A 55,613-nucleotide genomic window follows, 5' to 3' on the forward strand; every position below is an offset into this window, starting at 1 on the left:
CTAATACTCCAGTGCGGTTTCGTGATCTATCCGCTGGCTTCGTGGGCTGAGCGTCGTCGGTAATGGCTGTGGCGGGCTGTTGCCTGGTGGCGTCTGCGCCAGTTCGACCAGTGCAGCAGTCTGGCTGGGGATACAACTGGTGGGTTGAAGACGGCGGTGAACAGGTGGCGGATCTCCGGAACGGTCAGCGAGATCGGGTTGCTGCCCCGGGTGTGGTGATGTGGGTCGGCTGGCCGGTCGAGGGCTGCATCGGCGGCGACGGTGGCGAGGAAGGCCAGCGCGAGCATGGCGAGCGTGACGTGCCGGTGCCATGAGGTCCAGTTCCTCACCTGGTAGTGGTCCAGGCCGACTTGGCCTTTGGCGGCCTGGAAGCACTCTTCGACGCTCCAGCGGCTGCCGGCCACGCGGACGAGTTCGGCCAGCGGCGCTGCGGTGGGTGACCAGCACAGGTAGAAGGCGAGCTCCCTCGTGGTGGGGTTGCGGCGGATCAGCAGGTGGCGGTGTTCGCCGGTGCCGATATGGATCCAGGCCCAGTCGTAATAGCGCAGGCCCTTCGCGCCGGTGCCGGCGCTTTGCCGGTGCCAGGCAGCCTCGGGCAGGCGGTCGGCGACCGTGTCGGCGCGAATCGGTGTGCGGCCGGAGTTGATCCGCACCCGGATAGAGCAGGCGACGGCCAGAACGTAGCCGGTCCCGCGGGCCTCCAGGGCGGCACGAAGCTGCGGGTCCTGTCCGTATGCCTCGTCGCCGGTCACCCACGGTGCTTCCACCCCGGCGTCCAGTGCAGCGGCGATCATCTCCCAGGCCAGGCGGGGTTTGGTCGCGAACTGCACCTCGTCGGGTATCCCGGCCGCCTGGCGGCGCTCGGGATCGGTGCACCAGGAATGCTCAGGCAGGTAGAGCCGGCGGTCGATCAGCGCCCGCCCCCGGCCGGTGGCGTAGGCGAGAAAGACACCGACCTGGCTGTTCTCAATGCGTCCGGCGGTGCCGGTGTACTGCCGCTGCACGCCCGCCGAGGCCCGGCCCTTCTTCAGGAAGCCGGTCTCGTCGACGATCAGCACGCCACCATCGCCGCCGAGGTGGTCGACGGCGTAAGCGCGGACTTCGTCGCGGACGGAATCAGCGTCCCAGCGGGCGCTTCGCAGCAGACGCCGCATCGGTCCGGGACGTGCGTGACCAGCCTGTTCGGCCAGCCACCAGCAGTTCTTGCGCTCGACGCCGGACAGCAGCCCGAGCAGGTAAGCGCGGGCAGTCGCTCGCGGTTCCACCCGTCGGAACCGGCCCGCGATCCGGGCCATGGCCTGGTCGAACAATGCCCGCCACCGGATCGGGTCTACGCTCTGGCTCGCGGCCACCGCACGATCTTCAGGAGTCCACACAACCCCCGATGATCACGCGGTGGCTGCTCTCGCTCCGGGCCGGGTCCTGGGCAGTGCCGAACTCCTTGCTGCGGTCCGACGGCGGCCCCTGATCGACACAATGAGCACATGGACAGCGAACCTCTGCGGATCCCGCTTGATCAGCTTCGAACGGCCTTCGAGCTGGCACTGCAACACATCGAAGCGTCGGCCGGCAGCGCAGCGGCGCTCGAACACGATTACTTCTGGTCTGTTCCGGGCGACGAACTCTACGACGTCCCCAACGAACCGAAATCGATCACAATCGGGCAGCTCTCCGAGTCATGGCAGCACCTTGAGGACCTCCTCGCCGACCCGAACCGGGCCGTGGGCCACCACCTGGTCTGGCTCGCCGATGTCCTCCGCGCGATCGGACAGGACACCGCCCAATAGCCACCACACGTGCGACATGACGTGGAACTACGAAGTCACACTGGAGTACTAACCGCCAGGTACGTCGGGCAAGCGACTACTTGATCGGAAATTGTCTACACGCCGAGCAAGGAGTGTGCTCGTGAGAAGTGGTGCGACCGTAGGGTCGAGGGCGATCTGCGGAGGTTCAAAGGCTTCATCGAAGAACGCGGGCAAGAAACCGGTGGGTGGCGCGGCCGCATCACCCCGGGCAGACCAAGACCATGAGCCCCACGGGCGGGGAAGCCAAGCGACCATCACGCATCGTCGCCCGCCTCAGTCGCGGGGTCCCATCAACTGGCATCCTAAATATGACCGGAAAGACACTCCCTAGAAGAGGCCCCCGCGCGCCCCTGCCCTGCGGCCGCGTTCATCGGGGGACGTCATGGGAGCGTCGCCGTAGGTGTAGGCGGTTCGGATGTGCCCGTCGCGGGCATGGACGATGACCTGTGCGGGGGTGTGCTCCTTGGCATGCCGACGTGCGGAGTCGATCGCGTCCCTCTGGGTCCGGTGCGGCTCGTGCATCAGCCGGCGGCCCTCCCTGCCCTCGACCTGCCACTTCACACCCGCAGCCGCCGCCCGCTCGCCGGACGGTGCGACGTGGTAGACGGTCCGTTTCGCTGCCATGGCCCTTCTCCTCGCATTTCAAGCGGACTTCCGACGCCGGAGCGTCGCCGGCTTCCACGTAGCCGACTCCGTGGCCGGAGCCTTCTTCCCGCCCGCCTCCTTCGTCGGTCTCGGCATCAGGCTCGGGAGTCGCTCGTGATACGCGCGCAGTGGGTGACCACCGAGGTGAGACTGCCATGAGTGCGCAGGAGCTCGCGCTGGATGCGAGCCCCGTTGCCCCCTTCCAGCAGACCGGCGATGCCTCCGCGGACCCGTTCGTCGTCGCCGCACTCGACCAGGACCTCTCGGACATGGGCGTACAGCGCCTGGACGACCTCCGCCGCCGGCGCCTTTCGCATGGTTCCGGGATGAAGGAGGGGGCCGTCCAGGCCCGATCGACCCGCCAGCCATGCCGCCAGCCGAAGCAGGTCCGTGCTGACGCGGGAGGGCGGATCCCCTCCGCGCCAGGACCTGGCGGCAGTCTCGACGAGGGCGCGGACCAAGGCGGCGAGGAGTACGGGCGTCGACGCTTCGAGGCACACGTCCGCCACTCTGACCTCCACAGTGGGGTAGGTGGCCGACAGCCGGGCGTCGAAGTAGATCATCCCCTCGTCACGCAGGACTCCGGTGTCGAGCATGGCACCGACCTGCTCGTGGTAGCGATCGGCGGAACCGAAGACGTCCATCGGGCCGGCCGAGGGCAGCCTGTTCCACACCCGGCTGCGATAGCTCGCGTACTTGCTGTCCTGCCCCTGCCAGAAAGGCGAGTTCGCGCTCATCGCGGTCAGAACGGAGAGCCAGGGCTGGATCCTGTCCAGTACGGCGACACCTTCCTCGTCCGACTCGACCGATACATGGACGTGGCAGCCGCAGGTGAGTTGTTCCTGCGCGGTCAGGCCGAACTGTTCGCCCAGCCACGCGTATCGCTTGCCCGGTTTCAGCGAGGGCTGGGCGGGCAGCGGCGAGGTGGCGAGGGCTGCCACGAGGGCGCCCGCGGATGCGGCGTGCCGACCGGCCTCGGCGCGGCACCGGGTGACCTCATCCCCGAGTTCACCCATCTCCGTCACCGGTTTGGTGGCGAACTCCACTTGTTCCTTCTGCAGTTCCTTCTCGAGGGCGTGTCCTGGCGCGCCGTCACCTCGCGGCTGCCGACCTACGGACCGGTCCGCAGCCGCGAGGACAGCACCGGCCAGAGCGAGGGGCTCCCCACTGCAGGCATGCACGAGAAGCAGCTCTTCCTCCACACCCACGCTTCTCATTCGGCCACCGCCGTTCGCCCCTTTCCATGAGCGGGAAGACCTGCCGTCTCACATGGGTGCCCCTGATGTGGTCGTGGGCGACAGCTCTTCACCGGCCCATCGTGCTCGACACCCACCGCGGCTCCTCGACCGCGGCTCACACCGTCGGCGGGTCAGCCCTTGAAGACGTCCTTGATCTTCTCCTTGGCCTGGCGGGCGTTCCCCTTCGTCTTCTCGGCACGCCCCTCGGTGGTCATGCGTTCATTGCCCACCGCACGGCCCGCCGTCTCCTTGAGCTTGCCCTTGGCCTGCTCAGCCTTGGCCCGGCCCTTCTCCTTGCTCGACACGAGCGATCACTCCCTGGAAAATAGTGGCAAAACCGTACATATACGTTCTGACCGGCATTCCGACCGGCAAACCTGGGGAAGCTCCCGACGCCTCCCGACGGGGGGAACGGACAGTAACCATGGCCGCCCCTCAGTACCCACCGGATGGTTCCGCTCCGTCGCACAGTCGGCACGGTCCTGTTCTCATCAGACGCAAGTAACGCGGCAGTCCTGGCAGCACAAGGAAGGGAAGGCCACATGCCTCGTGGATCGAGTCCGAAGCGGGAGCAACAGGACGATCCCTTGAGGGCGAGTCCCCGTCGAAGCGCGGAGGCCGGAGATCGGGAAGCGGCGCGGCGGGCCCCACGTGCGACCAACTGTACGAAGAGGCCAAGCGCCGCAACATCTGACCGATCGTCCATGAACAAGTCCGAGCTGAAGAAGTCCCTCGGCCGCTGACCGTTGCACCGGCCCGAGGACATCTCGCACGCGCGCAGTCCGGCCACTGCTGGGGGCGCCGAAACACCCACTCACTGATCACCCGGCTCTGGCCGACACGGCAGCGAGCGGGCTGTCAGCGAGATGAGCCAGCAGATCGGCGGGATCGCGGTACACGGCGGCGGCACCGGCTTCTTCCAGGTCGGCCCGCGGGATTCCGCCGCAGAGCAGGCCCACGGCAGTCACACGAGCGCGGGTGGACGCCTTCATGTCCCACACGGTGTCGCCGACGAACACGGCCCGGTCGGGTGGCACCTGGGCCAGTCGGAGGGCGTGCCGGACGGGCTCCGGTGCGGGTTTGCCTTCCTCGACGTCATCGGACGTACTGGTTTCGGCGATGGCGTCGTCCGCGTCGATGGCTCGGCACAGGGCCGAGAGTTCGCTGTCCTTCGCCGACGTGACGAGGACGACCCGCCAGCCGCTGCCGGCGAGCGTGCGCATCAGGTCGGCGGCCGACGCCAGGGCAGGCAGGCGGTCGAAGAAGGTGGCGTACAGGGTGTGGTGCGCGGCGCTCAGTCGGTCGTCCTGCGCTGGGTCGCGGTCGTCTCCCAGGAGGTGATCGAGCAGGTCCTCGCCGGGCAGGCCGATCGCCCGGTGGACGGAGTGCATCGGTACCTGGTGCCCGGCTTGGCGCAGTGCCTCCCACCATGCCACCACGTGAAGGTAGTTGGTGTCGGCAAGGGTCCCGTCGACATCGAAAAGCGCGGCACGGTCCATGGTTTCCCTCTTCACAGTTCCCGCAGAGCAGGGAGCAGCTCCGCCTGTGCCCAGCGGAGGAAGGGCTCCTGCTGGTCGCCGCCGACTTGGGCGAGGGCGATCTCGGTGAACCCCGCGTCGCGGAACGGACGTACCGCTTCGACGAACGTGTGGACGTCTGCCCCGCAGGGAATGACGTCCGCTACGTCCTGGGGACGTATGTGCGTGCCGGCCTGTTCGAAGCCGGCGGGCCCGGGGAGTTCCGCGTTCACCTGCCAGCCACCAAGGGACCAGCGGAACTGGTCGTGTGCCCGTGCGATCGCCGCGTCGCGGTCGGTGTCGTAGCAGACGGGCAGCTGGCCGATGCGCGGCCCGCCTGCCCCACCGTGCGTGTCGAACGCTTCCAACAGCTCCCGGCGGGGCTCCGTGGCGATCACCAGGTCCCCGTACCGGCCGGCGATTTCGCAGGAGCGTTCCCCGGACACCGCGATGCCGATCGCAGGGGGGTCCTCGGGGAGATCCCAGAGTTTGGCGTTGTCGACGTCAAAGTGAGGGCCGCGGTGGCTGACCGTGTCCCCCGCCAGCAAGGAACGGATGATGCCGACGGCCTCTTCGAGCATCTCCAGACGCACCGGGGCCGCGGGCCAGCCGGCGCCGATGATGTGTTCGTTGAGGTTCTCGCCCGAGCCGAGGCCGAGCCGAAAACGGCCCCCGGACAGCATCTGCATGGTCGCGGCCTTCTGGGCGATCACTGCCGGGTGGTACCGGAAGGTGGGGCAGGTCACGAAGGTCATGAGCGGTAGCGAGGACGTGGCCTGCGCGGCCGCGCCGAGAACACTCCATGCGTACGGTGCATGCCCTTGCGACTCCAGCCAGGGAAAGCTGTGGTCGGACATGACGGAGAAGTCGAAGCCAGCCTTCTCCGCGCCTATCGCGTGGGCGACCAGTTCGCGGGGCCCGGCCTGTTCGGTCATCATCGTGTAACCGAAGTGCGCCATAGACACCATTTTGTTACTTTTCCCCCGGTCTCACGAGTCGACAGCGGCGCCAAGTCACCGACAACCTCTTCCTCTCGCGCACTCCGCAGCCCGCCGCCCCGCGGCCGAGTAGCCCGGATGCGTCGAGCGGCGGACGAGGCGGCCCGGCGCCACAATGGAGCGTGTTCCGACTGGAAGGAGCCCCTCCCGCATCACACGGCGGGCCAGGAATGGGGTCGAGATCCCGGACCTGCGTTCCCTCGCCGACGACGGGATCCTCTCCGCGAACTCAGAGATCCGGAGGTTCATGGTGCCCAGTACGGCTCCGGCCTTCGACCCGCTTCCCAGGCGGCTGATCGCCCTGCCCGGCGTGTACCGCCCGCAGGCCGACACCTGGCTCCTCGCGGAAGCCCTCTCCCATGAACCCATGGGCGCGGACAGCGACATCCTGGACATCGGCACCGGAACAGGTGCTCTCGCCCTGTCCGCGGCACGTACCGGGGCCCGGGTCGAGGCCGTCGACGTCTCGTGGCCCGCGGTCATCACGGCCGGCCTGAACGCCTTCCGGCAGCGACTGCCACTGAGAGTGATGCACGGTGATTTCGAGACCCGAGCCCAGGGCCGGTGCTTCGACGTCGTCCTCACAAACCCGCCTTACGTGCCCTCGGCCCGAGCGCGCCCGCCGTCGCACGGGGCCGCCCGCGCCTGGGACGCCGGCCCCGACGGGCGGGTGGTCATCGACCGCGTCTGCGCGTGCGCGCCGGCCTTGCTGCGCCCCGGCGGGGTCCTGCTGATGGTGCACTCCGGGATGTGCGGTCCACCGGCCACTCTTGCCCGTCTGGAAGCGGGCGGGCTGTCCGCCGGGGTGACCGCACGGACCTCCGTCCCATGGGGGCCGGTACTGCGTGCGCGGCGGACCTGGCTGCGGAGGCAGGGCCTGGCGTGCGATGGCAACGAGCGCGAGGAGCTGGTGATCATCCGTGCCGAGCACCCCTGACGGCGTGACGCAGGCGGCCACCTCTACGACGGTCCGGCCCCCACCCGGACCCGCACGCCGGGTGGCCATCGACCCGCAGGGCCCGATCCTGGTCGAGGGCCCGGTGGAATTCGTGCTGGACGACGGGACCCTCGCCCGATCCGATCGGTTCATGGTCGCGCTGTGCACGTGTCGCCGCAGCCGCGCGTATCCCTGGTGCGACACCAGCCACCGCCGCCGGGAACGAGCTGTAGCACCCTCCGAGGGCAGGAGCCTCACATGACCCCGTCCAGCACGAGCGTCACGGAATCCGGCCCCCGCCTCGTCGCAGCGCGGGGTGACCTGTCGGGCGCCGTGGAGAGGGCCCTGCGGAGCGACCGGCCACCCGCGTACACCGAGGCCAGCATCCGAAGGGCGGACCCCTGGGGAGAGGACCTCCAGCTCGCGCTGTACCTGCTGTACGAACTCCACTACCGAGGCTTCGAGGGCGTCGACGACGCACGCGAATGGGACCCGGACCTGCTGCGTCTGCGACGGGAGACGGAAACCCTGTTCCTCCACGCGCTGCGCATCGCACTCCCCGATGCGCCCCGGACCGTCGAGGAGACCTTCGCCCCGCTCCTCGTCGAACAGCTGAATCCGGCCGACAGCGTCAGCCACCATCTGGAAACCAAGGGCGAGCTGTGGCAGTTGCGCGAGTACGCAGCCCTACGCTCCCTTTACCACCTCAAAGAGGCGGACCCGCACGCCTGGGTCATCCCGCGGCTGACCGGCCGGGCCAAGGCCGCGATGGTGGCCGTCGAGTACGACGAATTCGGCGCCGGGCACCCCGAACGCATTCACGCACGGCTCTTCGCGGACCTCATGACCGACCTCGACCTCGACCCGGCCTACGGCCACTACCTGGACCACGCTCCTGCCCCGCTGCTCGCCACCGTCAACCTCATGTCCCTCTTCGGACTGCACCGATCCCTGCGCGGCGCGCTGGTCGGCCACTTCGCCTGCGTCGAGGTCACCTCCCCGCCCGGCTCCCGAAGGCTCGCCAATGCCATGCGCCGCTGCGGCGCGGGGCCCGCCGCCGAGCACTTCTACGCAGAGCACCTCGAAGCCGACGCCGTCCACGAGCAGGTCGTACGGCGTGAGGTCATCGGCGGCCTCCTCGCCGACGAACCCGGACTAGAGCCGGACATCGCCTTCGGGTGCGCTGCCACCGTCCTGCTCGAGAACGAACTCGGCGCCCATGTTCGCGCAGCGTGGTCGGCAGGGCGCTCCGCGCTCCGTAGCCCCCTGCCCCCGACCCCACCCCCACCCCCGGACCCGGACCCGGACCCGGACCCGAGGAGCTGACCGTGACCGGCCTCGACGGCTTCACCGACGTGCTCGACTACCCGATGTACGTCGTCACGGCGGCGGCCGACGGCGAGCAGGGTGGCTGCCTGGTGGGCTTCGCGTCACAGTGCTCGATCGACCCACCCCGTTTCATGGTGTGGATCTCCACCGCCAACCGCACCTATCGCATCGCTCGCTGCGCCTCCCACCTCGCCGTACACGCGCTGCGCCGCGACCAGACGCAGGTCGCCGAGCTGTTCGGCAGACGGACCGGCGACGACATCGACAAGTTCGGCAGGGTGGCCTGGCGGCCGGGAGAAGGCGGAGCGCCGGTACTGGAGGACTCCTGCGCCTGGCTCGTGGGCCGAGTTCGGGAACGCGTCGACGGAGGAGACCACGTCGGCTTCCTGCTCGCACCTGTCACGCAGAGCCCACCCGGCCCTGCAAGGCCGCCACTCCTCCGGTTCAGTGACGTCGCGGACCTCTCGCCAGGGCACCCGGCCTCAGATCACGGGACAGATCCTCCCTGCTCAAGCTCCGTTCCCGGAGGCCATGAGCGGAGGGGACGCCTACTCTGATATGGAAGCAACCAGCAGAATCGGAGGACACCATGATCGTCCTCGGCGTCATCCTCTGGATCCTCGGCGCGGTCGGTCACCAGGTCGGCGGGCGTCGGCACTACTGGTAGAGAGTCAGAACAGCCTCAATGCGACCGGGGAAAGCGCCGAACCCGGCATGTTCAAACGACTCCGGCAGTGAGAGTTCTGCACGTTCACTCTGCCCACCGTCGTCGGTGAGATGAAGCGCTTCTTTGGCCGACGCATCGGCCTCTCCCAGGCACGTCTCACGCCTCTTCGCTCGCATCCTCAGCGAGCTGCGCGCGAGCCGGATGTTCGGCGGCCGTCTCACCACGTGGGCGGAGTGCCTTGGCGCGCCGAGTGCCGCACCCGGAGGGAGTCCCATGGGCGCACCTCACGACTTCGGTCCACGGAGGCCCTCGCCCGACGAGCCGGGGCGCCCTCTGGACGCATCTGAGCGCTCGGATTACGAGCGTCTTCGCAAGGACGCCGACCTCCGTCACCGCAGGCTGCGCATGGTGGTCGCCTCCGGGCTTCTCGTCCTGGCCGTACTGCTGGCTCCCGTCGCCGTGGTGGCAGCATGGACGAGCTCGCAGATCAACGACGTCGACCGCTACGAACAGACGGTCGCGCCGCTGGCCCGCGATCCGGCCGTCCAGGACGTCGTCATCGACCGTGTGACCGACGGAGTGGTCGCGCGCGTCGACGTCCGCAAGATCACCGACGCCCTCGCCGACATCCTGGCCGACCGCGACGCACCCCCCTTCCTGGTCGACGCGGCCAGATCGATGGACGAACAACTCAAGAGCGGCCTGACGACCGGCGTGCGGTACGTGGTGAAGAAGGTGGTCACCAGCGACGCCTTCGCCGAGGCCTGGGACAGAGTCAACCGGGGCGCCCACACCGCCGCGACGAACGTCCTGACCGGCGACGGCGGTGGCGCGATCGAGGTCAAGGGAGAGGCCCTCGTGCTGAACGTGGGGGTCGTGGTGGAGGAGATGCAGAAGCAGTTCGTCGGCACGACGATCGTCGATGCGGATCAGATTCCCGGGGCCGACACATCGATCGTGCTGACAAGGAACGACCAGCTGGGTGAGGTTCGGAACGCGGCCCGCTGGCTCGGTGTGCTCGGTCCCTGGCTGCCCGCGACAGTCGTTGTTCTTGCGGGCCTCGGGGTCTGGGCAGCGCCTCGGCGCCGCAAAGCGGTGATGGCCCTGGGGGTCGGCATCGGCGTGATGATGTGCGCGCTGCTTGTGGTGCTCTCCGTCCTGCGCCAGGTGTACCTGGACGCGGTGGCCCCGGTCGCGAAGTCGCAAGAGGCCGCGGCGGATGTCTATGACACCCTCGTGAGGTTCCTGCGGCAGTCGACGGTGGCGACGCTCGTGATCGCGCTGATCGCCGTGATCACGGCCTATCTGTACGGGCCTGGCCGCGGAGCCGACGCCGTCCGCTCGGCCACCGGCCGGGGCGTCGACGCCGCCGGTCACGCGCTGGCCCGCACCGGGTGGGACAGCGGCCGGGCCGGCGACTGGCTGCGCGCGCACCGCCCCTTGACCACAGCCACCGTGATCGCGGCGGGAACTCTCGCCCTCGTCCTTTGGAGCTACCCCACGCCTGTGGTCGTCGTCCTCGTGCTCCTGTGCGCCGTGCTCGTCCTGGTGCTCCTCGGTGTCCTGTCGGCCGCCACGAACGATGTGGGGGATTCCTGAGCTGCGCGAAGCGATGCTTGACGCGCCCCGACGACGGGGAACCCCCGCCGTCGCCGCAGCCCAAGAAAAAGGGGGCCTCCTTCTCCGCGCAGCCGCGGGGCGCTTCGCCCGGGTCGAAAGGCAGCGGACCCGGATAGGGGCCCGGTCGTTCGGGGGAGGGGGAGGAGACGCCAGCAGCGCCCGGTCCCGGTTGGTCCTCAGCGCGGCGAACAGGTCGTTGAACCGCCCGTCCGGAATCCGCCGCGGTTGCCGCCGGGGCACTGAAGGCCGGTACTGGCCCGTGCGACCGGTCGGCCCGCCAGAGGCGCGTCGCCCCTTCGGGAAGGGGTTGATCAGCGGTCCGACGCCTTCACTCAGATGGAAGTCGTAGAAGGTGCGCAGCACCCTCTCGCAGTGCGCCCGCGTCGACGCCGTGTACTGCAGCCCAGGCGTCGCCCGGCCAGTCACCGGATTCGGCAAGGCGGCCGGCCCCAGTCGCGCCGCCGGAGCGACAGCACCGCCACGGCGGTACCGCCAATGAACCCGCGCGGGCTTTCTCGCCATCTACATCCATCGCACGAAGTCCCGGGCATCCCCTCACCCCGCCCGGTCCCATTCCACCTCCCATGCGGACAGCCACCGCCACCACCGCAAGAGCTCCATCCCGTACGAGCGGATCGTGGACGCCGGTCGTCAGGCCTGCAGCTCGGCAAAGAACAACTCCGTCGGCTCCACCACCGCACCATCTGCTGATCGGTCGCCGGCTCGGCCGCGCCGTGCACCCCCGCCGGCGGCACTGGTGGCACCGCTTCACCAAGCGACCGACAGCTGCTGGCTAGCGACGGGCTGGGCAGGCCCCGTTGGCTGCGGCATGGCCCTCGAGTGAACCGCATCGAACGGCCATGTGGGCGTCCGGGGTAGATCGGAGACAGCCATGTGGGGCGTGCCGCCGCGTACAGCCGGGTCTTGGCGAAGCCGCCGGTCAGGGCGGTGGCCATCAGCCTGGTGCGGGCGAAGTGCCCGCCGTGGCGATGCGCACGTCGAGCAGCCCATCGGCAAGGTCGTGGCGGCGCACGGGTGCCACTCCCATGCTGCAGTATGCGCTGTTGCCTGCGAACAGCAGCCACATCGAGTGCCGTTTTCACAGCTCGCCAGGGCAAGGCGGTGACGTCCTGGGCCGGTGCGGCACTCGCATGGGTGAGCCTGACCGACAGCGAGTCGGGCAAGGGCACATGATGCGATGGCTTGTAACTGCCGAACGTGTCCTTGGCCGCCATGGCGTCAGAGGGTGGTGAGCATCCCCTCGCGAAGGCGGGCCAGGGTGCGGGACAGGAGGCGGGAGACGTGCATCTGGGAGACGCCGAGGCGTTCGCCGATCTGCGACTGGGTGAGTTCCTCGACGAACCTCAGGTGCAGGATGCGCCGGTCGCGCTCGTTGAGTTCTGCGATGAGCGGGGCGAGAGCATGGAAGTTCTCCACGAGCTCCATGGCGGGGTCTTCCTCGCCGATGAAGCCGGCCAGGGGCGCTTCACCGTCGTCGGCGTCACCGTGGACAGCGGCGTCGATGGAGGTGGAGTTGTAGCCGTTCGAGGCCAGGCGGGCTTCGATGACCTCTTCCTCGGTGAGGTCCATGAGCGCGGCCAGTTCGCTGACCTTGGGTGCGCGGCCGAGGCGGGTGCCGAGTTCCTCGGTGGCCTTCGCGAGGTCGACGCGGGCCTCCTGGAGGCGGGCGGAACGTGGACGGCCCAAGAAGTGTCATGGAAGAACCGTTTGATCTCGCCGACGATGTAAGGCACGGCGAACGTGGCGAACTGAACCTCGCGGGAGAGGTCGAAGCGGTCGATTGCCTTGATCAGGCCGATCGTGCCGACCTGGATGATGTCCTCCATGTCGTCGCTGCGGTGGCGGAACCGTCCGGCGGCCTAGCGGACCAGCGTCATGTTCATTTCGACGAGGGTGTTGCGTGCGTACTGGTACTCGGGCGTGCCCTCCTCCAGTACGGCGAGCCTTGCGAAGAACTGCCTCGACAGGTCGCGGGCGTCCTTCGGCGCGACACCCTGCGGAGCGGCAATTGCCGGTAGTTCCGCGATGCCGGTCTCCGTGGATGTCCCGGTAGCCGTCGTCATGCTGTCCCTCCCCTTTGTCCGCCGGCCCTCTGCCGTCCCCCGCCAGGCCGGTGCACCGCACATACCCCCGAGCTGGTGCCTCATGCGCCCGTCTTGCATACGGCGGGTGATGCCGCCACCTGGCTGACTGCGATATGCGTGTCGCGAAGGAGCGTCCGCGCATGACAGGTGCCAACTCAAGTTCGGCTCGGCGTTACAGGATCCGCTTTGAGGGCAAGTGCGCATCTCGGACAGAGGCCACCATGCATGGAGGGCTTATGCTGATCCACCCCACGGGACCGGACACTGGGATGTCGGACCGAGTTTTCATCGACAAGCGGCCGGAATCCGTCGCGCACGCACCGAGACTTCGCCCGCGCCTTCCTGGGCAAGCTCCGCCCGGCTGCGGATCCCCAGGATGCCGCCAGCTAGCCAAATCCGTCACCGTAACCACGGGACCCAGAGGTAAGACCATCCGCGCAGTGCTGCCACGACAGCCGTGGCCCGCGTCTCCGGGCCGGTGGATGACTACGCGGTGCGCTTCGCGGCAGCGTGCCCCACCGAGGGGCCAGTCGACCCAAGGCGGACCGCCTTTGGCACGAGCGTGCTCGGGCGGGGCACAAGAATCCAATGGCCGACCTATCTCAGCTGCTGAAACAGACGATGCGCTGCCGCCACCTGACGCCGCAGGCGATCGCGAACAAGACCGGCATCCGCACCCCGCGCATTCGGGCCTTCGCCGAGGACGGCGCGGAGGGGCCCATCCGGCCGACCGAGGAGGAGCTAGCCGAACTTGCCGGCGCCCTCGCTCTGCCGCTAGCGGAGGTCAAGGCCGCCGCCCGGCCCACTGCCGCGGTAGCTGCCCCCTGACCTGCGCCGATGCGACGCCTATGTGATAGCCACTGTGGTCGTCTCGTCATCGAAATACACATGCTCGACGCGCGACCGCCCTCTTCCCCGGAGGGAGACGCGGTGCGTTCCATTCCCGTTCACCAACCCGTGCCTGTCGTATCCGACGGCTCAAGTGACTGAGCGCAGGAGGAGGGCAAGCGCCCTGCGCCGGCGGGGCTTCCGCCCCCACGACCGGCTGGCGCCTTCACGCACCGGGAGTCACCGCGGGAGGCAACTGACGACGCCGGGTAGGGCATGCTGCTCGGCATCGCCCATCGTCCCCAGCGCCGCTCTTGACGCAGATCGGGGCCGCGCAGCTGTGGCCGCGCGGCCCCGATCACCACATGCCGCAGATCCCACCGCCGCCCGCGCAACGCCCGGTGCCCGCTGCTCGGGTAGTGGCCGCACGAAGCAGCCGTACACTCCGGTCGCGGTGCCCGCGGTTCCGCGGGCGGGGTGGGGAAGGTCAGGCCGGGTTGATGTTCTCGGCCTGGGGGCCCTTCTGGCCCTGGGTGACGTCGAACGTCACGGTCTGGCCCTCCTGGAGCTCACGGAAGCCCGTGGAGTTGATCGCCGAGTAGTGGGCGAAGACGTCCGGGCCTCCACCGTCCTGGGCGATGAAGCCGAAGCCCTTCTCCGCGTTGAACCACTTCACAGTTCCCGTAGCCATGTCTCATGCCTTCCAGTCGATGAACGCCTCCCGCACCATGCGGAAGGCAGAGGTGATCGCCCTGGTCCCTGCGGCACTGCACAGCAAAAAACCCACGCCGAAGGCATGGGCAAGGGGAACTTCCGAACCACGACAGCTAACCGGGACGCTACACGTCAGTACACCCTGTCACCAGAGGAAACGCCTGTATGTATGCGCGGGATGGGCCGGTATCCGACGGGCTCGCACCGTCTCAGTCCGCGGGCGCCGGCCCGGATGATCCGGCGGCGCGGCGGTACTCGGCGTTGATGCGCTGCGCTTCTTCGAGCTGGTCTTCGAGGATGATGATGCGGCACGCGGCCTCGATGGGGGTGCCCTGGTCGACGAGTTCCCGGGCGCGGGCGGCGATGCGCAGCTGGTAGCGGGAGTAGCGGCGGTGGCCGCCCTCGGAGCGCAGGGGTGTGATGAGGCGGGCTTCTCCGATGGCGCGGAGGAAACCCTGGGTGGTGCCGAGCATTTCGGCGGCCCTGCCCATCGTGAAGGCGGGGTAGTCGTCGTCGTCGAGACGACCGCACGAGTCGTCTGCTGTCATTGCACCTCTCTCGTGGAACGCGTTGAGGGGCCCTGGTGCCGTACGGCACCAGGGCCCCGAAGGAACTTCTACACCACCTGCCGGCCCTGATACTGCGCCGGCGTTCTGTGTCCGCGTACCCGACCTGGCTGCTGTCGGGGGTGCGGGGATCGCGGTTGCTTGACCGGAGACCACCTCGTTATCGATGTCCTGCGGTACCCGGGCTCAAGTCTTCCGCCCGGGCGATCCTGATGGCGCGGGTTCCTCCGTTCTTCCTCGGTGATCAACTACTCACTACGGGATACTGCGTACTGCGGGTACTGATCCACTGCGGGTACTGCTGGTGATGCGAGCTGCTCAGTGGCCTGTGACAGCGCCACCCTTCGGCAGCCAGCCCCGTTGCCCGTCCTGCGTCTTCTCTGGCTCAGAACCCCACTGCCGAACTTCCCGGTGCGCGCGTCCGCAGCCGACGCCTTCACCAGGGGTACTGCTCGCTCTCCACTGCTGGGTGCTGCGCACTGCACTCACGGGTACCGCACCTGCCATGACCGCGGTCCCGCTCACGGCGGCCCCTGATCACTGCGGGCCACCCGGTCCGGCCGTCAGTCCCGTCGCCGTCCTGCAACAACCTGGCTTCGAAACTCCACCGCCGCACCGTCCTGCTCACTGCAACTACCTGTACTGCTGGTACTGCTTGCCGGCAGTTCGTCTCTGCCAGGCCCTGCTGTCTCTCTGGGCTACGAGAGAAACCATAACCACGCCACCACCCAATGTCTACTGCGGCCGACACAGATTTCCGTGTGTCCGGTAGACAGGTAATCGACCTCAAACAGTGACGCGAAGGGTCGCGGAGCGGTCTCTGGCAGTCCCGTGGGATGCCTCGATGCTCACGCGGCGTATTTCTGACGGGAAAGCGGTGACGGCCCTTCTCGCCCGGTGGCACGACCGGTTGACGGGACGGGACGGCCCGTGAATAGGATCGGCTCTCATGCCGAAGCATGACGAGCTGCTCGTTGACGTCGCCACGTTGGTGGAGTCCGGGCAGAGCAATCAGATGTCCTTGACGGTGGTCACCGGTGGAGCTGTCATCACCGGTCGGCTGGCGCCCGAAGCGGTGTGGAGGCAGCGGGTCTCGGAGGTCCTGGCGGACTCCGCCCGCCTGGGAGGGTTCTCCGCCGCCTTCACCGCTACGACACGGAGGGACGGGCCGCCCGCCTATCTGCACTTCCACATGGCGCGGATCCTTCAGGGCACGGTGGGGATCCCGGAGACGGGGGGAATGTACCGCGTCTCGATCGCGGACGTCAGCGCCTGGACCATGGGCGACTTCAGCTACTCCGATCACTGACCCCGCGCCGCGTCACGGACCACATGCCAACTACCAGCACGCGCTCGAAGTCCGTGAGAGGCCCTCAGATCCCACCTGAGGCCCCCACGGTTCCGCAGCCGATTCCTGCGAGAGGACTTCCCCAGCCGCCGAGGAAGGTGACCGAGCCGGGGTACGTTCCCGCCCGTCGGTCGCTGTTGCCCTACCTCCACCCTCCGTCGTCAACTTGCCACGGCTTCCGGGCGCTCTACGAACGGCTCCGAAAGCAGGCGGCGCCACCGGCGGTGAACGGCCGGTGTGGCGCACTCCGCCATCTCACACCTGAGCGGGTGGTGGCTGCGGCCTCGGAGGTCCGGCTCGGACGCACCGTGTCGATGGCGGCTCCGATCGAGACTGTACCGGGCCCCGACGATCCTGAGCCCGCGGTGCACCGCATGGCCGGCCCCAGCCCGCGCGATCTCGACTCCGACGCGCTCCACTTCGCCACCGACGGCACGGATCTGCGACAGCCTGGAACCCCGGCCCGCGCGCAGCTCCCCCTCGGCGTCACGAAGCGGGCGAAGGTACGTGGCCTTCAAGTGCTCCCGCGCCTTGCCGTCCACACCGGGCGTCAGCTCCAGTTCGAGCGCATCTCCCGTTTCCTCGGGCGATCTCCGGGCACCGAAGACACGGAAGTTCTCAGCCGTCAGCGTGGCCAGATACACGGCACCCCCGCCGAAGGGCCGGCGCCCCAGGTGGGCGCAGGCGCATCCCCCGCGGCACACTCCCCAGTCGTGCGCGGCTGTTCGGGAAGTCGTACGACTCGAACCAGCCTCCGCGAACGGCTGCCCGCCCCACGGGGCCAGCAGCGCCACACATGGGGGATCGCAACCTACGACCGACCTTGGCGCATCCATCGGAACCGGTCTGTCGCAGATGTCGGAGTTCAGCGCTGCGTAGTCAGCACCAAGTCAGCACGGGAGGGGTTGGCACGGGTGCTGACATGGGGTTTCAGTCAGCACGAAACCAGCACGGGAGTCAGCAGCGCGCCACCAAAACGCGTCCGATCAGCGCAACCCGGACAGCCCCTCTCCGGGCCCCTCCCGGGCCTTCGGCGGGGTCGCGACAGCAGGCCATGGAGGCCGCGCGCACACGGCACACCCGAACTATGGTGTCCCACCACATACGTCCCTGACCTGCATCTTCCTACGGTATGGCGACACCGAATCGTCCCCGCACTTGCCTGGAAGTGGTGCACATGGCCGCCGCAACAACCTCCCCGACCCCACCCGGCTCCCTCAAGCGGATCGTCGCCGCCAGTCTCATCGGCACCACCATCGAGTGGTACGACTTCTTCCTGTACGGGTCCGCCGCCGCGCTCGTGTTCAACAAGCTGTTCTTTCCCGAGTCCGATCCGCTCGTCGGGACCCTGCTGTCCTTCCTGACGTACGCGGTCGGGTTCGCGGCCCGACCCCTCGGGGCGCTGGTGTTCGGGCACTACGGCGACCGGCTGGGGCGGAAGAAGCTGCTGGTGCTCAGCTTGCTGCTGATGGGTGGGGCCACCTTCGCCATCGGGTTGCTGCCGACGCACGCGACCGTCGGGTCCGCCGCCCCGGTGCTGCTGACCGTGCTGCGGCTCGTGCAGGGGTTCGCGCTGGGTGGTGAGTGGGGCGGGGCCGTCCTGCTCGTGTCCGAGCACGGGGACGCCAAGCGGCGCGGGTTCTGGGCCTCGTGGCCGCAGACGGGCGCGCCGGCCGGGCAGTTGCTCGCGACCGGGGTGCTGTCGGCACTGACCGCGCTGCTCTCCGATGCCTCCTTCGCCGCCTGGGGCTGGCGTGTTCCCTTCCTGCTCTCCGGTGTGCTCGTGATCGTCGGCCTCTGGATCCGGCTCTCGGTCGACGAGTCGCCCGTCTTCAAGGCGGCCCTCGCCGCCGCCGAGGAGCGCAAGGCGGTCGCCGGGCAGGTCGAGAAGACGCCGCTGGTCGCCGTGTTGCGTCACCACTGGCGGGACGTCCTGATCGCGATGGGCGCGCGCATGGCGGAGAACATCTCGTACTACGTGATCACCGCGTTCATCCTCGTGTACGCGACCACCCAGGTCGGCCTCTCCAAGCAGACCGCCCTCAACGCCGTCCTCATCGGTTCCGCCGTCCACTTCGCGGTGATCCCGCTCTGGGGCGCGCTGTCCGACCGGCTCGGCCGCCGTCCCGTGTACCTCATCGGCGCGATCGGTGTCGGTGCCTGGATGTTCCCGTTCTTCATGCTCATCGACCGGGGCACCTTCGGCAGCCTGCTCCTCGCGGTCACCGTCGGTCTGGTCCTGCACGGAGCGATGTACGCGCCGCAGGCCGCGTTCTTCTCCGAGATGTTCGCGACCCGGATGCGCTACTCCGGTGCCTCCATCGGCGCCCAGTTCTCCTCCGTGGCCGCCGGCGCGCCCGCCCCGCTCATCGCGACGGCGCTCCTCGCCGACTTCGGCAACTCGACCCCGATCGCGCTGTACGTGATCGCCGCCGCGCTGCTCACCGTGGTCGCCATCGCCTGCGCCAAGGAGACCCGCGACCGGGACCTCGGCGAGATCGAGGAGCGGACCGCCGCCGACGCCAAGGTCGGCGTCGACGCCTGAGACGCCTGAGACTTCTGAGAGGCCTGAGGCGTACTACAGCGTCGGACGGCCCGGTGCCCCGCTCGTCGACGAGCGGGGCACCGGGCCGTCCTCTACTTTCCCGTGACCGTGACCGTGACCGCGTCCGAGAGTGCGTGCAGGCGCAGTGCCAGCTGGATCTCCAGGGCCCGGGACGGGGACTGCCAGTCCGGGCCGAGGAGTCGGCCGACGCGTTCCAGGCGCTGGGCCACCGTGTTGACGTGGACGTGGAGGTCGTCCTTGGTCCGGGCCGGGCTCATCCCGCTCGCGAAGTACGCGTCCAGGGTGCGGACCAGGTCCGTGCCCCTGCGCCGGTCGTACGCGACGACCTGGCCCACCGTGCGTTCGACGAAGCCGTGGATGTCGCGGCTGTCGGCGAGCAGCAGGCCGAGGAAGCCGAGGTCCTCGGCGGCGGCGCCCTGGCCCGAGCGGTGCAGGAGCCGGAGCGCGTCGAGGCAGCGGCGGGCCTCCTCGTACGCGACGGCCACCTGGTCCGGGTGGTCCAGGGGCGCGCGTACGGGAGCGGAGGCGCCGACGGTGACCGGTTCGCGCAGGGTGCCGCCCAGGCTTCTCGCGGTCTGGCGGGCGAGGTCGGCGGCGTTCTCGCCGGGGCCGAGGGGCAGGAGAAGGACCGTTCCGCCGTCGCGGGCCGAGGCGAGTCCGTGGCGGGTCGCGGCCAGGTGGGTGGCGGCCGACCACAGGCGCTGGCGGTCGGCGCTCTCGCGGCCGCCCGCATCGGGATCGGCCGCGCCGCCGGCCCGGTCGATCCGGGCGGCGAGCACCACGTGCGGGGCTTCGCTGTCGGTACGGAGCCGGGCCGCGCGTTCCCGGAGCAGCCGGCGGTCCCGGTCGGGGGCGTCGAGGAGGTCGTCGAGGAGTTCGCCCCGAACCCGCTGCTCGGCCTCGCCCGCGGATCGGCGGGCGAGCAGGAGGAGGGAGGTGACCAGCGCGGCACGTTCCAGGGTGCGCTGGTCGACCGGGTCGAGGTCCGGCTGGCCGTGCAGCACGAGGGCGCCCAGGGTCTCGCCGCCGGCGGAGACGGCGGCCACCCAGTCGTCGCCCTCGCGGACCGCGTGGCCCCCGGCGCGGCGGGCGGCTCCCGCGCCCTCCTCGGTGAACTCGACCGTTCCGCCGAGGACTTCGGAGACGGCGTCGGCCACGTCGTGGACACCGCCGCCGTGCAGGACCAGCTCGGACAGCCGGTCGTGGACCTCCGAGGCGCGCTCGATGACCCCGCTGTGCTCGCGGATGATGTCGTTGGCGCGCTCCAGTTCCGCGAGGGCCGAGCGGGTCTCGGCCAGGAGGTTGGCCGTGTCGATGGCGACGGCGGCGTGCGCGGCGAACGAGCCGAGCAGCGCGACCTGTTCGCGCTCGAAGACCCTCGCCCTGCGGTCGGCGGCGAACAGGACGCCGATGACCTGGCTGCCGAGGCTGAGCGGGACGCCGAGGATGGCGACGAGGCCCTCGTCCCGTACTGCCGTGTCGATGGTCCGGGTGTGCTGGAAGCGCGCGTCGTCGAAGTAGTCGTCGGTGACGTACGGGCGGGCCGTCTGGGCGACGAGACCGCCGAGCCCCTCGCCCATGCCCAGTCTGAGCTGCTGGAAGCGGGCGGAGACCGAGCCCTCGGTGACCCGCATGTACGTGTCTCCGGCGGCCGGGTCGTTGAGGCTGAGATAGGCGCACTCGGTGCCGAGGAGCGAGCGGGCGCGCTGGACGATGGCGCGCAGCACGGCGTCGAGGTCGCGGAGTCCCGCGAGGTCGTGGGCGGTGGCGAAGAGCGCGGACAGTTCCGCCTCGCGCCGCCGCCGTCCCTCCAGCTCGGCCCGGACCCGCAGGGCGAGCTGCTTGGCCTCTTCGAGTTCGGCCAGCGCCTCGGGGCCCGCGCCGCTCGCACGGGCGAGCAGCACGGGCCTGTCGTAGGCCTCCGTCGCGGCTCCCCGGGAGAGGAGTTCGAGATAGGAGACGTGTTCGTGGGACATGGACACAGGGATACCTGCCGAACGTGTGGTCGCACCACCCCTGTGGACAACCTTCACAGGGACATCAGGGGCAACCTTCAGTGGGCGGTCCAGCCGCCGTCGAGGGTGAGGGAGGTACCGGTGATGAACGAGGCCTGGGCGGTGCAGAGGTAGAGGACGGCCTCGGCGACCTCGTCCGGTTCGATGAGCCGCTTGAGCGCCGAGTCCTTCAGGAGGACCTCGGAGAGGACGCGCTCCGGGGGGATGCCGTGGGCCGCGGCCTGGTCGGTGATCTGCCGTTCGACGAGCGGGGTGCGCACATAGCCGGGGTTGACGCAGTTGGAGGTGACCCCGTGCGGGGCGCCTTCCAGGGCGGCGGTCTTGGAGAGGCCCTCCAGGCCGTGCTTGGCGGCCACGTACGCGGACTTGAAGGCGGAGGCGCGCAGCCCGTGGACGGAGGAGATGTTGACGATCCGGCCCCAGCCCTGGGCGTACATGTGCGGCAGGGCACCCCGGATGAGGCGGAACGGTGCTTCCAGCATCACGGTGAGCACGGTGTGGAAGACGTCCGGCGGGAACTCGTGGAGGGGGCGGACGAGCTGGAGTCCGGCGTTGTTGACCAGGATGTCGGCGCCGTCGGCGGCGGCCTCGGCGGCGTCCAGGTCGGTGAGGTCGAGCAGCCGGGGTTCGAGGCTCCCGGAGAGCGCGGCGGCCTCCTCGGCCAGGGTCTCCAGGCCCTCGGCCGCGCGGTCGACGGCTCTGACCCGGGCCCCCGAGGCGGCGAGCCGCAGCGCGCAGGCGCGCCCGATGCCGCCGGCTGCGCCGGTGACGACCGCGGTGCGGCCGGTGAGGTCGAGGGCGACGGCATGGGGCCGGGGTGCGGCGGAGACCGAGCCGGGACCGGACACGGAGTCCGGACCCGCTGCGGAATCGAGATCCGTTGCGGCACCGGGGACGGTGATGGGGGCGCTCATGCTCCGCACCCTATGAAGGGCCCACTCCCCCACCGATGTGCTCCGGTCCCATAGTTCAGCTGGTTTCTGTGGTGCGGAACCATGTGGGTTCGTCGGCCAGCGCCTTCTCGATCCGCAGATACGAGAAACGCTTCATCTCCGGCAGGTCGTCCACGTCGAACCAGCCGACCTCGGTCGACTCGTCGTCGTTCACCCGTGCCTCACCGCCCACCGCGCGGCAGCGGAAGGAGACGTCCAGGAACTGGCACTGGTCGCCGTTGGGGTAGACGACGGGCTTGCGGAGGGTCTCGACGAGCACGATCCGCTCGACCTCGCACCGCACGGCGGTCTCCTCGAAGACCTCGCGCACCGCGCAGTCGGCGGGCTGCTCGCCGGGCTCGACGATGCCACCGATGACCGCCCAGCGTCCGTTGTCGGCGCGCCGGCCGAGCAGCACCCGGCCCCGGTCGTCGAAGACGACGGCGCTCACCCCGGGCAGGAAGAGGAGCTGGTGGCCGGCAGTCTCGCGCAGGGCCCGGATGAAGTCAGGGGTAGCCATGCCCCCGACCCTAGATCATCTACGGACCGGGCCACGGGCCCTCTTTCCCGGGCCCTGGTTCCGCTTCACTCGGACCGCGTGCGCCGGGACCGTACCGAACGGAAGGCCGACCAGCCGAGACCGGCCGCCGCGAGCGCCACGAGCAGGGCCTCCGGCAGGGTGCCCATCCGGGTCGCCGGGGTCAGCGAGGAGCGCAGCGGCACCTTCTCGACCAGGACGTCCGGGGTGAACATCTTCGTCTCCGCGACGATCTCGCCGTCGGGGCGGATGATGGCGCTGACCCCGCTGGTGACGGGCACGACGACCGACCGGCTGTGCTCGACGGCCCGCACCCGGGACATCGCGAGCTGCTGGTAGGTCATCTCGCTGCGGCCGAAGGTGGCGTTGTTGCTGGGTACGGAGATGAGCTGGGCGCCGTGCGTGACGGTGTCGCGCACGGCCCAGTCGAAGGCCGCCTCGTAGCAGGTGGCGAGGCCCACCTTCGTACCGGCCAGGTCGAAGACGCCGATCTTCGTGCCGGCGCCGAAGTCGCGGCTCACGCGGTCGACGTTGCTGTTGAAGATGCGGACGAAGGGCCGCATCGGGATGTACTCGCCGAAGGGCTGGACGTGCCGCTTGTCGTACGTGGCGACGGGGCCGCGGTCCGGGTCCCACTCGATGAGGGTGTTGCGGAGCTTGCCGGTCTCGGGCGCGATGACCGCGCCGACCACGGTCGGTACGCCGATCTCCCGGACAGCACCCTGGATGACGTCGGCCGCGTCGGCGTTCGCGTACGGGTCGATGTCGGAGGAGTTCTCGGGCCAGAGGACGAAGTCGGGCTGGGGCGCGCGGCCGGCCTTCACGTCCTCGGCGAGTTCGCGGGTGCGGGCGGCGTGGTTGTCCAGGACGGCCCGGCGCTGGGCGTTGAAGTCGAAGCCGAGGCGGGGCACGTTGCCCTGGACGGCGGCGACGGTGGCGGTGCCGTCCTCGGCCGAGTCGTCGACGAGCGGCAGCGCCGCGAGGGCGCCGGTGACCGGGACGAGCACGGCGAGCGCGGCGGCGACGAGCGGGCCGCGCGGGGAGGTCCTGGCGCCGGTGCGGGTACCGGAGGCACTGTCCGCGCCGGTGGCGGTGTCCGCGACGGTGGCGGCGTCCGTACCAGGGGTGGTGTCCGTGCCCGATGCCGTGCCCGGGCCGGGCTCCGTGCCCGTGGCCCGGCGGGCCTGGATCTGGCGGTACGTCTCGTACAGGCCGAAGCCGCAGAGGGCGACGGCGAAGCCGAGCACTGGGGTGCCGCCCACGGCGGCGAGCGGCAGGAAGATCCCGTCGGCCTGACCGAAGGCGATCTTGCCCCAGGGGAAGCCGCCGAACGGCACGCGCGCGCGTGCCGCCTCCGCGAGGATCCACACGGCGGCGGCGAAGACCGGCCACAGCGGAAGCCGGGAGACCGCCGCGATGCCGAGGCCGGCGACGGCGACGAAGAGCGCCTCGACCGCCGCGAGGGCGAGCCAGGGGCCCGCGCCGACCTCCTCGCCGGTCCAGACGAGGAGCGGCATCAGGAAGCCGAGCCCGGCGAGGTACCCGAGGCCGAACCCGGCGCGGAGCCGGCGGCCCCGCAGGGTCCAGCCGAGCAATGCGAAGGCCGGCAGGGCGAGCCACCACAGAGGGCGTGGCGGGAAGCTCAGGTAGAGCAGGAACCCGGACAGCAGAGCCGCCCCGGGCCGTACGAACCGCCGCAGCCGGGACAGCCGGGAACCCGGCGTGGGTGCGGTGTCGGCTCCGGACGCGTCGACGGGGGTGATGGTGGCGCTCACCTTGCGGAGTCTACGGGTCGTTCCTGTCGACCGAGGGGAGCGGGAGGGCCGGATGACCCGCCCCGGGTCCCGGGGCCACGCCGGTCCGGGCGCATCCGGAGTCAGACGGGCGGCCGGTCGGCGCATCCGGAGTCAGACGGGGCGGCCGGTCGGCGCGGGCGGTGTCGGCGGGGCCATGTCGCGGAGGTGGTCACGGATGACGCGGACCGCGGACTCGGCGTCGTCGACGGTGACCGTGAACGTCCGTCCGTCGCCCAGCCGCAGGATCAGGCCCTCGCCCCGCCGCACGACCACGGCCGTGCCCTTCTCGGGGCGCCAGCGGTAACCCCAGCCGCCCCAGTGGCGCGGGGTGACGCTCGGTTCGAAGTCGGCGCCGACGACGAGGGAGAGGGGGATACGGCGGCGCGGCACGCCCATGTGGCCGCAGCGGACCTCCATGGCGCGGTCGTCGACCTTCACGGCCACATGGACGAAGGCGAGGGTGCCGAAGAGGACGAGCAGTCCGGCGGCGACGCAGCCGATCACGGCCATCAGGAGGGGTGCGATGCCCGAGGTCCAGGCCGATGCGACGGCGAGAGTGATGCCGAGGGCGACACAGGCGGCACCGGCGGCGGCCGCGAGCCACTGGAAGCGGTTGGTGGCGCGGCCGGTCCACACGGCGGGCGTCGGCTCGTCGGCGTACTGATTCCGGACATGCTCCCTCATACCGGGAAGAGTACCCAGGATCGCCAGGAACAGCGCGACGGGACGAGGTCGTCCGCGCACGGTCTGTGAGGGGCTGCGGCGAGCAGCCGGAGATGTCGCGCACGGCCGGTGAGGGGCGGCCTCGGTGAGCGGCCGGAGGCGTCCACGCACGGCCGGTCAGGGGCCGGCGGGCAGCCGGAGGCGTCCGGCTCAGTGAGCGGGCGCGACCGCCCCGAGGAGCCGGCCTTCGGCGTACCCCAGGGCCGTGGCGGGGAGCCGTCCGGGACGACCGCTGAGCAGGACGGAGAGGCTGCCGGTGGGGGCCGCGTCGGGGGCGGGTTCCGCACCGACGCGGCGCAGCGCCTGAGCGGCGACGGCGTCGGCGGAGCCGTGGAACACGAGCGGGGGCAGTCCGGCGCCGCGGCGGTCCTGGAGCGCGGCGAGGATGCGCTCCTCGACCAGTTCGTAGTGGGTGCAGCCGAGGACGACGGTGCGGACGTCCCGGGGGGTGAGCTCGGCCGCCGCGGCGACGGCCCGGTCCACGGCCTCGGGGTCGGCGTGCTCCACGGCGTCGGCGAGTCCGGGGCAGGGCACCTCGGTGACCTCGGCGCCGTCGGCGAAGTCGCGGATGAGTCCGCGCTGGTAGGCGCTTCCGGTGGTGGCCGGGGTGGCCCAGATGGCGACCTTGCCGCCTCCGGCGGCGGCGGGCTTGATCGCGGGCACGGTGCCGATGACGGCGATGTCCGGTTCGAGGGCGGCGCGGATGGCGGGCAGGGCGTGCACGCTGGCGGTGTTGCAGGCCACGATCAGCGCCTGCGGGCGGTGCTCGGCGGCCGCGCGGGCGACGGCGACGGCGCGCTCCGTGAGGTCCTCGGGGGTACGCGGCCCCCAAGGCATGCCGTCGGGGTCGTTCGAGAGGAGGAGATCGGCGTCCGGCCGGAGTCGCCGCACCGCGGCCGCTGCCGGGAGGAGGCCGATGCCGGAGTCCATGAGCGCGATCTTCACCCGGTCACCCTAGCCGATGAGCATTCTGTCCCCCGCGATCTGGGGCAGACTGCCGCGAATGAGCACCCTCACCTGGTTCGCGCTCGTCTCCCTGGCCGTCTGGGTCTGGCTGCTGCTGGGCCAGGGCTTCTTCTGGCGCACGGACCAGCGGCTGCCACCGACCTCCCGCGACATCGAGCCCCGCACAGTCACCGAGCCGGAGCACCGGTCGCCCCCGCGCACCGAGCCGTGGCCTCGCGTGGCCGTCGTCGTGCCGGCGCGGGACGAGGCCGAGGTGCTGCCGCTGAGCCTGCCGTCGCTCCTCGCGCAGGACTATCCGGGCGTCGCCGAGGTGATCCTGGTGGACGACGGGAGTACGGACGGTACGGGGAAGCTCGCCGCCGAGCTCGCCGCTCGCCACGGGGGGCTGCCGCTGACCGTGGTGTCCCCGGGCGAGCCGGAGCCGGGCTGGACGGGCAAGCTGTGGGCGCTGCGGCACGGCATGGCGCTGGCACGCACGCGTGGACCGGGTTTTCTGCTCTTGACGGACGCGGACATCGCCCATGAGCCGGACAGTCTCCGCCTCCTGGTGTCGGCGGCGACGGCCAACGAGCTGGACATGGTGTCGCAGATGGCCCGACTCCGGGTGGTGAGCTTCTGGGAGCGCCTGGTCGTGCCGGCGTTCGTCTACTTCTTCGCGCAGCTCTATCCCTTCCGCTGGATCAACCGGGCGCGGCCGCTCGCGACGGCCGCCGCGGGTGGCTGTGTGCTGCTGCGGACGGAGACGGCGGTGGCGGCGGACGTGCCGGAGGTGATCCGGCAGGCGGTGATCGACGACGTGTCGCTGGCGCGGGCGGTGCGGCGGTCCGGTGGCCGGATCTGGCTGGGGCTCGCGGAGCGGGTCGACAGCGTGCGCCCGTATCCGGGACTCGGCGAGCTGTGGCGGATGGTCGCCCGCAGCGCGTACGCGCAGTTGCGGCACAACCCACTGCTGCTCGCGGGGACGGTGGCGGGGCTCGTGCTCGTCTATCTGGTGCCGCCGGTGGCCCTGGTGGCGGGTGTGTCGGGCGGGGACGGGGTGGCGGCCTGGGCGGGTGGTGCGGCCTGGGCGGTGATGGCGGGGACGTACGTGCCGATGCTCCGCTACTACCGGCAGCCGCTGTGGCTCGCTCCGCTGCTGCCGTTCACCGCGTTCCTCTATCTCCTGATGACGGTGGACTCAGCGGTGCGGCACTACCGGGGTGTCGGTGCGGCGTGGAAGGGCCGGACGTACGCGCGCCCGGAGGCGGCACCGGACCGGTGACCGTTCCGTCGCTTCGGGTGAGCGGGTCGCCTTCTTAACGGAAATGGTTTTTCCGACACGGGGAGTAGCGCCGTCAATTCGGCGTGTACACAACGCCCCGGGCGGCTGCGGATTGACGCTTAATCATGCCCATGATCACTTCCACCACCCCTTCTCGGCACCTTTTCTTTATGTGTTCTTCATGCCCGGGGCCCCGAGGTCGGTCCGGGGCGCCCGACCCGCCGGTAACCCCCTCCGAACTCGGCTTTTACGCGATCTTGAGACTCAACGGCGCCCGTTTTTGTCACGTTCGCTCGGATTGGGGATCCGCTTCTTCACGAAGCCCGTCAAACAACCCGCTAATCGGGCTCCCCAACCAGCACATCGTGGGCTTAACTTATGTGCCATGACCTCCCCCCGCTCCACCTATGGAGGCGGTTACCACACCGCGCCGTCCTTCCCGGACACCCCGATCTACGACTCCCTGGTCGCGGAGCGGGGCACGCCTCAGATCGCCCCGATCCGAGTGCCCGCCGCCTACGACACCGGCAGCAGCTTCCAGGCCTCCGGCAGCAGCTTCCCCTCAAGCGGTTCCTACCTGCCGGCGCTCCCCGCGGCACTGCCCGCCCTCCCGGCGGCGCCCTCCCCGCAGCCCTCCTACGGCAACGGCTACGGATACCCGCAGCCCACGCCGCAGATGGCCCCCGTGCCCCTGCAGCACGCCCCCGCCCCGTACATCCCGCAGCAGCAGGTGGCCCCGCGCGGCTACCAGGGCGGTCAGTACGCGCAGCCGCCCCGCCCCGCGCCCGCGGGCTACGAGGCGATGCGTCCGGCGGCCCCCCGGCCCGCTCCCGCGCCGATGCAGTACGAAGACCCGTACAACCGTCCCTACCAGGGTGGGGGTTACTGACCGGCTTTCGCGCTCCGGACGGCGTCGGTTCCGGAGCGGCTGGCAGGATGACCGCATGCCGACTCCTGTGCTCCGCTCCGTCCACGTCCATCCGGTGAAGGCCATGCGCGCGCTGGCCCCCACGGAGGCCGAGGTCCAGCCCTGGGGGCTGGCCGGGGACCGCCGCTGGGCCGTCGTCGACGCATCGGACAAGGTCGTGACCCAACGCCGTCACCCCCGGATGGCGTTGGCCACGGCGGAGCCGCTGCCGGACGGCGGGATCACGCTGTCCGCGTCCGGCCATCCGCCGCTGACCATCGAGGTGCCGCGCCCCTCGTCCACGGTCACGGTGGAGATCTTCGACAAGCCGGTGGAGGCGGTGCCGGCCGGCCCCGAGGCGGCCGACTGGCTCTCGGCGTACCTGGAGGGCGAGTTCCGGCTGGTCCACATGGACGCGCCCGAGCACCGGCGTCCGGTCGACCCGGAGTACGCGCTGCCGGGCGAGACGGTGAGCTTCGCGGACGGCTATCCGCTGCTCGTCGCCACCACGTCCTCGCTGGACGCCCTCAACTCCCTGATCGCGCAGGGGGACCATGCCCACGAGGGTCCCCTGCCCATGAACCGGTTCCGGCCGAACCTGGTGATCGAGGGGACCGCCCCCTGGGCGGAGGACGGCTGGACGCGACTCGCCGTCGGAGAGGTCACCTTCCGGGTCGCCCGGCCGTGCGGACGCTGTGTCGTCACCACCACGAACCAGGTCACCGCCGAGCGCGGCAAGGAACCGCTGCGAACCCTCGCCCGGCACCGCAAGAGCGACGGCCGGGTCATCTTCGGCCAGAACCTCGTCCCCGAGCACACCGGTACGGTCCGGGTCGGCGACGAGGTGAAGATCCTCGACTGACGCGTCACACTTCCCGGCCCGACAGGCGCGGAACCCTCCCCCGGGGCACACTCGTTGAAGGAGCGTTGAACAACGAGGGGGTTCCGACGTGCGCGCAGCCATCGGACTCTGGCGCTGGCGGCACAATCCCCTGCGCCGGACCACCGACCTCGTGGAGGCCTGGGTCGCGTTCGCGGCGGTCGCGGTGCTCTGCGTCGTGGTGCCCCTGACCGGCTGGGCGGCCGGTGCCTCCGCCCACGGCTCGCTCCAGCGCGCGGTCCGCACCCAGCAGGAGCAGCGCGTGCCGACGACGGCCCGGGTCCTGCGGCCCGCCGACCGGCCCGCGAGCGGACCCCGGACCGCGGAGGCGGCCGGCGAGGAGCGGCTGCGCCGCTCCGTCGTGGCCCAGTGGACCGCGCCCGACGGCTCGGTCACCACGGGAACGGTGACGACGGCCCGGCGGAGCTCCGCTCCGGGCGCCACCTTCCCGATCTGGACCGACCGGTACGGACATCCGGTGGCGCCGCCGATGCAGGCGGACACGGCCCGCGCGCACGCGGCCGTCGCCGGTCTGACGGCCGCCCTCCTCGCGGGCCTCATGGTGGAGATCGTCCGCCGCCTCGCCGTACGCCGCTTGGTGCTGCTGCGGTACGCGCGCCTCGACCGCGCGTGGGCGGCGACCGGCCCCGACTGGGGCCGGACCGGTACCGGCAGCTGAGCCGAAGGGCGAAGGCAGCGGTCGAACCCGGCAGCTGGACCGGCAGTTGAACCGGCGCCGGTTCCAGGGCCCCGCCGATGCCGGCGCGCGACCGAGCCCGACCGACCTCGACCACCCGCGACCGCCCCCTGACCGCGCGTGACACGAGCCCGGAACCCGCTCCGCCGCACGGACCGGTGCGGGCCCACGACCCGTCAACCCCGCGCCCCCGCGCGCGCTACGGTGGGGCATCGGATCAGCGGCGAGGCATCAGGCGGGGGCAGGACACACCCATGGCACAGGGCACGGTCCAGGTGACGCACACCGGCACATCGCGGTGGCGGCGCCGCACGGGTGAGTACCCCTCGCTTGCCGCCGCCCTGGAGGCCGCCGGGGACGGGGACGTGCTCACCATCGCTCCCGGCACCTACCGGGAGAACCTCGTGGTGCGGCGGGCCGTCACCCTGCGCGGCCCCGAGGGCGCGATCGGCTCGGTGCGGATCGCGCCGCCGGACGGGGTGCCGCTGACGCTGCGCGCCTCCGTCACCGTCCAGGACCTCCACATCGAGGGGCAGGACGTCGCGGCACCGGCGCTGCTCGTCGAGGACGGCACCCCCGAGCTGCTCGACCTGCGGATCATGACCCGCTCGGCGGCCGGGATAGAGGTGCGGGGCGCGGCCCGGCCGACGGTCCGCCGCTGCACCGTCGACAACCCCGCCGGGGTCGGCATCGCCGTCCTCGACGGCGCGGGCGGGGTGTTCGAGGAGTGCGAGGTGGTCTCCGCCGGACAAGCGGGCATCTCGGTGCGGGGCGGGGCGCATCCGCGCCTGGAGCGCTGCCGGGTGCACCACGCCTCCGGCGCCGGGATCGCCGTGACCGGTGAGGGCAGCGGCCTGGAGGGCGTCGGCTGCGAGGTGTACGAGATCAAGGGCGCCGGGCTCCAGATCGCGGCCCGTGCCACCGCCCATCTCACCGACTCCTCGGTGCACCGCACTTCGGGGGACGGCATCACGCTCGACACCGACGCGGTGCTCACGCTCTCGGACTGCGACATCCACGACGTCCCGGAGAACGCCGTCGACCTGCGCTCGCGGTCGGTCCTGACCCTGACCCGGTCGACCGTCCGCCGCTTCGGCCGCAACGGTCTGTCGGTGTGGGACCCGGGGACCCGGGTGGACGCCAACCAGTGCGAGATCCACGACAGTACGGGCGACTACCCGGCGGTGTGGGTGAGCGACGGGGCGACCGCCGTCCTCGACGCCTGCCGGGTGCACGACGTACCGGACGCGCTCTTCGTCCTCGACCGCGGTTCGCGGGTGGACGTCGTCGACAGCGATCTGTCGCAGGTGCGGAACACGGCGGTGTCGGTGAGCGACGGGGCGACCGCCCAGCTCGACGACTGCCGGATCCGGGAGGCCTCCACGGGCGCCTGGTTCCGGGACCACGGCAGCGGCGGCACCCTCGGCGGCTGCACGATCGACTCCGTGCAGACCGGGGTCATCGTCACCAAGGGCGCCGATCCCACGATCGACCGGTGCACGGTCACCTCGCCCGCCGAGGCCGGGTTCTACGTGTCCGCGGAGGGCCGCGGCTCCTTCACCGGCTGCCGGGTCACGGGCAGCGGCGGATACGGGTTCCATGTCACCGACGGCTGCCGGACCACCCTGCGCAAGTGCCGTACGGAGCGGTGCGCGCGCGGCGGTTACGAGTTCCCCGAGGAGGGCGCGAGCGCCGAGGACTGCACCAGTGACGAGAGCGCCGTCCGCTCCTCCGTGCCCGACGGGGGGACGGTCCTGACGGCCACCCAGTCGGCGGGGCTGCTCGGGACGGTACCCGCGCCGCGTACCCCGGCGGCCGTGCCTGTCCCGGCCGCCCCGGAACCCGACGCCCGCTCCTCTCAGGACGTGCTCGGCGAACTGGACGCCCTGGTGGGTCTGGAGAGCGTCAAGGTGGAGGTGCGCACCCTCACCAACATGATCGAGGTGGGGCGCAGGCGTCAGGAGGCGGGGCTGAAGGCCGCCTCGGTCCGGCGCCATCTGGTCTTCACGGGCAACCCGGGCACGGGAAAGACGACGGTTGCCCGGCTGTACGGCGAGATCCTGGCCTCGCTGGGGGTCCTGGAGCGCGGGCATCTGGTGGAGGTCTCCCGGGTGGACCTGGTCGGCGAGCACATCGGCTCGACGGCGATCCGTACCCAGGAGGCCTTCGACCGGGCGCGCGGCGGGGTCCTGTTCGTCGACGAGGCGTACGCCCTGTCGCCGGAGGACTCGGGCCGGGACTTCGGCCGTGAGGCGATCGACACGCTGGTGAAGCTGATGGAGGACCACCGGGATGCGGTGGTGGTCATCGTGGCGGGATACACGGCGGAGATGGAGCGTTTCCTCACGGTCAACCCCGGTGTGGCGTCCCGCTTCTCACGGACCATCACCTTCGGCGACTACGACCCGGAGGAGCTGCTCCGGATCGTGGGGCAGCAGGCGGACGAGCACGAGTACCGGCTCGCCCCCGGCACGGACGAGGCGCTCCTCGTGTACTTCACGAAGCTGCCCAAGGGCCCTGCCTTCGGCAACGGGCGTACGGCGCGCCAGACGTTCGAGTCGATGGTGGAGCGGCACGCGGGCCGGGTCGCCGAGCTCGCCGAGGCGAGCACGGACGACCTGACGCTGCTCTATCCGGAGGATCTGCCCGAACTCCCTTGATCCGCTGTGGAGTTCGGATCGCGCTGGTGGGGTACGGCGGGTGGGAGCCGGTCCAGGAGGGCGCCGCGCCGGTGGGCGAACGCCGGGTCGGCCTGGTAGTCGGAGTGGCCCAGGATCGGTTCGGGCAGCGGGTGTGCGCGGGTGCGGCCGTAGGCGACCGGGTCGAGCAGGACCGATCCGTCGACGGCCGGCCTGCCGTTCTCGGCGGGGACCCGGACGGGACCGCCGATGGGGTCGGTGGCGCGGTACAGATTGCTCCAGCAGTGGACCGTACGGTTCAGGGCGCGCAGCGCCTCCGGGCCGAAGTAGGCAGGGAACCAGCGTCCGTAGAGCCGCTCCAGGGGTGAGCCGTACGTCAGGAGCGCGACCCGGCCACGGGTGGCGGGCGGCAGCTGCCAGACGGCGGCCGCGGCGAGGACACTGCCCTGCGAGTGCCCCGAGATGACGAGCCGGCCGCCGGTGCTCCGGGTCCAGGAGCTCATCCGCCAGGTCAGGTCGGGGACCGCCCGTTCGGCGTAGCAGGGCGGGGCGAAGGGGTGGGCGGCGCGGGGCCAGAAGGTGCCGACGTCCCAGAGGATGCCGATGGTGCGGCGGGCGTGGGCGTCCCGGTAGGCGCGGCGGCCCCAGGTGACGAAGAGCAGGAAGCCGAAGCCGATCATCCAGGAGCCGATGGCCTGGGTGGCGGTGGCCAGGGACGCGAGGGCGGGGTGGGCGCCGTCGAAGGCGCGCCCCGGGACGTTTCCGCTGGCCCAGGCACCGGCGACGGAGCCCGCCCCGAGGAGCAGGGTGGCTCCGGAGACGACGCCGACGAGGACGGGCGCGGAGTCGGTGAGCGACGCCCGTGCCCGGCCGGCCGCGATCTGTCCGGTGCGGACGGGGTCGCGTTCGCCGGCGGCGTCGTAGTCGGCCTCGACCTCGGTGCGCAGCCGCCTGCCGGCGAGCACGGTCCGTACCGCGAGGAGGGCGGCGGGCACGAGCAGCAGCAGGAGCAGCACGGGGATGACGGACGCCTGCCAGCTGAGCAGCACGGGCGGGCCGATCCGGGGGCCGTCGTCGCCCATGCCGGGGGTGGCGGGCCCGTCGAGCCAGTCGGCGACCCGCTGGGCGACGCCGCCGGACATGACTCCGGCGAGGGCGCAGGCGAGCATGGCGACGGCGGGGCCGCCGAGTCCGCGCAGCGCGGTACGCGGGTCCCTGCGGGGCCGCTGGAGGAGCAGGGCGACCACGCCGAGGGCGACGACGAGGCCGCCCTGGACGAGGGTGAGGCCACCGAAGGCCGCATTGCCGGGCAGGGAACCGTCGGCGACCCAGCCGGGGCGGGACCACCCGGCGTACAGGGCGGTGAGCGCGAGCAGGACGAGGGAGACGCCGGGCAGCCAGGAGACGAGGGCGCGTTCGATGCGCAGGTCGAGGCGGCGCTCGCTGCGGCCTCGACGGCAGACCACCCAGACGACGAGCACGGCGAGGGCGGCGACGGCGGCCTGGAGGACGCGGCCGAGGACGGCTCCGGCACCCGGGGCCGTGGCGTCGTGCCGGGCGGTGGCCGTGGCGAGGGCGGCGGCGACGGTCAGGAAACCGGCCGCCGTGTGGGCGGCCCTGAGACGCGCGACGAGCCGGCGCCCGTACCAGAAACCGGGGCGGCCGAGGGCGGGCCGCAGCTCGGCGGGGCCGGGACCGGGGCCGGGGCCGCCCTCTTCCTGGTCCGCGCTCTCCGTGTCGACGCCCGGGTCGGTCACGGCTTCCGCGGCCCCCGAGTCGGTGGGCGGCTCGGCCACGGGATCGTCGTAACCGGTGGGCGGGCGCTGGGCCTCGTACGCGCTCCACGTCCGGTTCGACAGGTACCAGAGGAGGCCGACGAGCAGGGCCGGCACCAGGGCGGCGAGCGCGAGCCGACGGCCGGGCGCCGACCACCAGCCGCCGCGCCCCTCGGAGAGGAAGCCGAGCCAGGAGTACGCGTCGGTGCAGGCGGTGCTGGCGGCGCACTGCCAGGCCGTCAGATCGAGCGCGACCTCGCAGGCCGCGGCGGTGAGCAGCACGGTGAGGGTGAGGGCGACGAGCCGCACCAGGACCCCGTAGAGCCGGACGAGTCCCGGGCGGCCCTGGGCGGGCGGGCGCATCCAGTGCGCCAGATTGGCGACCATGAAGGGCAGGAGCAGCAGCCACAGGGCGCGGGCGCCGTCGCCCGAGGTCAGGTTGGACCAGCAGTACGCCTCCGGGACCGGGCGGGCCGCGTACCGCTCGGGGTGGTCCTCGGCGTCGACGTCCTCGGCGCGCCGGTGCATGGCGGCGGTCCGGTCGCCGGTGATCCGTACGGTCCTGGGGTCGTCGAGCATGTCCTGGGGGGTGGCTCCGCCGACTCCGTGGACGAGGAGTTCGAGCGCCGCGCCCCCGCTCTCCGGGGCGGGTGTGGCAGGGGACACTGAGGCGACTTCCTCTCAGGGTGGGAAGATGCGACGTCGGCACCAGGATCGCGGACAGTGGTGCGCCCGCGCACCGATCCTCACCGAATCCGACACCCATCCCCTTGTCTCCTGCGGAAGGACCGGCCCCGGCGGTGACTGACAACCAGAACCTCCTCGCGGAGCAGCGGCGTGCCCTGATCCTCGATGAGGTACGGCGGCGCGGCGGTGTACGGGTCAACGAACTGACCCGGCGCCTCAGCGTCTCGGACATGACGATCCGTCGCGACCTGGACGCGCTGGCCCGGCAGGGCATGCTCGCGAAGGTGCACGGCGGGGCCGTTCCGGTCGTCGAGGCGAGTACCCACGAGCCTGGCTTCGAGGCCAAGTCGGTGCTCGAACCCAGCGCCAAGGACGAGATCGCACGGACGGCGGCGGCCCTGGTCGCGCCGGGCAGCGCGATCGCCCTGTCCGGCGGGACGACGACGTACGCTCTGGCCCGGCACCTGCTCGACGTACCGGACCTGACGGTGGTGACGAACTCCGTCCGGGTCGCGGACGTGTTCCACGAGGCCCAGCTGACGGGCAGCGGCGGCGAGGCGCGGCGCGGGGCGGCGACGGTCGTCCTGACGGGCGGGATGCGCACGCCCTCCGACGCCCTGGTGGGGCCGGTGGCGGACCGGGCGGTCCGCTCGCTCCACTTCGACCTGTTGTTCCTCGGGGTGCACGGCATCTCGGTGGAGGCCGGACTCTCGACGCCGAACCTGGCGGAGGGGGAGACGAACGGGTGCCTGATGCGTTCGGCGCGCCGGGTCGTGGTGGTCGCCGATCACACCAAGTGGGGCACTGTGGGCCTGAGTTCGTTCGCCGAACTGGACGAGGTGGACACCTGGGTGACGGACCCCGGCCTGCCCGAGGGCGTACGGGCCGAGGTGGCGGAGCATCTGCCGGGACTCGTGGTGGCGGGCGAGGAGCAGGCGTGAGCCTCTTCCGGGTCGAGCGGACCGTGCCGTCGCCTCCGGAGGAGGTGTGGCCGCGGCTGACGGACTGGCCGGCGCACGGCCGGAAGGTGCCGCTGACCCGGACGAGGGTGCTGACCCCGGGGCCGAACCGGGCCGGGACCCGGTTCACGGCCCGTACCGGCATCGGCCGGCTGTCGTTCGACGACCCCATGGAGGTCGTGCGCTGGGAACCCCCGGCGGAGGGCAGGACCGGGGCGTGCCGCCTGGAGAAGTCGGGGCGGGTGGTGCGCGGTTGGGCGCTCGTCGAGGTGTCGGGCGCGGGTGACGGCAGCCGGGTGGTGTGGACGGAGGAGCTGTCCGTACGCGGAGTGCCCCGGGTCTTCGATCCGGCGCTCGCGCGGGCGGGACGGTTCCTCTTCGGCCGGGCGGTGGACGGGCTGCTGCGGGAGGGCTGACGAGCCGCGCCGGGAGACGGTGGCTCCCGGTCTCCCGGCTTCCGTCGCCCCCTGTGCTGTTGACAGCATGTCAGCTAAGGTCGCACTTCCGTTCGCGACCCGGGAGGTACGGTCCATGGCACGCCGACTCAGGCCGGTGGAGCTCGACTTCACCGCGTCCGCGCCCGTCCGTCTGGTGTTCACCTCGACCCTGACGGCCCCGCCGGCCGCCGTCTTCCGGTCGCTCGCGGTGGAGGTGGGCAGCTGGCCGCACTGGTTCACCGCCGTCACCTCCGCCGTCCCGACGGGCGATGGGGCGGGCCGGACCGTCCGGCTGCGTGGCGGGGTCCACTTCGAGGAGACGATCCTGGCCGCCGAGCCGGAGGTCCGCTACGCCTACCGGGTGGACCTGACGAACGCGCCCGGAGTCACCGCCATGGCGGAGGAGTGGTACCTCTCCCCCGCCGGGAGCGGCACCCGGCTGCGCTGGACGATGGCCCTCGACGGCCCCGCCCCGCTCCGGTTCGGGCTGCGCCTCGTGGGGCCGGGCGTGGGGCTGTCCTTCCGGGACGCCGCGCGCCGCCTCGACCGGCGGCTCACTCCGGCCAGACCCCCGTCGCCAGGAACCGCTCGATAGCGGCGCTGTAGGGGGCGATGTCGAGGCCCTGGGCGGCCAGCCAGTCGTCGGAGTAGTACTTGTCGAGGTAGCGCTCGCCCGGGTCGCACATCAGGGTGACGACGCTGCCGGTGCGCTCGTGGGCCACCATCTCGGCGATGATCTTGAAGGCGCTCCACAGGCCGGTGCCGGTGGAGCCGCCCGCCTTGCGGCCGATCGCGGTCTCCAGGGCGCGGACGGCGGCGACGCTCGCCGCGTCGGGCACCTTCATCATGCGGTCGACGGCCCCGGGCACGAAGCTCGGCTCCATCCGGGGGCGTCCGATGCCCTCGATCCGCGAACCGCAGTCGGCGGTGGCGTGCGGGTCGTGGTGCGTCCAGCCGTCGAAGAAACAGGAGTTCTCGGGGTCGGCGACACAGATACGGGTGTCGTGCTGCATGTAGTGGACGTAGCGGGCGATGGTCGCCGAGGTGCCGCCGGTGCCCGCGGTCGCCACGATCCAGGCGGGCTCGGGGTAGCGCTCCAACTTCAGCTGCTGGTACATCGATTCGGCGATGTTGTTGTTGCCCCGCCAGTCGGTGGCCCGCTCCGCGTACGTGAACTGGTCCATGTAGTGACCGCCGGTGCGCTCGGCGAGCGCGGCGGCCTCCTCGTACATCGTGCGCGAGTCGTCGACGAAGTGGCACCGCCCGCCGTGGAACTCGATCAGCCGGCACTTCTCGGGACTGGTCGTGCGGGGCATCACGGCGATGAAGGGAACGCCGATGAGCTTCGCGAAGTACGCCTCGGACACGGCGGTCGAGCCGCTGGAGGCCTCGATGACGGGCTTGCCCGGCCGTACCCAGCCGTTGCAGAGGCCGTACAGGAAGAGGGAGCGGGCGAGGCGGTGCTTGAGGCTGCCGGTGGGGTGGGTGGACTCGTCCTTGAGGTACAGGTCGATGCCCCACTTCTCGGGGAGGGGGAAGCGCAGCAGGTGCGTGTCGGCCGAGCGGTTGGCGTCGGCCTGGACCTTGCGGACGGCCTCCTTGAGCCAGGTCCGGTACGCCGGGTCGCTGCGGTCGACGTCGACGGTCACCGCCGCGCTGCCCGCCGTCACACTCGCCGCACTGTTCTCCGTGGTGCTCATCCGCGCCTCTCCTCGGTCACTTCCCTGGGGGTGCCCCGCTGCCGACAATACCCCTCTCACCTGGGCAAACGTTTCCTTTGACTGTCCATAGGGATGACTTGCGGAAGGGCCACTGGTGCGGTCGCCGACGGCCCGGCACACTGGGAACGGCAACCGGGTGGAAGGGGCGGATCGGCATGTCGGAACCCGAATTCAGCGCCAGGGGCGTGAGGATCGCCCGCTGGCCGCGTTCGCTGACACGCGCCGGCGAGGTGCGGATCGAGGACGGGCGGCTCGCCCTCCTCACGAGTTACGGCAGCGAGATCGACAGCGCGCCCGTGGGAGCGGTCCGGGCCGGACGCCCGTGGTTCGCGAAGTCCGACGAGGCGGTGGCCACCGTGAACGGCACGCGCTACCGGCTGACCCTCCACAAGGACGGCGCCACCAAGGGCGACGGCCCCGGCGCGGCGGAGGAGTCGGGACGGTTCCTGGCGGCACTGAAGCGGGCGGCCGGGCGGCGCTGAAGCGGCCGCCCGACGGCGCCGAGGTGGGCTGCCGGGCGGTGCCGAGGCGACTCCTCGGCGTGTCGCAGGTCGCCGTGAGTTGCGGGACGCACACCACTGGTTCACGCTGGAACCACCTCACCGAGGGTTGACCGGTGGTGACAGCGCGCTCAGGTCGCCACCCTGCTGTACCGCATGTGAGATCCGAATCTTCGTCTTCTTCCGGACTACTTCGGGGAGTCGCAGCCGTGATCAGCGAGCCGAGCAGGTATTACGCGGTGGAGCTCCAGGCCCTGCCGTCGCGGATCGGACAGGTCCGCAGGATTGTCTCCGCGCATCTCCGTCATTGGCATCTCGACGGTCTGATCGACCATGCCGTGCTCGGTGTCACCGAGCTACTGACGAACGTCCACCGGCACGCGCAGCCGGACAAGCGGTGCACCGTCGAGATCGAGCTGTTCCTCGACCGGCTCACGGTCTCCGTCCGGGACCACGACCCCCGCATACCGAAGGCCGGCTGCCCGGACCCGCTCGACGCGTACGACGAGCTGGCCACGTCGGGTCGCGGCCTCGCCATCGTCGGCGCGGTCAGCGAGAGTTGGGGTGTGCGCCCCTGTGGGGCGGACGGGAAGGTGGTGTGGTTCACCCTCTCGACGCCGCCGCCCGCCGCCCCGGCCGACACGCGTTCCTACGCCGTGTACGACTCCGCGGCCGAAGGCCCCTTCCTGGGGTACGCGCCGTTCCCCGGCGTTCCGCTGAGTACCCCGGCCGACCCCGCCCCGGCCCCGGCCCACGAACCCGTCCTCGCGCCGGCTCCCGCCGTGGCCACGGCCCGCCGGGTGCCGGCGGGCCGCACGGGCTGACGGAGGGACGACAGGGCGGCCCCGCCCCCTCACTCCGTGGCGATCGCCCTGAGGATCTCCAGGCGGGCCGCCCGGCGCGCGGGGCGCAGGGCCGCCACGGCTCCGGCCACAAGCCCGACCAGGGCCACGGTCGCCAGCTGCACCGCCGGTACGGCGAAGGTGAACGCGCTGTCGCCCGCGCCCTCCGAGGCGCGGACGAGCACCCAGCCGAGGAAGCCGCCGAGGACGAGTCCGCCGAGCGTGCCGAACGCGGCCACCAGGACCGACTCCCACCGGACCATGGCGCGCAGTTGGGCCCGGGTCTGGCCGACGGCCCGCAACAGGCCCAGCTCACGGGTCCGTTCGTGGACGGACAGGGTGAGCGTGTTCGTGATGCCGAGCAGCGCGATCAGGACGGCGAGGGCGAGGAGCGCGTACACGAGGGTGAGCATCATGTCGATGCCGCCCGCCGAGGACTCCGCGTACTCGTCCCGGGTCTGGACCTCGGGCTGTCCGTAGCGGTCCGCGACCTCGGTCACGGCCGCCTTTCCCTGTGCGGTGGTGACTCCGTCCGCGAAGGAGACGGCGACGAGGGTGTCGGAGTCCTGGGTGCGGTGCGGGGCCCAGGCATCCCGGGTGACGAGGTAGTCGCCGGCGAGGTCGGCGCGTTCGTAGACCGCCCGCACGGTGAAGGTGTGCCGGGTGCCGTCCGTGAACGTCAGCTCGGCCGTCCGGCCGGGCACGAGGCCCGAGGAGGCCGCCTCGTCGGCGGCGACGGCGAGCCCGTCCGTACCGAGGCCGGTGAGGGAGCCCCGCACTTCTCCCAGGTCGAGGGTGCGGGAGAGCGCGATCGGGTCGGTGACGGTCAGGGCGCGGCCCCGGCCGTCCACTTCCGCCACCCCGCGCCCCAGGCCCACGGCGGTGTCGACCTCGGGAAGCGCGCCGACGGCCGGTGCGAGGCGCGGGCTGAGCCCCGCGCCGCCCGCGCCGAACGTGGCCCCGCTGATGGCCACGTCGCCCGCGAAGGAGCGGTCGACCGTGGTGTCCATGGTCGCCTTGAGGGAGGCGCCGAAGACCGTGAAGAGGGTCACCACGGCGACGCCGATCATCAGGGCTGTGGCGGTCGCCGCCGTACGTCCCGGGCTGCGCAGGGCGTTGCGGCGCGCGAGGCCGCGGTTGGCGCCGCGCAGGGGGCCGGCCAGTACCCGGACGGCGACGGAGGCGGCGACCGGTCCGAGGACCACGAAGGCGGCGACGGCGAGGGCGGCGCCGGTCGCGGCGAACCACAGCGAGGGAGTGCCGAGCACTCCGCCGAGGACCGTGCCGACCGCGACGGCGAGCAGGGCGGAGCCGGTCACCACGCGCGCGCGTGAGGTGCCGGAATCGTCGACCTGGGTCTCGCGGAGTGCGGCGAGCGGGGCCGTACGTCCGGCCCGTACGGCGGGCAGGAGCGCCGAACCGGCGCAGACCGCGAGCCCGACCGCGAGCGGCAGCACGAGGGACGTGCCGGACACGACCAGGTCGCCCTCGGGGAAGGGGAAGCCGACGGCGGGGAAGAGGGCCTGGAGTCCGGCCGCCACGCCGATCCCGGCCAGCAGCCCGGCGAGGGAGGCGAGCAGGCCGACGGTCAGCGCTTCGACGAGGGTGCCGGTGACGACCTGGCGCCGGGCGGCGCCGATCGCGCGGAGCAGGGCGTTCTCGCGGGTCCGCTGGGCGACGAGCACGGCGAAGGTGTTGTGGATGGTGAAGACGGAGACGAGCACCGCCACCCCGCTGAACACCAGCAGGAAGGTGGTGAAGAGGCTGAGGAAGCGGCCGGAGACCGTCTCGGTGTTCTCCTCGGCGGCGCGCTGCCCGGTGATCGCCTCGACCCCGTCGGGGAGGGCGGGGGCGAGGGCGGCGACCAGCTCCTCCTGGGAGACTCCGGGCCCTGCCCGTACGGCGATGCTCGTCGCCTCGCCGGGGTGTGCCGTCAGATACCGCTCGGCGTCGGCGCGGGTCAGGCCTGCCCAGGTGACCTGGCCCATGCCGTCCGCGCCGCCGAAGGTGGCGAGACCGACGACGGTGACGCGCACGGGGTCGGGGGTGCGCAGGACCGTGGTGTCGCCCAGGGCGAGGCCCGCGGCCTTCGCGGCGCCCCGGTTGACGACGGCTTCGCCGGGGGCGCTCGGGGCACGGCCTTCCGCGAGCTTGTACGGGTTGAGGGCCGGGTCGTCGATCCAGTTCCCGGCGAGGGTGGGCGGTCCCTTGCCGCCGACGGGGGTGCCGTCGGTGGCGAGGAGCTGGCCGGCGCCCTCGATCCGGGGCGCGGCGGCCGCGACCCCGGGGACGTGCGCGAGGCGGTCGGCGAGGTCCGCGTCGACGGGGCCGCGGGTGCCCTGGGCGTCCCCGGAGGCCGTCACGGTGACAGCGCTGCGGACGACGGCGTCGGTGCCCCGGGTGGCGCCGGTGAACATCGAGTCGAAGCTCGCGCGCAGGGTGTCGCCCATGACGAGGGTGCCGGTGAGGAAGGCGACCCCGAGGAGGACGGCGACGAAGGTACCGAGGAAACGGCGGCGGTGCGCGCGGAGGGAGGAGCGGGCGAGACGGAGGGAGGCGGGGGTTGGCACGGTTCCGGTGGCTCTCATGGCGTTACTCCCCCGGTGGTGAGGGCCCCGGTCGTGTGGGCCCCGGTCGTGTGGGCCGCCGCTCCCGGTGATGTCTCGAACGCCTTCAGGCGGTCCAGGACGCGGTCGGCCGTGGGGGCCGTCATCCGGTCGACGAGCCGGCCGTCGCCGAGGAAGATCACCTCGTCGGCGTGGGCGGCGGCGACCGGGTCGTGGGTGACCATGACGACCGTACGGCCGGTCTCGCGCACCGTACGGCCGAGCAGACGCAGGACCTCCTCGCCGGAGCGCGAGTCGAGGTTGCCGGTGGGTTCGTCGGCGAAGACGACGTCGGGGTCACCGGCGAACGCACGGGCCACGGCCACGCGCTGCTGTTGTCCGCCGGAGAGCTCGCTCGGCCGGTGATGGAGGCGGTCGCGCAGTCCGACGGTGTCGACGAGCCGGTCGAAGCGCTCCCGGTCGACGGTGCGGCCGGCGAGGTCGAGCGGGAGGGTGATGTTCTCGGCGACGGTGAGGGTCGGCAGCAGGTTGAAGGCCTGGAAGACGAAGCCGATCCGGTCGCGGCGCAGCAGCGTCAGACGACGGTCGTCGAGCGTGGACAGGTCGGTGTCCCCGAGGAGGGCTGCGCCGGAGGTGAGGGTGTCCAGCCCGGCGGCGCAGTGCATGAGGGTGGACTTTCCGGAGCCCGAGGGACCCATGACGGCGGTGAAGCGGCCGACCGGGAAGTCGACGCTCACGCCGTCCAGGGCCCGGACCTCGGTGTCGCCGCGCCCGTAGACCTTGACGGCGTCGACGACGCGGACGGCGGCGGGGGCGGCCTGGGGCCGCGTTCCGGTGGTGGTCATGTCCGGCGCCCCTTGGGGTCGGTGCGGCGGCCGAACTGCTCTTCGAGGACGGTCAACCGGCGCCAGTACTCGTCCTCGTCGATCTCCCCGGCGGCGAACCGGTGGCCGAGCAGGGCGATGGGCGAGCTGTCGTCGGGTCCGGTGTCGCGGCCCGGGCCGGCGAAGGGGCCGAAGCCGCCCTCGCGTCCGCGGCGCCATCCGGCGCGGCGGGCGACGGTGACGAGCCCGAAGATCACGACCGCCCAGACGAGGGGGAAGAGAAGGACCCACGGGCCGGGGCCCGCGTGGGCGAGTGTGTTCATGAGGGTTCAGCTCCTCGGTTGTCGGTGGTTCGAGACTCCCTCCGGAGGGGGGTCGGGCGCGTCGTACGGGCAGCGGCATCGCGCGTACGACGGCGGGAGTACGTGGCGGTTCCGGCCCTCCTTCCCCTCTGTACCTACTGGTATGTACAGTGCGCTCATGAGCACCTCCGAGCGACTGATCGAGGCGACCCGCGAGCTGCTGTGGGAGCGCGGTTACGTGGGGACCAGCCCCAAGGCGATCCAGCAGGCGGCCGGGGCGGGCCAGGGCAGCATGTACCACCACTTCGCGGGCAAGCCCGATCTCGCACTCGCTGCGATCCGGCGTACGGCCGAGGAGCTGGGAGCGGCGGCCGAGGCCGTCCTGAGCGGCGAGGGCACGGCGTACGCCCGTATCGAGGCCTATCTGCTGCGCGAGCGGGACGTCCTGCGGGGCTGCCCGGTGGGGCGACTGACGATGGATCCCGACGTGATCGCCGATCCGGTGCTGCGCGCGCCGATCGACGAGGTGCTCGGCAGGCTGCGGGCCCGGCTCGCCGAGGTCGTCCAGGAGGGCCTGGACAGCGGCGAGTTGCACGGCCCTGGCGACGCCGACGACATCGCGGCGACGGTCGTGGCGACCGTGCAGGGCGGATATGTACTGGCCCGCGCGACGGGGTCGAGGGCCCCCTTCGACAGCGCCGTGCGGGGGCTGTCGAGCCTGCTCACCCCTCGTACCACCGCCGGCTGAACAGGCCTTCCACGATGGGCGATCGGAGCCTTCTGTGCACGCGATGCAGTACGAGATCAACCTGCCCGCCGACTACGACATGGGAATCATCCGCGAACGGGTGGCGACGAAGGGCCATCTCCTCGACGCCTACCCCGGGCTCGGCCTGAAGGCCTACCTGGTGAGGGAGCGGGGGGACTCGTCGCCGGTGAACCAGTACGCGCCGTTCTATCTGTGGGCCACCCCTGAGGGCATGAACTCGTTCCTCTGGGGCCCGGGTTTCCAGGGCATCGTGAACGACTTCGGCCGACCGGTGGTGCAGCACTGGACAGGCCTGTCGTACGAGGAGGGCCCCGCGTCCGGTTCGGCGCCGGGCACGGCGACGCGCCGCAGGAGCCCACTCGGGGAGTCCGGCGCGCCCGGCGAGGCCGTGGCGGACGCCGTGGCCCGGCATACCCGCGAGGCGCGGCGGGGCGGGGTGGTGGCCTCCGCCCTGGCCGTCGATCCACGCCACTGGGAACTGCTCACCTTCACCCTGTGGGCCGACGCGGAAGCGCCCGCCGACGAGGGCGAGCGCTTCCGGGTCCTGCATCTGTCCGCGCCGGGGCGGGGGCAGCTGGGGCCGGGGCGGCAATGGTGAGCCCGGGACCGGGACTTGGTCGACCAGGCGGCGAAGGTGCGCCTGGACCCGGGACTGGTTGACCGGGCGGCAGTGGCGCGCCTGGCCCCGGGCCTTGGTTGATCAGGCGACGGCGACGAGCGTCAGGTAGGCCATGCCGAGGACGCGCCGGTAGCCGTTCACCCAGGTCGAGCGCTGCCGGTCGACGCGCTCCCGGGTCTCTGCGGCGAGCGGGTGGTCGGGGTGGGCGGCCAGCCAGACCTCGGTGTCGTACCGGTAGCCCGACTCGAACTCCTCCCACTCCTCCGCGGTCGCCGTCTCGATCCACGCGGGCCGGAATCCGGCCTCGATCGCGAGGTCGACGAGGACGCCGAGGGACGTGTGCTCGTCCGCGGTCGCGCCGGGCCACATCCCGGCCAGCTCCTCGTCCGTGGGAGTGCGATCCCAGAAGCACTCCCCGAGCACGACATGTCCACCGGGCCTGACGAGACGGCGGAGTTCGCGCAGGGCGACGGAGAGGTCGTGCGGCTGCTCGGGGTCGAGGAGCGCCTGGCTCGACCCGTGGCAGAGGACCACGTCGACGGGTCCCCGGTCCGTACCGAGCGCGGACTCCTCGAAGAACTCGACACGGTCGGCGAGACCACGGGACTCGGCGAGGGTCCGGCCACGGGCCAGGTCCTCGGCGTTGATGTCGATCCCCGCGCCCTTGGCCGCCGGGGCGGCCTCCAGGACACGGAGCAGCAACTCGCCCCAGCCGCAGCCGATGTCGAGCACATCGGCGGGCTCGATGGCGGCGAGCCGCTCGACCATGCGCGCGGCACGGGCCTCGGAGAGGGGGCTGTGGAAGGTGAGGCTGCCGAGGCGCGGAGGAAGTTCATGATCAGAAATGGTCATGAGGGGGAACGGTACGTCGTCCGACCGGCCCTGGCCAGGGGTTTCCGGCCGATGAGGGGCGCGTCGGGGGTTCGTCCCGCCGACTCCGTGGTGATTTCGGCAAGACGCCGTCACCAAGTCGTGAAGTTTCTTCGGGACTCTGGAGTTCGGACCGACCGAGCTCGGCCCGGAACAGGTCAGGTCAGGTCAGGTCTGATCGGTTCGTCCAGTACCGCGCCGTGCGCGCTTCTCATCGGGGGACACCGTCATGAGCACCGTCCGCAGATCCGCCGTCGTTCTCGTCGCCCTCTCCGCACTCGCGCTGACCGCCTGCGGGCCCGGCGAGGACGGGGCGGCAGGTGGTCCCGAAGCGCCGTCGGCGACTCCGTCGAAGTCCGTGACGCCGACGGACGCACCGACCGCCGCACCGACGAAGGCACCCACGACCGCGCCGACCAAGACTCCCACGGGCGCGCCCACGAAGCCCCCGGCCCCCTCGAAGCCTGCGACGCCGTCGGTCGACCCCGACTACGACGTGTTCCCCTGCAGCACCTTCGACGTGACCTTCACCGCGACCCTGGCGGAGCCCACGACCAGCAGCTATCTGCTGAAGATCACCAACAAGGGCAGCAAGCCCTGCCGGGCCCTGGGACACCCGATCGTCACCTTCGGCGTCCTCGACGGGCATGCCGTCGAGCGGGGTCCGGCCCCCGGGATCGAGGACGCGATCCGACTCGCGCCGGGACAGTCGGCGTACGCGGGACTCATGGGCGGCCTCAAGGACGGCAAGGGCACGACCGTCGACTCGATCGCGATGACGATGAGCACCGACTCCGACCTGGAGCAGAAGCCGCTGAAGGTCTCGACCCCCGGCCTGTACGTGTCGCCGGACAAGAACTCGGTGACCGCGTGGATGACGAACGCGGAGGACGCCCTCAGCCTCTAACGTGGGAGGGGTGTACACCACGCGCGTGTCCCGACATGTCGACGCCCCGCCCTCGGCCGTCTACCGGGCGCTCGTCGACCCGGAGGCCGTGGCGCGCTGGCGGGTGCCGGACGGGATGACCTGTGAGGTGCACGAATTCGACGCGCGCGAAGGGGGAACCTTCCGCGTCTCGCTCACGTACGACACGGCCGACGGCACCGGCAAGTCGGGGGCTCGCACGGACACGTACCACGGGCGCTTCGTGGAGCTGCTCCCCGACGAACGCGTGGTCGAGATCTCCGAGTTCGAGACGCAGGACCCCGCGCTGCGGGGCCCCATGACCCTCACCGCGACGCTGATCGCACTGGAGGGCGGCACGGACGTGGTCCTCGTTCACGAAGGGGTGCCCGACGCCGTGCCCGCCGCCGACAACGAGGCGGGCACCCGGATGGCTCTGGAGCGGTTGGCCGCGTTCGCCGAAGGACGCCCGGAGTCGTAACCCCGCTCGTACGGGAGCGGGGGCCGGGCCCGGTTCAGACCGGCTCGCGGCTCAGTGCCGCCAGTGGATCGTCGAGGACCGGCTGCCACGCCAGCTCGGCGGCGCCGACGAGGCTGTTGTGGTCCAGGGTGCAGGGGAGGATCGGCACTCCCCCGCTGCGGCCCCACAGGCTTCGGTCGGCGACGACCGCGCGGAGCCGCTCCGGGTCGGCGTCGAGGAGCTCGCGGTGCAGGCCTCCGAGGATGATCCGGTCCGGGTTGAGGATGTTCACCAGGCCCGCGAGGCCTAGCCCCAGACGGTCGATCAGCTCCCCGACGGCCACGCGTACGCCCGGGTCGTCGGGGCTCGTGCGCAGCAGGTCGCGGGCCTGCTGGAGCAGGGACAGCTCGGGGCCGGGGGCGCGGCCCGCGGCCGTCAGGAAGGCCAGCGGGTCGGTCTCGACGTCCAGGCAGCCTCGGCTGCCGCAGTGGCAGGCCCGGCCCTCCGGGTTCACCGTGAGGTGGCCGACCTCCAGGGCGAGGCCCGCGCTGCCGGTGTGCAGGCGACCGTCCAGGACGAGCGCGCCACCGACGCCCCGGTGGCCGGTGGCCACGCAGAGCAGGTCGCGGGCGCCGCGCCCCGCGCCGTGGCGGTGCTCGGCGAGGGCGGCGAGGTTCACGTCGTTGCCGGTGAACGCGGGGCCTTCGATGCCGGCGGCCCGTACCTGTTCGGCGAAGATCTCCCGGACCTGCGCCCCGGCGGGCCAGGCGAGGTGCAGCGGGTTCAGCGCCGTGCCCTCGGGCTCGGCCACGGCCGAGGGGGCGGCGAGGCCCGCGCCGACGCAGCGGCGGCCGCTCTCCCTGAGCAGCGCGGCTCCGGCCTCGACCACCTCGCCGAGGACCTGGGCCGGGTCGGCGGAGACGGTGACACAGCCGGGAACGGTGGCCACGATGGTGCCGCCGAGACCGACGAGAGCGGCGCGGAAGCCGTCGGCGTGGACCTGGGCGGCGAGGGCGACGGGGCCCTTCTCGTCGACGGCGAGACGGTGGGAGGGCCGGCCCTGGGAGCCTGCGGCGGCGCCGGGGTTGGAGTCCACGCGGATGAGGCCGAGGGCCTCCAGCTCGGCGGCGACCGCGCCGGCGGTGGCCCTCGTGACACCTAGTTCGGCGGTGAGGACGGCCCTGGTCGGCGCCCTGCCGGTGTGCACCAGTTCCAGCGCCGGGCCGAGCGCGTTGCGCCCCCTGTCCAGCCGTGTCCGGGTCGTCGTCGCCTTGCCGTTCATGGGGGCGAGTCTCCCATGATCGAGGGGTGGGGTGTCCCCCTGGGCGCCTCCCCCGGGGGCGTGGGGGTTTCCCCTGGCCGCCCCCCTCAGGAGCGTGGGACGTCCCCAAGGGCGGTCCCCCTTGGGGACGTGGGTGTCGCCCGCCGTGGTCCGGCCGTGGGGGCCGCTCCGGAACCGTACGTAGCCGACCGGCCCGCCCTGCGGCCCCGGCCTCCGGAGTGGGTCGGCTCGGGCGAGGGCTGCGCCGTCGCCCGAACCGGGGTGGCGTCAGGTCAGTGGGCGCCGAGGTAGGCGAACTCCTCGCCCTCTTCCCAGCCCTTCTCCGAACACGAACCGGTGAAGATCGTTCCGTACACGGACGGCACGCCCGCAACCGCGCAGTGCGAGCTGAAGCCCGCGCCGCCGGCGGAGCCGTGCCCCAGCCCGACTCCGTCGTTGGCGAGCGCGGCACCGGCGCCGCCCAGCAGAATGCCCACGGCCAGGACAGACGCGGCGAGAGAACGCATAGCTACTCCTCAAGATCTCGGAATGACGTGCCAGAAGGTGCTCGTCTGCCGGTCAAACGTCCGGGGAAATGGCGAGACACGGCGTCTCACTCCAATGCCGGGCAGCCGGATCCCGGGGTCGCGCGAGCGCAGAAACGATGTTCCTCAGCAGCCCGTTGAGGATCACCGTCACCTCGATGACCTGGGCTTTGTCACCCGGACGGCGTGCACGGCGGACAGGAGCGCGGCCAGTCGGCGTCGACGATCAAGGGCCGACTTCGGGTTCACCCGCCGCTCACTTGATTACGGCCGGGGGATCCCCCTATCCTGAGTTTGTGCCGCTACTAAACAAAGTACGGACGGCCGTTCCGGGGGGCTTCGGCGGAGACACCGCCACCCACCCCCTGTCCCGCCTCCGCGTCGCCCTGACCCTCTTCTTCGCCCTCGACGGTTTCCTGTTCGCCGGCTGGGTCGTCCGCATCCCCGCCGTCAAGCAGCAGACGGGCGCCTCGGCCGGTGACCTCGGCCTCGCCCTTCTCGGGGTGTCCGCCGGCGCCGTGATCACCATGACGCTGACCGGGCGGCTCTGCCGCCGTTACGGCTCCCACGTGGTCACCGTCGCCACCGCCGTACTCCTGTCGCTGTCGGTCGCCCTGCCCGCGCTCACCCGGTCGCCGCTCGCTCTGGGGCTCGTACTGCTCGTGTTCGGCGCCGCGTACGGCGGGATCAACGTCGCCATGAACAGCGCCGCCGTGGATCTCGTGACCGCCCTCCGGCGCCCGGTGATGCCCAGTTTCCACGCCGCCTTCAGCCTCGGCGGCATGATCGGGGCGGGGCTCGGCGGGCTGCTCGCCGGGGGCCTCTCCCCGACCGCCCATCTGCTGGGGCTGACCGGGGTCGGGCTGGTGCTCACCGCCGTCGCCGGGCCCGTACTCCTGCGCCATCCCGCCCCTGCCCCGCCGCCCGAATCCCTGCCGCCCACGGCCGGCGCGGAGGGCGGGCGGTCCGGCGGATCGCGACGCATCGTGCTCGTCTTCGGTGTGATCGCGCTGTGCACGGCGTACGGCGAAGGGGCACTCGCCGACTGGGGCGCCCTCCACCTGGAGCAGGACCTCGGCGCACACCCGGGGGTGGCCGCCGCCGGGTACTCCGTGTTCGCGCTGACCATGACCGCCGGGCGTCTCTCCGGTACGGCCCTGCTCGAACGCCTCGGCCAGACACGGACCCTGGTCCTCGGTGGCGCCACGGCCGCTGCCGGGATGCTGCTCGGCGCGCTCGCGCCGAGCGTCTGGGCCACGCTGCTCGGCTTCGCGATCACCGGTCTCGGTCTGGCCAACATCTTCCCCGTCGCCGTGGCCCGCGCCGGTGCCGTCGCCGGTCCCGGCGGGGTGGCGACCGCGTCCACGCTCGGTTACGGGGGCATGCTGCTCGGCCCGCCGTCCATCGGGTTCCTCGCCGACTGGTTCTCCCTTCCGGTGGCCCTCACGACGGTCGCCGTGCTCGCCGCCGGTGCCGCCGTCATGGGCTACTGGGCGCGGAACGCCGGAGCCCCTCGGGTGAGTTGAGCTCGCGACGCGTCCAGGGCTGCGAGAATTCGCTCATGGACGCTTCGAACGGGGGAACGTTGAAGATCGCGGAGTACATCGACGTCTTGGAGACGGCCGGCCGGGCCCTTGCGGTGGCGGCGGCCGAAGCCGGGCCGGACGCGGAGGTGCCGACCTGTCCCGGGTGGCGGGTCCGGGACCTCCTCCGGCACACCTCGATGGTGCACCGCTGGGCCACGGATCTCGTGGTCGAGGCACACACCACGTACCGGCCGGACGGTGGCGAGACCACACTCGACGGCGACGAGCTGCTGGCGTTTTTCCGCGAGGGCCACGCGGCTCTCGTCGCCGCCCTGCGGGCGGCGCCGGAGTCCCTGGAGTGCTGGACCTTCCTGCCCGCACCCTCGCCGCTCACCTTCTGGGCGCGGCGGCAGGCGCACGAGACCACCGTCCATCGCGCGGACGCCGAGTCGGCTCTCACGGCAGGACCGGGGCCGGTGGAGTCGTCGGTCGCCGTCGACGGCATCGACGAGCTGCTGCTCCATTTCCACGGCCGGGACCGCAGCCGGGTGCGGACGGCCGGGCCCCGGACGCTGCGGGTGCGGGCGACCGACACGGGCGAGGTGTGGACGGTACGGCTTTCGGCGACGGAGCCGCCGCGGACCGAGCGGGGCGACGGCGCGACGGGGGCGGTGGACGCCGAACTCGTCGGGGCCGCCGACCGGCTGTACCTCGCGCTGTGGAACCGGCTGCCCTTCGACGCCATGACGTTCACGGGCGACGAGGAGATCGCGCGGGTGTGGCGCGAGACCTCCGGGGTCTGAACCCCGGACGGCTCAGGCCGTCCCGTCCAGCATCCGGGTCAGTACGTCACGCTGGAGCGGCCGTACCTCGGTATGGCGCGCGAGGCCCTTGTCGGTCAGCTTCACCTGGACGCCCCGCCGGTCCTCGGCGCACATCCCCCGCAGGACCAGGCCGTCCTTCTCCAGGCGTGCGATCAGCCGGGAGAGGGCGCTCTGACTGAGATGGACGCGCCCGGCCAGCTCCTGGACGCGCCAGGAGGCCGGGCCGTCCTCCGCCGCGCCCTCGGCGAGGACGTCGAGGACCTCGAAGTCGCTGGCACCGAGTCCGTAAGGATGGAGCGCCCGGTCGAGCTCACAGGTCGTACGGGCGTGCAGGGCGAGGACGTCACGCCACTCGTCCACGAGCGCGCGTTCGGACTTGTTCGCTGCCATGGCCGCACGTTAGCAGAGACGACCCCTTTTGTTGCATGGGAATTAAATGCGCTTGCATTCAATGCATGTGCATGTACTGTCCTGCCCATGACCTCTCCGCTCACCGACGCGCCCACCGGTGTGTCCAACTCCGTGCAGGAACGCTGGAGTCCGCGTCTCTGGGGCACCCTGCTCGTGCTCTGCGCCGCGATGTTCCTCGACGCCCTCGACGTCTCCATGGTCGGCGTCGCCCTGCCCTCCATCGCCACCGACCTCGGCCTCTCCACCGCCACCCTCCAGTGGATCGTGAGCGGCTACATCCTCGGCTACGGAGGCCTGCTCCTCCTCGGCGGCCGTGCGGCCGATCTGCTCGGCCGGCGCCGGGTCTTCCTCATCGCGCTCGCCGTCTTCGCGCTCGCCTCCCTCCTCGGCGGGCTCGTCGACTCCGGGCCGCTGCTGATCGCCAGCCGGTTCATCAAGGGGCTGAGCGCCGCCTTCACCGCCCCCGCCGGTCTGTCGATCATCACGACGACCTTCAAGGAGGGCCCGCAGCGCAACCGGGCCCTGTCCATCTACACCACCTGCGCCGCCACCGGCTTCTCCATGGGCCTGGTCCTGTCCGGTCTCCTCACCGAGCTGAGCTGGCGCTGGACGATGCTGCTCCCCGCCCCCGTCGCCCTCATCGCCCTCGCCTTCGCCCTGCGCCTCATCCCGCACAGCGCCCGCGAGAACTCCTCCGGCGGCTACGACCTGCCGGGTGCCGTCACCGGCACGGCCGCGATGCTGCTGCTCGTCTTCACCGTCGTCCAGGCCCCCGAGACGGGCTGGACCTCCGTACGCACCCTGCTGTCCTTCACGGTGGCCGCCGCGCTGCTCGTCGCCTTCGTCCTGATCGAGCGGCGCAGCGCGAGTCCCCTCGTACGGCTCGGAGTGCTGCGCTCCGGCTCACAGGTGCGGGCCCAGCTCGGCGCGGCGGCGTTCTTCGGCTCGTACGTCGCCTTCCAGTTCATCGTGACCCAGTACATGCAGTCACTGCTGCACTGGTCCGCGCTCCAGACCGCCCTCGCGTTCCTCCCCGCCGGTGTGCTCGTGGCGCTCTCCTCCACGAAGATCGGCGGCGTCGTGGACCGCTTCGGCACACCCCGGGTGATCGCCGTCGGCTTCACCCTGCTCGTCGTCGCTTACGCGCTGTTCCTGCGGATCTCCCTCACCCCGCAGTACGCCGCCGTCATCCTGCCCTCGATGCTGCTGCTCGGCGCGGCCTGCGCGCTGGTGTTCCCCTCGCTCAACATCCAGGCCACCAACGGGGTCGACGACGACGAGCAGGGCATGGTGTCCGGGCTTCTCAACACCTCGATCCAGGTCGGCGGCGCACTGTTCCTGGCGGTCATCACCGCCGTGATCACGGCGGACGGCGGCGGGGCGAGCACATCCCCGCAGGCGGTCCTGGACAGCTTCCGTCCGGGTCTGGCCGTGGTCACGGTCATCGCTCTGGCCGGGCTGCTCATCACACTGCCGGGACTCCGGACGAAGCGGGAGCAGGGCGGCGAGCCGTCGATCGTCGTCGCCCGCTCCACGCCGTCGGGAGCGGGCGCCACGGCCGTCGCCGGGAACGGTACGGCCATCGAGGGCGCGCCGACCAAGGTCGCGGCCCGCGACTAGAAGGCGCTGCCTTCCGGATCTCGCCGGGCGCATACCGCCCGGCGAGATCCGCATGCGCGCCCGGGTCGGGCCCACCGTTGCAGCGCCGTTGCCGCGGCCCGCGAACCGGCGGCCGTCCGCGAGCGGAACCGGCGGGGCGCAGCCTGTCGGGGACGACACCGTCATACCGCTGACCAGGCAGCTCGCCCAGGGCGAGCTCGCATCCGTCCTCCTCGCGCACACGGGATCGAGCGGCACGGTCTACGGCTACGGCCGGTCCGGCTTCCGGACATCTCTCAGGGATCAGCCGAGCCAGCCGGGGCGTACGAGGCCCGACTCGTAGGCCAGGACGACGAGTTGGGCCCGGTCCCGGGCGCCGAGCTTCACCATGGCGCGGCTGACGTGGGTCTTGGCGGTGAGTGGGCTGACGACCAGTCTGCGAGCGATCTCCTCGTTCGACAGGCCGATGCCGACCAGGGCCATCACCTCCCGTTCCCGCTCGGTCAGCGCGCCGAGGGCCGCGGTGGCGCCCGGGGCCTTGGAGCGGGCCGCGAACTCCTCGATCAGGCGGCGGGTGACGCCCGGGGAGAGCAACGCGTCGCCGTGGACGACGGCGCGCACCGCCCGTAGCAGTTCCTCCGGCTCGGTGTCCTTGACCAGGAAGCCGGAGGCGCCGGCACGGATCGCCTCGAAGACGTACTCGTCGAGTTCGAAGGTGGTCAGCATGACGACCCGGATCTGGGCCAGGTCCGGGTCGTCCGTGATGCGGCGCGTGGCCTCAAGACCGTCGAGCCCGGGCATCCGGATGTCCATGAGGACGACGTCGGGGCGCAGGGCGCGCACCCGTTCCACCGCCTCGCCGCCGTCGGCGGCCTCCCCCGCCACCTCGATGTCCGGCTGGGCGTCGAGCAGCGCGCGGAACCCCGCCCGGACCAGCGACTGGTCGTCGGCGAGCAGCACTCTGATCACGGGGTCTCCTGCGGTGACGGGGGCTCCTCCTGGCGGAGCCGTAGTACGGCGTGGACGCGGAAGCCGCCGTCCGGGCGGGCGCCCGCCTCGATGGTGCCACCGAGGGCCGCGGCCCGCTCCCGCATGCCGGCGAGACCGTTGCCGCTGCCGCCGGCCTCGGTGCCGGTGGCGGGGCCGTCGTCGTCGACCGTCAGGTCCAGGTGCCCGGAGCCGTACCCGATGCGTACCCGGGCCGTACGCGAACCGGAGTGGCGCACCACGTTGGTGAGCGCCTCCTGCACGATCCGGAAGGCGGCGAGGTCGGCTCCGGGCGGCAGGTCGGTCCTCGGGCCGGTCGTCGCGACCGTGACCGTGAGGCCCGCGGCGGCGGCCTGTTCGACGAGCTCGGGGAGCCGGTCGAGACCCGGGGCGGGGGCGCGGGGCGCGTCGCCGCGGGTACGGAGGGTGTCGAGGACCTGCCTGACCTCGCCGAGCGCCTCCTTGCTGGCCGCCTTGATGGTGGTCAGGGCGGTGCGGGCCTGTTCGGGGTCCGAGTCCAGGAGCGCGAGGCCTACCCCCGCCTGCACGTTGATCACGGAGATCGAGTGGGCGAGCACGTCGTGGAGTTCCCGGGCGATGCGGAGCCGTTCCTCGTCGGCGCGGCGCCGCTCGGCGGCAGCGCGGTCGGCACGGAGCTGCGCGCGCTGCTCGCGGCGCACCCGGACCGTTTCCGAGACGGCCAGTACGGCGAAGGCGAACGCGGCGGCGGGAAGCTCCTGCCCCCAGGGCGCGGGGCCGTCGCCCGGCGGGGGCAGCCAGCGGTAGAGCCAGTGCGAGAGCAGCAGATGGCCCGCCCACAGCAGGCCGAGGGCCCACGCGGCGGCGGTCCGGTGACCGTGCACGACGGCCGCGAAACAGGCGACGGCGACCATGACGAAGACCGGGCCGTACGGGTATCCCGCCACGAGATAGCCGAGGGTGACGGCAGCGACGCCGAACACCACCGGCACCGGCCACCGGTGACGGAACAACAGCGGAGCCGCCCCGAGGAGCAGCAGGGCCCGCCCGAGCGCGTCGAGCGCCTCCCGGTCCGGCTGGTTCCTCGCGGCGAACCCGGTCCCCGCCATGACGACCACGGCGATCAGGACCGTGGACCGCCAGGGCAGGCCCCCGCCGCTGTCCCCGCGCTGCCACCGGCCCCACGAGCCGCGCCCGGCCGTCCACTCCTGTTCCATGCCCGCCACGCTAACCGTGGGCGACCCGCGAAGACGTCAGCCCGACGGGGTGGTCGCCCCTACTCCCGCCGGAGTAGACGGGATCATCGGCCGCCCGAGGTGGTGCAGCAGGCCTCCGGCGCACCGGCGGCCTTTTCGAGGGTGTCGGCGTCGGCCTTGACCACGTAGACCTCCCAGGGTTCCCCGCCGGGGCCGTGGACCCAGACCTTGTCCTGGAGGGCGTAGCAGCACGAGGTGTCGGTCTCCGGACGGGTGGCGAGGCCGACTCGCGCAAGGCGGTCGGTGGCGGCGGTGACGTCCTCGGAGGATCCGACCTCGACGCCGAGGTGGTCGAGGCGGGTGTCCGCGCCCGGCTCGCCCTCGATGAGGACGAGCTTGAGCGGCGGCTCGGTGAGGGCGAAGTTCGCGTAGCCGGGGCGGCGCTTGGCGGGCTCGGCGCCGAACAGTTTGGTGTAGAAGGCGATCGAGCCTTCGAGGTCGGCGACGCGCAGGGCGAGCTGGACGCGGGACATGACAGGACTCCTCTGATCGGATGCCTCGACGGCGGCCAGCGATGGCTGGGGCTTCCTGTATCGCCGGTCCTGAATCGCGATCCCGAACCGCAGATCCTGGACCGCACAGCCTGTATCGATGGCCGTCGATATCTTGCTTTCAAGGTTGCTCCTTGATGAGACAGCTGTCAATATAGATACATGTCGAATCTGGAATTGCCGCTGCTCGACCCCGCCGATGCGGACGGGGCGGGGGCCTGCTGCTCGCCGATGATCCGGGAGCCGCTGGGCGCGGAG

53 protein-coding genes and 2 pseudogenes (1 of these 55 running past the window's edge) are annotated in these 55,613 nt (G+C 71.7%); 28 read left to right on the forward strand and 27 right to left on the reverse strand.

All coding sequences use genetic code 11. From position 1 onward, the window contains the following. Positions 1–26: 26 nt before the first annotated feature. Positions 27–1,295, reverse strand: a complete 1,269-nt coding sequence (locus OG514_RS36660) for an IS701 family transposase (protein ID WP_266903063.1) — start codon at positions 1,293–1,295, stop codon at positions 27–29. A 189-nt stretch (positions 1,296–1,484) separates the two neighbouring features. Between OG514_RS36660 and OG514_RS36665 the strand changes: the two genes are divergently transcribed. Both OG514_RS36665 and OG514_RS36670 read left to right on the forward strand, forming a co-directional pair. Next, positions 1,485–1,787: a hypothetical protein gene (locus tag OG514_RS36665; RefSeq protein ID WP_266902345.1), complete on the forward strand. Its 303-nt coding sequence runs from the start codon at positions 1,485–1,487 to the stop codon at positions 1,785–1,787. A gap of 135 nt (positions 1,788–1,922) precedes the next feature. Next, positions 1,923–2,033: pseudogene (locus tag OG514_RS36670) on the forward strand (cyclase); the annotation flags it as partial. A gap of 102 nt (positions 2,034–2,135) precedes the next feature. Here OG514_RS36670 and OG514_RS36675 read toward each other — a convergent pair. The 5 genes from OG514_RS36675 to OG514_RS36695 form a co-directional block, all read right to left on the reverse strand. Beyond that, on the reverse strand, positions 2,136–2,432 hold the full coding sequence (locus OG514_RS36675; RefSeq protein ID WP_266902347.1) for a DUF2188 domain-containing protein: 297 nt from the start codon (positions 2,430–2,432) through the stop codon (positions 2,136–2,138). Between the two features lie 116 nt (positions 2,433–2,548). Beyond that, entirely contained in the window at positions 2,549–3,670 is a 1,122-nt protein-coding gene (locus tag OG514_RS36680) for a glutamate--cysteine ligase (protein ID WP_266902349.1), read from the reverse strand. Positions 3,671–3,822: 152 nt separating this feature from the next. Continuing rightward, positions 3,823–3,996 carry a CsbD family protein gene (locus tag OG514_RS36685; RefSeq protein ID WP_266902351.1) on the reverse strand — a complete coding sequence of 58 codons (174 nt, stop codon included), beginning with the start codon at positions 3,994–3,996 and terminating at the stop codon, positions 3,823–3,825. 516 nt (positions 3,997–4,512) lie between these two features. Next, entirely contained in the window at positions 4,513–5,190 is a 678-nt protein-coding gene (locus OG514_RS36690) for an HAD family hydrolase (RefSeq protein ID WP_266902353.1), read from the reverse strand. Positions 5,191–5,201: 11 nt separating this feature from the next. After that, positions 5,202–6,167, reverse strand: a complete 966-nt coding sequence (locus tag OG514_RS36695) for a TIGR03557 family F420-dependent LLM class oxidoreductase (RefSeq protein ID WP_266902355.1) — start codon at positions 6,165–6,167, stop codon at positions 5,202–5,204. Positions 6,168–6,453: 286 nt separating this feature from the next. On the opposite strand from OG514_RS36695, the gene OG514_RS36700 reads away from it, so the two are divergent. The 5 genes from OG514_RS36700 to OG514_RS36725 all read left to right on the forward strand — a co-directional run bounded on the left by OG514_RS36700 (position 6,454) and on the right by OG514_RS36725 (position 10,738). Beyond that, a complete protein-coding gene (locus OG514_RS36700) occupies positions 6,454–7,143 on the forward strand; it encodes a HemK2/MTQ2 family protein methyltransferase (RefSeq protein WP_266902357.1) in 690 nt (229 codons plus the stop codon). 61 nt (positions 7,144–7,204) lie between these two features. Then, on the forward strand, positions 7,205–7,405 hold the full coding sequence (locus OG514_RS36705; RefSeq protein WP_266903065.1) for a CDGSH iron-sulfur domain-containing protein: 201 nt from the start codon (positions 7,205–7,207) through the stop codon (positions 7,403–7,405). Beyond that, positions 7,402–8,469 carry an iron-containing redox enzyme family protein gene (locus OG514_RS36710; protein WP_266902359.1) on the forward strand — a complete coding sequence of 356 codons (1,068 nt, stop codon included), beginning with the start codon at positions 7,402–7,404 and terminating at the stop codon, positions 8,467–8,469. The genes OG514_RS36705 and OG514_RS36710 overlap by 4 nt, the downstream gene beginning before the upstream one ends. 2 nt (positions 8,470–8,471) lie before the next feature. Then, positions 8,472–9,029, forward strand: coding sequence for a flavin reductase family protein (locus tag OG514_RS36715; RefSeq protein WP_266902361.1), 558 nt, complete (start codon positions 8,472–8,474; stop codon positions 9,027–9,029). Between the two features lie 383 nt (positions 9,030–9,412). Further along, the gene (locus OG514_RS36725; RefSeq protein WP_266902363.1) at positions 9,413–10,738 is read left to right on the forward strand and encodes a hypothetical protein; all 1,326 of its coding nucleotides are present in this window, start codon (positions 9,413–9,415) and stop codon (positions 10,736–10,738) included. A 1,260-nt stretch (positions 10,739–11,998) separates the two neighbouring features. Here OG514_RS36725 and OG514_RS36730 read toward each other — a convergent pair. Beyond that, a pseudogene (locus tag OG514_RS36730) lies at positions 11,999–12,843 on the reverse strand (RNA polymerase sigma factor SigF). Between the two features lie 609 nt (positions 12,844–13,452). On the opposite strand from OG514_RS36730, the gene OG514_RS36735 reads away from it, so the two are divergent. Beyond that, positions 13,453–13,692, forward strand: a complete 240-nt coding sequence (locus tag OG514_RS36735; protein WP_266902365.1) for an XRE family transcriptional regulator — start codon at positions 13,453–13,455, stop codon at positions 13,690–13,692. A 487-nt stretch (positions 13,693–14,179) separates the two neighbouring features. On the opposite strand, the gene OG514_RS36740 is transcribed toward OG514_RS36735, so the two are convergent. Further along, the gene (locus OG514_RS36740) at positions 14,180–14,383 is read right to left on the reverse strand and encodes a cold-shock protein (RefSeq protein ID WP_266902367.1); all 204 of its coding nucleotides are present in this window, start codon (positions 14,381–14,383) and stop codon (positions 14,180–14,182) included. A gap of 232 nt (positions 14,384–14,615) precedes the next feature. Further along, positions 14,616–14,954, reverse strand: a complete 339-nt coding sequence (locus tag OG514_RS36745) for a MerR family transcriptional regulator (RefSeq protein WP_266902369.1) — start codon at positions 14,952–14,954, stop codon at positions 14,616–14,618. A 967-nt stretch (positions 14,955–15,921) separates the two neighbouring features. On the opposite strand from OG514_RS36745, the gene OG514_RS36750 reads away from it, so the two are divergent. Both OG514_RS36750 and OG514_RS36755 read left to right on the forward strand, forming a co-directional pair. Continuing rightward, positions 15,922–16,281: a hypothetical protein gene (locus tag OG514_RS36750; RefSeq protein ID WP_266902371.1), complete on the forward strand. Its 360-nt coding sequence runs from the start codon at positions 15,922–15,924 to the stop codon at positions 16,279–16,281. A gap of 1,216 nt (positions 16,282–17,497) precedes the next feature. Next, positions 17,498–18,865 carry an MFS transporter gene (locus tag OG514_RS36755; RefSeq protein ID WP_266902373.1) on the forward strand — a complete coding sequence of 456 codons (1,368 nt, stop codon included), beginning with the start codon at positions 17,498–17,500 and terminating at the stop codon, positions 18,863–18,865. Between the two features lie 92 nt (positions 18,866–18,957). Here OG514_RS36755 and OG514_RS36760 read toward each other — a convergent pair whose 3' ends face one another. The 6 genes from OG514_RS36760 to OG514_RS36785 form a co-directional block, all read right to left on the reverse strand. Continuing rightward, entirely contained in the window at positions 18,958–20,862 is a 1,905-nt protein-coding gene (locus tag OG514_RS36760) for a GAF domain-containing protein (protein ID WP_266902375.1), read from the reverse strand. 77 nt (positions 20,863–20,939) lie between these two features. Next, entirely contained in the window at positions 20,940–21,815 is an 876-nt protein-coding gene (locus tag OG514_RS36765; RefSeq protein WP_266902378.1) for a 3-hydroxybutyrate dehydrogenase, read from the reverse strand. Positions 21,816–21,870: 55 nt separating this feature from the next. Next, positions 21,871–22,353: an NUDIX domain-containing protein gene (locus tag OG514_RS36770; protein ID WP_266902379.1), complete on the reverse strand. Its 483-nt coding sequence runs from the start codon at positions 22,351–22,353 to the stop codon at positions 21,871–21,873. Positions 22,354–22,418: 65 nt separating this feature from the next. After that, positions 22,419–24,146 carry an apolipoprotein N-acyltransferase gene (gene lnt, locus OG514_RS36775; protein ID WP_266902381.1) on the reverse strand — a complete coding sequence of 576 codons (1,728 nt, stop codon included), beginning with the start codon at positions 24,144–24,146 and terminating at the stop codon, positions 22,419–22,421. Between the two features lie 132 nt (positions 24,147–24,278). Continuing rightward, entirely contained in the window at positions 24,279–24,851 is a 573-nt protein-coding gene (locus OG514_RS36780) for a hypothetical protein (RefSeq protein WP_266902383.1), read from the reverse strand. 189 nt (positions 24,852–25,040) lie between these two features. After that, positions 25,041–25,835 (reverse strand): glutamate racemase, encoded by a 795-nt coding sequence (locus OG514_RS36785; RefSeq protein ID WP_266902385.1) that lies wholly within the window; start codon positions 25,833–25,835, stop codon positions 25,041–25,043. A 58-nt stretch (positions 25,836–25,893) separates the two neighbouring features. Between OG514_RS36785 and OG514_RS36790 the strand changes: the two genes are divergently transcribed. The 5 genes from OG514_RS36790 to OG514_RS36810 all read left to right on the forward strand — a co-directional run bounded on the left by OG514_RS36790 (position 25,894) and on the right by OG514_RS36810 (position 32,261). After that, complete coding sequence (locus OG514_RS36790) at positions 25,894–27,117, forward strand: glycosyltransferase (RefSeq protein ID WP_266902387.1); 1,224 nt, start codon at positions 25,894–25,896, stop codon at positions 27,115–27,117. Between the two features lie 385 nt (positions 27,118–27,502). Beyond that, the gene (locus OG514_RS36795) at positions 27,503–28,006 is read left to right on the forward strand and encodes a DUF6643 family protein (RefSeq protein WP_266902389.1); all 504 of its coding nucleotides are present in this window, start codon (positions 27,503–27,505) and stop codon (positions 28,004–28,006) included. A 55-nt stretch (positions 28,007–28,061) separates the two neighbouring features. Next, positions 28,062–28,886 (forward strand): MOSC domain-containing protein, encoded by an 825-nt coding sequence (locus OG514_RS36800; RefSeq protein ID WP_266902391.1) that lies wholly within the window; start codon positions 28,062–28,064, stop codon positions 28,884–28,886. An 88-nt stretch (positions 28,887–28,974) separates the two neighbouring features. Beyond that, the gene (locus OG514_RS36805) at positions 28,975–29,583 is read left to right on the forward strand and encodes a hypothetical protein (protein WP_266902393.1); all 609 of its coding nucleotides are present in this window, start codon (positions 28,975–28,977) and stop codon (positions 29,581–29,583) included. Between the two features lie 272 nt (positions 29,584–29,855). Next, positions 29,856–32,261 carry a right-handed parallel beta-helix repeat-containing protein gene (locus tag OG514_RS36810; RefSeq protein ID WP_266902395.1) on the forward strand — a complete coding sequence of 802 codons (2,406 nt, stop codon included), beginning with the start codon at positions 29,856–29,858 and terminating at the stop codon, positions 32,259–32,261. On the opposite strand, the gene OG514_RS36815 is transcribed toward OG514_RS36810, so the two are convergent. Further along, complete coding sequence (locus OG514_RS36815; RefSeq protein ID WP_266902397.1) at positions 32,231–34,681, reverse strand: hypothetical protein; 2,451 nt, start codon at positions 34,679–34,681, stop codon at positions 32,231–32,233. The genes OG514_RS36810 and OG514_RS36815 overlap by 31 nt on opposite strands. A 134-nt stretch (positions 34,682–34,815) precedes the next feature. Here OG514_RS36815 and OG514_RS36820 point away from each other — a divergent pair, with 134 nt between their 5' ends. The 3 genes from OG514_RS36820 (at position 34,816) to OG514_RS36830 (ending at position 36,693) form a co-directional block, all read left to right on the forward strand. Further along, complete coding sequence (locus OG514_RS36820) at positions 34,816–35,643, forward strand: DeoR/GlpR family DNA-binding transcription regulator (RefSeq protein ID WP_266902399.1); 828 nt, start codon at positions 34,816–34,818, stop codon at positions 35,641–35,643. Continuing rightward, a complete protein-coding gene (locus tag OG514_RS36825; RefSeq protein WP_266902401.1) occupies positions 35,640–36,077 on the forward strand; it encodes an SRPBCC family protein in 438 nt (145 codons plus the stop codon). Before OG514_RS36820 ends, OG514_RS36825 begins: the two co-directional genes overlap by 4 nt. A 115-nt stretch (positions 36,078–36,192) precedes the next feature. Beyond that, on the forward strand, positions 36,193–36,693 hold the full coding sequence (locus OG514_RS36830) for an SRPBCC family protein (RefSeq protein ID WP_266902403.1): 501 nt from the start codon (positions 36,193–36,195) through the stop codon (positions 36,691–36,693). On the opposite strand, the gene OG514_RS36835 is transcribed toward OG514_RS36830, so the two are convergent. Beyond that, positions 36,653–37,798: a PLP-dependent cysteine synthase family protein gene (locus OG514_RS36835; protein WP_266902405.1), complete on the reverse strand. Its 1,146-nt coding sequence runs from the start codon at positions 37,796–37,798 to the stop codon at positions 36,653–36,655. The genes OG514_RS36830 and OG514_RS36835 overlap by 41 nt on opposite strands. 176 nt (positions 37,799–37,974) lie before the next feature. Here OG514_RS36835 and OG514_RS36840 point away from each other — a divergent pair, with 176 nt between their 5' ends. Beyond that, entirely contained in the window at positions 37,975–38,301 is a 327-nt protein-coding gene (locus OG514_RS36840) for a hypothetical protein (protein WP_266902407.1), read from the forward strand. A gap of 227 nt (positions 38,302–38,528) precedes the next feature. Then, positions 38,529–39,143, forward strand: a complete 615-nt coding sequence (locus tag OG514_RS36845) for an ATP-binding protein (RefSeq protein ID WP_266902409.1) — start codon at positions 38,529–38,531, stop codon at positions 39,141–39,143. Between the two features lie 29 nt (positions 39,144–39,172). On the opposite strand, the gene OG514_RS36850 is transcribed toward OG514_RS36845, so the two are convergent. The 3 genes from OG514_RS36850 to OG514_RS36860 are packed head-to-tail and all read right to left on the reverse strand — an operon-like array spanning position 39,173 to position 42,875. Continuing rightward, positions 39,173–41,749 carry an FtsX-like permease family protein gene (locus tag OG514_RS36850; protein WP_266902411.1) on the reverse strand — a complete coding sequence of 859 codons (2,577 nt, stop codon included), beginning with the start codon at positions 41,747–41,749 and terminating at the stop codon, positions 39,173–39,175. Continuing rightward, a complete protein-coding gene (locus OG514_RS36855; protein ID WP_266902413.1) occupies positions 41,746–42,573 on the reverse strand; it encodes an ABC transporter ATP-binding protein in 828 nt (275 codons plus the stop codon). Before OG514_RS36855 ends, OG514_RS36850 begins: the two co-directional genes overlap by 4 nt. Further along, positions 42,570–42,875 carry an SHOCT domain-containing protein gene (locus OG514_RS36860; protein ID WP_266902415.1) on the reverse strand — a complete coding sequence of 102 codons (306 nt, stop codon included), beginning with the start codon at positions 42,873–42,875 and terminating at the stop codon, positions 42,570–42,572. Before OG514_RS36860 ends, OG514_RS36855 begins: the two co-directional genes overlap by 4 nt. A 142-nt stretch (positions 42,876–43,017) precedes the next feature. On the opposite strand from OG514_RS36860, the gene OG514_RS36865 reads away from it, so the two are divergent. Then, the gene (locus tag OG514_RS36865; protein ID WP_266902417.1) at positions 43,018–43,602 is read left to right on the forward strand and encodes a TetR/AcrR family transcriptional regulator; all 585 of its coding nucleotides are present in this window, start codon (positions 43,018–43,020) and stop codon (positions 43,600–43,602) included. A 34-nt stretch (positions 43,603–43,636) separates the two neighbouring features. Beyond that, positions 43,637–44,221, forward strand: a complete 585-nt coding sequence (locus OG514_RS36870) for a DUF4865 family protein (protein WP_266902419.1) — start codon at positions 43,637–43,639, stop codon at positions 44,219–44,221. A gap of 102 nt (positions 44,222–44,323) precedes the next feature. Here OG514_RS36870 and OG514_RS36875 read toward each other — a convergent pair whose 3' ends face one another. Further along, a complete protein-coding gene (locus OG514_RS36875; protein ID WP_266902421.1) occupies positions 44,324–45,094 on the reverse strand; it encodes a class I SAM-dependent methyltransferase in 771 nt (256 codons plus the stop codon). 247 nt (positions 45,095–45,341) lie between these two features. Between OG514_RS36875 and OG514_RS36880 the strand changes: the two genes are divergently transcribed. Together OG514_RS36880 and OG514_RS36885 are read left to right on the forward strand one after the other, a co-directional pair. After that, positions 45,342–46,019, forward strand: a complete 678-nt coding sequence (locus OG514_RS36880; protein ID WP_266902423.1) for a DUF4232 domain-containing protein — start codon at positions 45,342–45,344, stop codon at positions 46,017–46,019. Positions 46,020–46,029: 10 nt separating this feature from the next. Further along, on the forward strand, positions 46,030–46,497 hold the full coding sequence (locus tag OG514_RS36885; protein WP_266902425.1) for an SRPBCC family protein: 468 nt from the start codon (positions 46,030–46,032) through the stop codon (positions 46,495–46,497). Positions 46,498–46,531: 34 nt separating this feature from the next. Here OG514_RS36885 and OG514_RS36890 read toward each other — a convergent pair whose 3' ends face one another. Together OG514_RS36890 and OG514_RS36895 are read right to left on the reverse strand one after the other, a co-directional pair. Further along, positions 46,532–47,758, reverse strand: coding sequence for an ROK family protein (locus tag OG514_RS36890; RefSeq protein ID WP_266902427.1), 1,227 nt, complete (start codon positions 47,756–47,758; stop codon positions 46,532–46,534). A gap of 272 nt (positions 47,759–48,030) precedes the next feature. Further along, positions 48,031–48,264 (reverse strand): hypothetical protein, encoded by a 234-nt coding sequence (locus OG514_RS36895; RefSeq protein ID WP_266902429.1) that lies wholly within the window; start codon positions 48,262–48,264, stop codon positions 48,031–48,033. A 314-nt stretch (positions 48,265–48,578) separates the two neighbouring features. Between OG514_RS36895 and OG514_RS36900 the strand changes: the two genes are divergently transcribed. Together OG514_RS36900 and OG514_RS36905 are read left to right on the forward strand one after the other, a co-directional pair. Continuing rightward, positions 48,579–49,808, forward strand: a complete 1,230-nt coding sequence (locus OG514_RS36900; protein WP_266902431.1) for an MFS transporter — start codon at positions 48,579–48,581, stop codon at positions 49,806–49,808. A 59-nt stretch (positions 49,809–49,867) separates the two neighbouring features. Beyond that, positions 49,868–50,611 (forward strand): maleylpyruvate isomerase family mycothiol-dependent enzyme, encoded by a 744-nt coding sequence (locus tag OG514_RS36905; protein ID WP_266903069.1) that lies wholly within the window; start codon positions 49,868–49,870, stop codon positions 50,609–50,611. Between the two features lie 12 nt (positions 50,612–50,623). Here the strand turns inward: OG514_RS36905 and OG514_RS36910 are convergent, their stop codons facing one another. After that, a complete protein-coding gene (locus OG514_RS36910) occupies positions 50,624–51,022 on the reverse strand; it encodes a MarR family winged helix-turn-helix transcriptional regulator (RefSeq protein WP_266902433.1) in 399 nt (132 codons plus the stop codon). 87 nt (positions 51,023–51,109) lie between these two features. On the opposite strand from OG514_RS36910, the gene OG514_RS36915 reads away from it, so the two are divergent. Next, complete coding sequence (locus tag OG514_RS36915) at positions 51,110–52,663, forward strand: MFS transporter (RefSeq protein ID WP_266902435.1); 1,554 nt, start codon at positions 51,110–51,112, stop codon at positions 52,661–52,663. A gap of 282 nt (positions 52,664–52,945) precedes the next feature. On the opposite strand, the gene OG514_RS36920 is transcribed toward OG514_RS36915, so the two are convergent. The 3 genes from OG514_RS36920 to OG514_RS36930 form a co-directional block, all read right to left on the reverse strand. Then, positions 52,946–53,611 (reverse strand): response regulator transcription factor, encoded by a 666-nt coding sequence (locus OG514_RS36920; protein WP_266902437.1) that lies wholly within the window; start codon positions 53,609–53,611, stop codon positions 52,946–52,948. Beyond that, on the reverse strand, positions 53,608–54,825 hold the full coding sequence (locus OG514_RS36925; protein ID WP_266902439.1) for a sensor histidine kinase: 1,218 nt from the start codon (positions 54,823–54,825) through the stop codon (positions 53,608–53,610). The genes OG514_RS36920 and OG514_RS36925 overlap by 4 nt, the downstream gene beginning before the upstream one ends. 83 nt (positions 54,826–54,908) lie before the next feature. Continuing rightward, positions 54,909–55,337, reverse strand: coding sequence for an ArsI/CadI family heavy metal resistance metalloenzyme (locus tag OG514_RS36930; RefSeq protein WP_266902441.1), 429 nt, complete (start codon positions 55,335–55,337; stop codon positions 54,909–54,911). Between the two features lie 249 nt (positions 55,338–55,586). Between OG514_RS36930 and OG514_RS36935 the strand changes: the two genes are divergently transcribed. Beyond that, a protein-coding gene (locus tag OG514_RS36935) for a helix-turn-helix transcriptional regulator (RefSeq protein ID WP_266903071.1) crosses the window boundary here: on the forward strand, positions 55,587–55,613 show its 5' end (the start). It continues 285 nt past the right edge of the window; the window shows 27 of its 312 coding nt (coding positions 1–27); it begins with the start codon at positions 55,587–55,589; its stop codon lies off the right edge, out of view.

Source organism: Streptomyces sp. NBC_00572 (genome assembly GCF_026341815.1).
In the GTDB taxonomy this organism is placed as follows: Bacteria; Actinomycetota; Actinomycetes; order Streptomycetales; family Streptomycetaceae; genus Streptomyces.

What these genes read in the sequence shown, in the direction of transcription:
- OG514_RS36660 (WP_266903063.1), bottom strand. Translation starts at nt 1,295, where the DNA reads ATGGCCCGGATCGCGGGCCGGTTCCGACGGGTGGAACCGCGAGCGACT.
- OG514_RS36665 (WP_266902345.1), top strand. Translation starts at nt 1,485, where the DNA reads ATGGACAGCGAACCTCTGCGGATCCCGCTTGATCAGCTTCGAACGGCC.
- OG514_RS36675 (WP_266902347.1), bottom strand. Translation starts at nt 2,432, where the DNA reads ATGGCAGCGAAACGGACCGTCTACCACGTCGCACCGTCCGGCGAGCGG.
- OG514_RS36680 (WP_266902349.1), bottom strand. Translation starts at nt 3,670, where the DNA reads ATGAGAAGCGTGGGTGTGGAGGAAGAGCTGCTTCTCGTGCATGCCTGC.
- OG514_RS36690 (WP_266902353.1), bottom strand. Translation starts at nt 5,190, where the DNA reads ATGGACCGTGCCGCGCTTTTCGATGTCGACGGGACCCTTGCCGACACC.
- OG514_RS36695 (WP_266902355.1), bottom strand. Translation starts at nt 6,167, where the DNA reads ATGGCGCACTTCGGTTACACGATGATGACCGAACAGGCCGGGCCCCGC.
- OG514_RS36700 (WP_266902357.1), top strand. Translation starts at nt 6,454, where the DNA reads ATGGTGCCCAGTACGGCTCCGGCCTTCGACCCGCTTCCCAGGCGGCTG.
- OG514_RS36710 (WP_266902359.1), top strand. Translation starts at nt 7,402, where the DNA reads ATGACCCCGTCCAGCACGAGCGTCACGGAATCCGGCCCCCGCCTCGTC.
- OG514_RS36725 (WP_266902363.1), top strand. Translation starts at nt 9,413, where the DNA reads ATGGGCGCACCTCACGACTTCGGTCCACGGAGGCCCTCGCCCGACGAG.
- OG514_RS36735 (WP_266902365.1), top strand. Translation starts at nt 13,453, where the DNA reads ATGGCCGACCTATCTCAGCTGCTGAAACAGACGATGCGCTGCCGCCAC.
- OG514_RS36740 (WP_266902367.1), bottom strand. Translation starts at nt 14,383, where the DNA reads ATGGCTACGGGAACTGTGAAGTGGTTCAACGCGGAGAAGGGCTTCGGC.
- OG514_RS36745 (WP_266902369.1), bottom strand. Translation starts at nt 14,954, where the DNA reads ATGACAGCAGACGACTCGTGCGGTCGTCTCGACGACGACGACTACCCC.
- OG514_RS36750 (WP_266902371.1), top strand. Translation starts at nt 15,922, where the DNA reads ATGCCGAAGCATGACGAGCTGCTCGTTGACGTCGCCACGTTGGTGGAG.
- OG514_RS36755 (WP_266902373.1), top strand. Translation starts at nt 17,498, where the DNA reads ATGGCCGCCGCAACAACCTCCCCGACCCCACCCGGCTCCCTCAAGCGG.
- OG514_RS36760 (WP_266902375.1), bottom strand. Translation starts at nt 20,862, where the DNA reads ATGTCCCACGAACACGTCTCCTATCTCGAACTCCTCTCCCGGGGAGCC.
- OG514_RS36765 (WP_266902378.1), bottom strand. Translation starts at nt 21,815, where the DNA reads ATGAGCGCCCCCATCACCGTCCCCGGTGCCGCAACGGATCTCGATTCC.
- OG514_RS36770 (WP_266902379.1), bottom strand. Translation starts at nt 22,353, where the DNA reads ATGGCTACCCCTGACTTCATCCGGGCCCTGCGCGAGACTGCCGGCCAC.
- OG514_RS36780 (WP_266902383.1), bottom strand. Translation starts at nt 24,851, where the DNA reads ATGAGGGAGCATGTCCGGAATCAGTACGCCGACGAGCCGACGCCCGCC.
- OG514_RS36790 (WP_266902387.1), top strand. Translation starts at nt 25,894, where the DNA reads ATGAGCACCCTCACCTGGTTCGCGCTCGTCTCCCTGGCCGTCTGGGTC.
- OG514_RS36795 (WP_266902389.1), top strand. Translation starts at nt 27,503, where the DNA reads ATGACCTCCCCCCGCTCCACCTATGGAGGCGGTTACCACACCGCGCCG.
- OG514_RS36800 (WP_266902391.1), top strand. Translation starts at nt 28,062, where the DNA reads ATGCCGACTCCTGTGCTCCGCTCCGTCCACGTCCATCCGGTGAAGGCC.
- OG514_RS36810 (WP_266902395.1), top strand. Translation starts at nt 29,856, where the DNA reads ATGGCACAGGGCACGGTCCAGGTGACGCACACCGGCACATCGCGGTGG.
- OG514_RS36830 (WP_266902403.1), top strand. Translation starts at nt 36,193, where the DNA reads ATGGCACGCCGACTCAGGCCGGTGGAGCTCGACTTCACCGCGTCCGCG.
- OG514_RS36835 (WP_266902405.1), bottom strand. Translation starts at nt 37,798, where the DNA reads ATGAGCACCACGGAGAACAGTGCGGCGAGTGTGACGGCGGGCAGCGCG.
- OG514_RS36840 (WP_266902407.1), top strand. Translation starts at nt 37,975, where the DNA reads ATGTCGGAACCCGAATTCAGCGCCAGGGGCGTGAGGATCGCCCGCTGG.
- OG514_RS36850 (WP_266902411.1), bottom strand. Translation starts at nt 41,749, where the DNA reads ATGAGAGCCACCGGAACCGTGCCAACCCCCGCCTCCCTCCGTCTCGCC.
- OG514_RS36855 (WP_266902413.1), bottom strand. Translation starts at nt 42,573, where the DNA reads ATGACCACCACCGGAACGCGGCCCCAGGCCGCCCCCGCCGCCGTCCGC.
- OG514_RS36860 (WP_266902415.1), bottom strand. Translation starts at nt 42,875, where the DNA reads ATGAACACACTCGCCCACGCGGGCCCCGGCCCGTGGGTCCTTCTCTTC.
- OG514_RS36865 (WP_266902417.1), top strand. Translation starts at nt 43,018, where the DNA reads ATGTACAGTGCGCTCATGAGCACCTCCGAGCGACTGATCGAGGCGACC.
- OG514_RS36875 (WP_266902421.1), bottom strand. Translation starts at nt 45,094, where the DNA reads ATGACCATTTCTGATCATGAACTTCCTCCGCGCCTCGGCAGCCTCACC.
- OG514_RS36880 (WP_266902423.1), top strand. Translation starts at nt 45,342, where the DNA reads ATGAGCACCGTCCGCAGATCCGCCGTCGTTCTCGTCGCCCTCTCCGCA.
- OG514_RS36890 (WP_266902427.1), bottom strand. Translation starts at nt 47,758, where the DNA reads ATGAACGGCAAGGCGACGACGACCCGGACACGGCTGGACAGGGGGCGC.
- OG514_RS36895 (WP_266902429.1), bottom strand. Translation starts at nt 48,264, where the DNA reads ATGCGTTCTCTCGCCGCGTCTGTCCTGGCCGTGGGCATTCTGCTGGGC.
- OG514_RS36910 (WP_266902433.1), bottom strand. Translation starts at nt 51,022, where the DNA reads ATGGCAGCGAACAAGTCCGAACGCGCGCTCGTGGACGAGTGGCGTGAC.
- OG514_RS36915 (WP_266902435.1), top strand. Translation starts at nt 51,110, where the DNA reads ATGACCTCTCCGCTCACCGACGCGCCCACCGGTGTGTCCAACTCCGTG.
- OG514_RS36925 (WP_266902439.1), bottom strand. Translation starts at nt 54,825, where the DNA reads ATGGAACAGGAGTGGACGGCCGGGCGCGGCTCGTGGGGCCGGTGGCAG.
- OG514_RS36930 (WP_266902441.1), bottom strand. Translation starts at nt 55,337, where the DNA reads ATGTCCCGCGTCCAGCTCGCCCTGCGCGTCGCCGACCTCGAAGGCTCG.